The sequence below is a fragment of the Rothia sp. HMSC075F09 genome (assembly GCF_001810515.1).
In the GTDB taxonomy this organism is placed as follows: Bacteria; Actinomycetota; Actinomycetes; order Actinomycetales; family Micrococcaceae; genus Rothia.
On the sequence record NZ_KV801780.1, the window covers coordinates 104,372 to 160,830 of the forward strand.

47 protein-coding genes are annotated in these 56,459 nt (G+C 60.7%); 5 read left to right on the plus strand and 42 right to left on the minus strand.

The genetic code is table 11. The features are described 5' to 3' along the window. Positions 1-55 precede the first annotated feature (55 nt). On the minus strand, positions 56-1,192 hold the full coding sequence (gene dnaJ, locus HMPREF2749_RS02380; protein ID WP_070593323.1) for a molecular chaperone DnaJ: 1,137 nt from the start codon (positions 1,190-1,192) through the stop codon (positions 56-58). A 266-nt stretch (positions 1,193-1,458) separates the two neighbouring features. Here dnaJ and HMPREF2749_RS02385 point away from each other — a divergent pair, with 266 nt between their 5' ends. Continuing rightward, complete coding sequence (locus tag HMPREF2749_RS02385; protein ID WP_070593325.1) at positions 1,459-2,328, plus strand: DUF3097 domain-containing protein; 870 nt, start codon at positions 1,459-1,461, stop codon at positions 2,326-2,328. Positions 2,329-2,590: 262 nt separating this feature from the next. Further along, complete coding sequence (locus HMPREF2749_RS02390) at positions 2,591-3,010, plus strand: DUF4870 domain-containing protein (protein ID WP_005508694.1); 420 nt, start codon at positions 2,591-2,593, stop codon at positions 3,008-3,010. Between the two features lie 759 nt (positions 3,011-3,769). Here the strand turns inward: HMPREF2749_RS02390 and hemW are convergent. The 4 genes from hemW to HMPREF2749_RS02410 all read right to left on the minus strand — a co-directional run bounded on the left by hemW (position 3,770) and on the right by HMPREF2749_RS02410 (position 8,881). Next, positions 3,770-5,056: a radical SAM family heme chaperone HemW gene (hemW, locus tag HMPREF2749_RS02395; RefSeq protein ID WP_070593326.1), complete on the minus strand. Its 1,287-nt coding sequence runs from the start codon at positions 5,054-5,056 to the stop codon at positions 3,770-3,772. A 159-nt stretch (positions 5,057-5,215) separates the two neighbouring features. Next, on the minus strand, positions 5,216-7,057 hold the full coding sequence (lepA, locus tag HMPREF2749_RS02400) for a translation elongation factor 4 (protein ID WP_371325930.1): 1,842 nt from the start codon (positions 7,055-7,057) through the stop codon (positions 5,216-5,218). 96 nt (positions 7,058-7,153) lie between these two features. Continuing rightward, the gene (locus HMPREF2749_RS02405) at positions 7,154-8,176 is read right to left on the minus strand and encodes a PAC2 family protein (RefSeq protein WP_070593331.1); all 1,023 of its coding nucleotides are present in this window, start codon (positions 8,174-8,176) and stop codon (positions 7,154-7,156) included. A 369-nt stretch (positions 8,177-8,545) separates the two neighbouring features. Further along, positions 8,546-8,881: a hypothetical protein gene (locus HMPREF2749_RS02410; RefSeq protein ID WP_070593333.1), complete on the minus strand. Its 336-nt coding sequence runs from the start codon at positions 8,879-8,881 to the stop codon at positions 8,546-8,548. 293 nt (positions 8,882-9,174) lie between these two features. Here HMPREF2749_RS02410 and HMPREF2749_RS02415 point away from each other — a divergent pair, with 293 nt between their 5' ends. Beyond that, the gene (locus tag HMPREF2749_RS02415) at positions 9,175-9,753 is read left to right on the plus strand and encodes a hypothetical protein (RefSeq protein ID WP_070593334.1); all 579 of its coding nucleotides are present in this window, start codon (positions 9,175-9,177) and stop codon (positions 9,751-9,753) included. A 283-nt stretch (positions 9,754-10,036) separates the two neighbouring features. On the opposite strand, the gene rpsT is transcribed toward HMPREF2749_RS02415, so the two are convergent. The 19 genes from rpsT to pyrR all read right to left on the minus strand — a co-directional run bounded on the left by rpsT (position 10,037) and on the right by pyrR (position 32,258). Further along, positions 10,037-10,300 (minus strand): 30S ribosomal protein S20, encoded by a 264-nt coding sequence (gene rpsT, locus HMPREF2749_RS02420; RefSeq protein WP_005505969.1) that lies wholly within the window; start codon positions 10,298-10,300, stop codon positions 10,037-10,039. Between the two features lie 256 nt (positions 10,301-10,556). Continuing rightward, positions 10,557-11,204 carry a type II toxin-antitoxin system PemK/MazF family toxin gene (locus HMPREF2749_RS02425; protein ID WP_070593335.1) on the minus strand — a complete coding sequence of 216 codons (648 nt, stop codon included), beginning with the start codon at positions 11,202-11,204 and terminating at the stop codon, positions 10,557-10,559. A gap of 15 nt (positions 11,205-11,219) precedes the next feature. After that, complete coding sequence (gene holA / locus HMPREF2749_RS02430; RefSeq protein WP_005505965.1) at positions 11,220-12,254, minus strand: DNA polymerase III subunit delta; 1,035 nt, start codon at positions 12,252-12,254, stop codon at positions 11,220-11,222. 197 nt (positions 12,255-12,451) lie between these two features. Further along, positions 12,452-14,479: a ComEC/Rec2 family competence protein gene (locus HMPREF2749_RS02435; protein WP_070593336.1), complete on the minus strand. Its 2,028-nt coding sequence runs from the start codon at positions 14,477-14,479 to the stop codon at positions 12,452-12,454. Beyond that, the gene (locus HMPREF2749_RS02440) at positions 14,479-15,684 is read right to left on the minus strand and encodes a ComEA family DNA-binding protein (protein WP_070593337.1); all 1,206 of its coding nucleotides are present in this window, start codon (positions 15,682-15,684) and stop codon (positions 14,479-14,481) included. Before HMPREF2749_RS02440 ends, HMPREF2749_RS02435 begins: the two co-directional genes overlap by 1 nt. A 221-nt stretch (positions 15,685-15,905) precedes the next feature. Continuing rightward, complete coding sequence (gene whiA, locus HMPREF2749_RS02445; RefSeq protein WP_005505961.1) at positions 15,906-16,871, minus strand: DNA-binding protein WhiA; 966 nt, start codon at positions 16,869-16,871, stop codon at positions 15,906-15,908. Positions 16,872-16,979: 108 nt separating this feature from the next. Beyond that, on the minus strand, positions 16,980-18,032 hold the full coding sequence (yvcK, locus tag HMPREF2749_RS02450) for a gluconeogenesis factor YvcK family protein (protein WP_012903503.1): 1,053 nt from the start codon (positions 18,030-18,032) through the stop codon (positions 16,980-16,982). Positions 18,033-18,141: 109 nt separating this feature from the next. Further along, entirely contained in the window at positions 18,142-19,056 is a 915-nt protein-coding gene (rapZ, locus tag HMPREF2749_RS02455) for an RNase adapter RapZ (RefSeq protein WP_005505957.1), read from the minus strand. Between the two features lie 331 nt (positions 19,057-19,387). After that, positions 19,388-20,827: a bifunctional phosphopantothenoylcysteine decarboxylase/phosphopantothenate synthase gene (locus tag HMPREF2749_RS02460; protein ID WP_070593338.1), complete on the minus strand. Its 1,440-nt coding sequence runs from the start codon at positions 20,825-20,827 to the stop codon at positions 19,388-19,390. A gap of 38 nt (positions 20,828-20,865) precedes the next feature. After that, the gene (rpoZ, locus tag HMPREF2749_RS02465) at positions 20,866-21,324 is read right to left on the minus strand and encodes a DNA-directed RNA polymerase subunit omega (RefSeq protein ID WP_070593339.1); all 459 of its coding nucleotides are present in this window, start codon (positions 21,322-21,324) and stop codon (positions 20,866-20,868) included. Between the two features lie 311 nt (positions 21,325-21,635). Beyond that, a complete protein-coding gene (gene gmk / locus HMPREF2749_RS02470) occupies positions 21,636-22,193 on the minus strand; it encodes a guanylate kinase (protein ID WP_005505951.1) in 558 nt (185 codons plus the stop codon). 41 nt (positions 22,194-22,234) lie between these two features. Beyond that, positions 22,235-22,615 carry an integration host factor, actinobacterial type gene (gene mihF, locus HMPREF2749_RS02475; protein WP_005505949.1) on the minus strand — a complete coding sequence of 127 codons (381 nt, stop codon included), beginning with the start codon at positions 22,613-22,615 and terminating at the stop codon, positions 22,235-22,237. Positions 22,616-23,026: 411 nt separating this feature from the next. Continuing rightward, a complete protein-coding gene (gene pyrF / locus HMPREF2749_RS02480; RefSeq protein WP_070593340.1) occupies positions 23,027-23,902 on the minus strand; it encodes an orotidine-5'-phosphate decarboxylase in 876 nt (291 codons plus the stop codon). Beyond that, entirely contained in the window at positions 23,902-27,222 is a 3,321-nt protein-coding gene (carB, locus tag HMPREF2749_RS02485) for a carbamoyl-phosphate synthase large subunit (RefSeq protein WP_070593341.1), read from the minus strand. Before carB ends, pyrF begins: the two co-directional genes overlap by 1 nt. Beyond that, a complete protein-coding gene (gene carA, locus HMPREF2749_RS02490; RefSeq protein WP_049341910.1) occupies positions 27,223-28,410 on the minus strand; it encodes a glutamine-hydrolyzing carbamoyl-phosphate synthase small subunit in 1,188 nt (395 codons plus the stop codon). Positions 28,411-28,576: 166 nt separating this feature from the next. Further along, on the minus strand, positions 28,577-29,116 hold the full coding sequence (locus HMPREF2749_RS02495; RefSeq protein WP_005508722.1) for a PH-like domain-containing protein: 540 nt from the start codon (positions 29,114-29,116) through the stop codon (positions 28,577-28,579). A gap of 143 nt (positions 29,117-29,259) precedes the next feature. Then, positions 29,260-30,561 (minus strand): dihydroorotase, encoded by a 1,302-nt coding sequence (locus HMPREF2749_RS02500; protein WP_070506251.1) that lies wholly within the window; start codon positions 30,559-30,561, stop codon positions 29,260-29,262. A 30-nt stretch (positions 30,562-30,591) separates the two neighbouring features. Further along, entirely contained in the window at positions 30,592-31,593 is a 1,002-nt protein-coding gene (locus HMPREF2749_RS02505; RefSeq protein WP_070593342.1) for an aspartate carbamoyltransferase catalytic subunit, read from the minus strand. After that, complete coding sequence (gene pyrR / locus HMPREF2749_RS02510; protein ID WP_049345471.1) at positions 31,590-32,258, minus strand: bifunctional pyr operon transcriptional regulator/uracil phosphoribosyltransferase PyrR; 669 nt, start codon at positions 32,256-32,258, stop codon at positions 31,590-31,592. Before pyrR ends, HMPREF2749_RS02505 begins: the two co-directional genes overlap by 4 nt. A gap of 322 nt (positions 32,259-32,580) precedes the next feature. On the opposite strand from pyrR, the gene HMPREF2749_RS02515 reads away from it, so the two are divergent. Beyond that, positions 32,581-33,294 carry a hypothetical protein gene (locus HMPREF2749_RS02515; protein WP_070593343.1) on the plus strand — a complete coding sequence of 238 codons (714 nt, stop codon included), beginning with the start codon at positions 32,581-32,583 and terminating at the stop codon, positions 33,292-33,294. 374 nt (positions 33,295-33,668) lie between these two features. On the opposite strand, the gene nusB is transcribed toward HMPREF2749_RS02515, so the two are convergent. The 18 genes from nusB to hisS all read right to left on the minus strand — a co-directional run bounded on the left by nusB (position 33,669) and on the right by hisS (position 54,817). Next, the gene (gene nusB / locus HMPREF2749_RS02520; protein WP_005505934.1) at positions 33,669-34,079 is read right to left on the minus strand and encodes a transcription antitermination factor NusB; all 411 of its coding nucleotides are present in this window, start codon (positions 34,077-34,079) and stop codon (positions 33,669-33,671) included. After that, entirely contained in the window at positions 34,079-34,642 is a 564-nt protein-coding gene (gene efp, locus HMPREF2749_RS02525) for an elongation factor P (protein WP_005505932.1), read from the minus strand. Before efp ends, nusB begins: the two co-directional genes overlap by 1 nt. Positions 34,643-34,842: 200 nt before the next feature. Further along, positions 34,843-35,973: a 3-dehydroquinate synthase gene (aroB, locus tag HMPREF2749_RS02530; RefSeq protein WP_070593344.1), complete on the minus strand. Its 1,131-nt coding sequence runs from the start codon at positions 35,971-35,973 to the stop codon at positions 34,843-34,845. Between the two features lie 25 nt (positions 35,974-35,998). Further along, a complete protein-coding gene (locus HMPREF2749_RS02535) occupies positions 35,999-37,516 on the minus strand; it encodes a shikimate kinase (RefSeq protein WP_070593345.1) in 1,518 nt (505 codons plus the stop codon). Continuing rightward, positions 37,516-38,733: a chorismate synthase gene (gene aroC / locus HMPREF2749_RS02540; RefSeq protein WP_070593346.1), complete on the minus strand. Its 1,218-nt coding sequence runs from the start codon at positions 38,731-38,733 to the stop codon at positions 37,516-37,518. The genes HMPREF2749_RS02535 and aroC overlap by 1 nt, the downstream gene beginning before the upstream one ends. 119 nt (positions 38,734-38,852) lie before the next feature. Beyond that, the gene (locus HMPREF2749_RS02545) at positions 38,853-39,788 is read right to left on the minus strand and encodes a shikimate dehydrogenase (protein WP_070593347.1); all 936 of its coding nucleotides are present in this window, start codon (positions 39,786-39,788) and stop codon (positions 38,853-38,855) included. Between the two features lie 232 nt (positions 39,789-40,020). Continuing rightward, entirely contained in the window at positions 40,021-41,214 is a 1,194-nt protein-coding gene (gene mltG / locus HMPREF2749_RS02550) for an endolytic transglycosylase MltG (RefSeq protein WP_070593348.1), read from the minus strand. Then, positions 41,211-41,774, minus strand: coding sequence for a Holliday junction resolvase RuvX (ruvX, locus tag HMPREF2749_RS02555; RefSeq protein ID WP_070543592.1), 564 nt, complete (start codon positions 41,772-41,774; stop codon positions 41,211-41,213). Before ruvX ends, mltG begins: the two co-directional genes overlap by 4 nt. A gap of 2 nt (positions 41,775-41,776) precedes the next feature. After that, the gene (gene alaS, locus HMPREF2749_RS02560; RefSeq protein WP_070593349.1) at positions 41,777-44,464 is read right to left on the minus strand and encodes an alanine--tRNA ligase; all 2,688 of its coding nucleotides are present in this window, start codon (positions 44,462-44,464) and stop codon (positions 41,777-41,779) included. Positions 44,465-44,596: 132 nt separating this feature from the next. Next, positions 44,597-45,091 (minus strand): hypothetical protein, encoded by a 495-nt coding sequence (locus HMPREF2749_RS02565; protein WP_005508736.1) that lies wholly within the window; start codon positions 45,089-45,091, stop codon positions 44,597-44,599. Next, positions 45,091-45,528 carry a DUF948 domain-containing protein gene (locus tag HMPREF2749_RS02570; protein ID WP_012903480.1) on the minus strand — a complete coding sequence of 146 codons (438 nt, stop codon included), beginning with the start codon at positions 45,526-45,528 and terminating at the stop codon, positions 45,091-45,093. Before HMPREF2749_RS02570 ends, HMPREF2749_RS02565 begins: the two co-directional genes overlap by 1 nt. Positions 45,529-45,833: 305 nt before the next feature. Further along, the gene (gene rpsD / locus HMPREF2749_RS02575; protein WP_005505914.1) at positions 45,834-46,466 is read right to left on the minus strand and encodes a 30S ribosomal protein S4; all 633 of its coding nucleotides are present in this window, start codon (positions 46,464-46,466) and stop codon (positions 45,834-45,836) included. A 708-nt stretch (positions 46,467-47,174) separates the two neighbouring features. After that, positions 47,175-48,689 (minus strand): replication-associated recombination protein A, encoded by a 1,515-nt coding sequence (locus HMPREF2749_RS02580; RefSeq protein ID WP_070593350.1) that lies wholly within the window; start codon positions 48,687-48,689, stop codon positions 47,175-47,177. A gap of 182 nt (positions 48,690-48,871) precedes the next feature. Then, the gene (dtd, locus tag HMPREF2749_RS02585; RefSeq protein WP_070593351.1) at positions 48,872-49,306 is read right to left on the minus strand and encodes a D-aminoacyl-tRNA deacylase; all 435 of its coding nucleotides are present in this window, start codon (positions 49,304-49,306) and stop codon (positions 48,872-48,874) included. A 154-nt stretch (positions 49,307-49,460) separates the two neighbouring features. After that, complete coding sequence (locus tag HMPREF2749_RS02590) at positions 49,461-49,946, minus strand: P-loop NTPase family protein (RefSeq protein ID WP_070593352.1); 486 nt, start codon at positions 49,944-49,946, stop codon at positions 49,461-49,463. Between the two features lie 192 nt (positions 49,947-50,138). Continuing rightward, positions 50,139-51,911: an aspartate--tRNA ligase gene (gene aspS / locus HMPREF2749_RS02595; protein ID WP_044150411.1), complete on the minus strand. Its 1,773-nt coding sequence runs from the start codon at positions 51,909-51,911 to the stop codon at positions 50,139-50,141. 270 nt (positions 51,912-52,181) lie between these two features. Next, entirely contained in the window at positions 52,182-52,643 is a 462-nt protein-coding gene (locus HMPREF2749_RS09375; RefSeq protein ID WP_239662322.1) for an endonuclease domain-containing protein, read from the minus strand. Between the two features lie 812 nt (positions 52,644-53,455). Continuing rightward, positions 53,456-54,817, minus strand: coding sequence for a histidine--tRNA ligase (gene hisS / locus HMPREF2749_RS02605; RefSeq protein WP_049350086.1), 1,362 nt, complete (start codon positions 54,815-54,817; stop codon positions 53,456-53,458). 302 nt (positions 54,818-55,119) lie between these two features. On the opposite strand from hisS, the gene HMPREF2749_RS02610 reads away from it, so the two are divergent. Further along, the gene (locus HMPREF2749_RS02610; RefSeq protein WP_070593353.1) at positions 55,120-56,388 is read left to right on the plus strand and encodes a DUF349 domain-containing protein; all 1,269 of its coding nucleotides are present in this window, start codon (positions 55,120-55,122) and stop codon (positions 56,386-56,388) included. Positions 56,389-56,459 lie beyond the last annotated feature (71 nt).

Below are 56,459 nucleotides of genomic sequence, written 5' to 3' on the forward strand. Positions count from 1 at the left end.
GGCGGGTGCGGGTTGAGTACCGCACCCGCCGCATCCTCAGCTTGGTGTAGGGATCCTACTTGAACTGGTCCTTCAAGCGGGAGAAGAGACCGCCGCGGTGCTTGACCTGCGAACCTTCGGTGAGGGACTCACCGCGCAGGGCTGCGAACTGGCGCAGCAGCTCACGCTGTTCTTCGGTCATGTCGGTGGGGGTGACCACCTGGATACGCACCAGCAGGTCGCCGCGACGCTCGGTGCCGAGCACGGTTGCGCCCAGGCCGTTGAGGGTGATTACGTCGCCGCTCTGAGTGCCAGCGGGGATGTTGACTTCCTGGTCGCCGTCGAAGGTCTTCAGCGGGATGGTGGTGCCCAGCGCCGCCGCGACCATGGGGATGTTCACGGTGGTGACCAGGTTGTCACCCTCGCGGCTAAAGTACTTGTCACGCTTAACGTTCAGGTCAACGTACAGGTCGCCGTTGGGGCCACCGTACAGGCCTGCCTCGCCCTTGCCGCGCAGGCGGATACGCGCCTGGTCGTGCACGCCGGCGGGAACGTTGAAGGTCAGCGGCACGTCTTCACGTACGCGGCCCTGACCGTGGCATTCAGGGCAGGGGGTCTTGATGACGGTGCCGTAGCCGTGGCAGTCGGGGCATTCGACCTGCTGCATGACGGTACCGAGGATGGACTGCACGCGGCGCTGCATGAAACCGTGACCAGAGCAGGTGGTGCAGGTTTCGGGCTGAGTGCCCTCTGCGGTGCCTTCGCCGTTACAGGACTTACAGGTCACGGCGGAGCGACGCTCAATGGTCTTCTCAACACCGAACACCGCGTCCTGCAGGCTGACGGATACGGTAATCAGGTCGTCCTGGCCCTGACGCATGCGGGATGCGGGGCCGCGGGCACCTGCCGCGCCGCCGGTGAACATGTTCAGCAGGTCCTCAAAACCGCCGAAGCCGCTGAATCCGCCGCCCGGGTAGCCGCCGCCTCCGGGGTAGCCTGCGCGGCCTTGTTCGTCGCCGGTGGTGTCATAGTTGCGGCGCTTTTCGGGATCGGAGAGCACCTCGTAGGCGAGGGTGACGCGCTTGAACTCTTCGGCTGCGTCCTCGGAGGGGTTCACGTCCGGGTGCAGCTGGCGTGCCTTCTTTCGGTACGCCTTCTTGATCTCTTCGGGGCTGGCGTCGTTCGATACGCCGAGAGTATCGTAGTGGCTCATGCGTTTCCTTCCTCTCGAGACGATGGCGGTGCTCGATGAGTGCACCGCCAATAATGGTCGTATCAATTCTAGGGGATACTACCCCCGACCCGATACAATGGCTAGGCTGAATGGGGGTCGCTCCCGCTATCCGCTTAATCTGCGGTGCGCCCCGAACCCCGTTTTAGTTCCCCCGCCGGTTCCGTCTGATTGTTCTGTCTCACGGTTCCGGCGCGGTCACCGCCCCTACTGGCTCTGCTACCCCTACCGCCCCGAAGGAGAATACGTTGAGTACCCACCACTCCCCCTACGGCTGGGGTGCCCAGGATCTAAACGCCGCCCGCATGAACCGCCAGGCGCCGGCCCCGCGTAAGGTGCCGCTGCGCCGCGGCCTGCTGATTGAGGATATTAACGGCTGGGTGGGTGAGGTCGTGAAGGCTGAACGCATCGGCGGTGCCCTGTTCTTCGGACTCGAAGACGCGAAGGGTCGCGTAAAGAATTTTCCGTTGGGTCCGGGCTACCTGATTGAGGGTGAGCCTGTTGAGATTGTCGCCCCGGTGGCGGCGAAGGAGCCGAAGCGCACGATTTCTCGTTCCGGTTCTATTGCGGTGAAGAACGCCCCGGCTCGGGTGGCGCGCGCCTCCCGCATCTGGGTTGAGGGTCTGCACGACGCCGAGCTCGTGGAGAAGGTCTGGGGCCACGATCTGCGCGTTGAGGGCATTGTCGTGGAGCCGCTGCACGGCGTGGATGACCTCGCCGGTGCCATTCGTGAGTTCGCGCCGGGTCCGGGCCGCCGCCTGGGTATTCTGGTGGATCACCTCATCGAGGGCACGAAGGAGCAGCGTATCGTTGCGGAGGCGCTTGCCGTGCCGGGTGCCGCCGGGCACGTGAAGATTGTGGGCCACCCGTTCATCGATATTTGGCAGGCAGTCAAGCCCTCGGTGCTGGGTTTGAAGGCGTGGCCGCAGGTGCCGCGCGGTGAGGACTTCAAGAAGGGTACGTTGCGTCGTCTGGGTCAGCCGCACGAAACGCAGGCGGATGTGGCGCAGGCGTGGAAGCATATTCTCTCCCGCGTTGACTCCTATGCTGATCTGGACCCGACGCTACTCGGTCCGGTCGAATCGCTCATCGATTTTCTCACCGAGCCGGGCGCCTAACCGCACCCGAAACCCGCTATTGCGCCCCCGTCTGCGGGCGCAGGTGTGAATTTGCTCAGAGCCTTTCCCCCGAGGGCATTATCCTGTGGGTTTTGTTCCCTAAAGCGGTACAATAGTTGAGCGTGTGGCATTGCCCCTGTGGGTTTTGCCGCAACATCACTACACTCTGGGTCACCACCGCTCAAACGATTTGCCTCTTCGGAGGGTATATCCACCGGCTTAGGTGATCACCACAAGAAACTTCTATCGAACCAGGATTTTCGTGACTAACGATGTTCGCCCGGCAACTGGGCCTCAGAAAACCCGTAAGATTAGCGTGATTCAGGACCGCAACCGTGCGACTTTCGCGCATTTCGGCGGCATTCTCGGCATCATCCCCTCCGCTGCGGTTTTCTACGTCAGCCGCAATAACGCGCCCTTTGCTGAGCAGGAGGCTCGCGAGGCAATGAACTTCACCCTCCTGCCCTCCATTGCTCTGGTGGCGCTGTGGGTTGTGTCGTTCCTGCCCGGCATGGGCAACATTGCCATGGTTCTGGGTGCGCTCGTGTGGCTGTTCATGGCTATTGCGTCGCTGCGTGCCGGTATTGAGGTGAATCGCGGTGAGCCGTACAGCTACCGTATGAACCCGCGCCTGCTGGACCGCTTCTACTCCACCGAGAACGCAGAATCCGCAGAATCCTAAGAACTGCCGGTCCTAAACCGCGCTGATAGCTTTTACATTTGAACGCCCCGCACGTTGTGTGTGGGGCGTTCTACGTTTAAGTACTGCTGTTCTAAAGCCTACTGGCGGAGGCGCTGGCACGTTGGGTTGTGCCTGCTGCTGTATTCGTAGGTTTATGTTGCCGGTTGGGGCTGCAGCTGCCCTGCTGGGGATTTTCTTCCGGGGCTTCTTTGCCTAGTGCGCGTGAATTACTGCAAACTCTACCGAATGGTGCTATAGATAATCATTGTTAAACGATCGTGGGCCCCTGTTACCAGGAGCCCACAACCGTATTCACTCAACTTCAGCAAAGACGAGAACACGCTGTTAGACATATACCGTCCTGCCATGACCTATTATGGCACAGCGTAACCTTCAACCACAACTTGAAATTGGGTGTTTTGGAAAATTTTTTCTCGGGAAAGTAATCGAAAAATACGCACCCTAAAAGCGGCATGAAGGAGTGGAAAATTCTTTCGGCTAGTCCAGCACAAATGCAAACAATTAGCACGCCAATGTAAGGTTTGGCGCTCCCCTAAAGTACCCCCAAACAGCCCCGAAAAATTTTTTAAAAGTTTTTTAAGACCCGCAAAAACACCCCGAAATCACCGAAATATTACGGCAATACCGGGGTGCACGCCATTCGCAGGCAGCGTCAGAGAAAAGCATCAAGTGGAGCTGCGACAGACCAGAACCGGAACGCCGCCCCGATTGAAAAGCCCCTTGTCAGACCAATGCTTCTTAGTGTTCCTCGTGCTCGTCAGAGACCTCCGGGAGCAGCTCACGGGTCACAGCGTCGCCCAGAAGTCGCCCCTTGAGGGTCAGTCGCACGTGAGCTTTAGGGTCAGGTTCAGCTTGAGAATTCAAAGCATCAGGCTCAATCAGAGCTTGAGAAACTAGCCAGCGCAACGAGGCGCCCAGCTGCGCCTCATCGTGCACCGCGAGCAGCTCGCGCATCGCCAAACCCTCACGCACACGGATCATGAGCATAATCGTCTCAAAAGCACGGGTGGCGGTGTCCAGCACCTCACGTGCCGCCGCCGGGGACTCCCCCGCACGCACCTTCTGCGCGTACGGCACCGGGTGCTTCACGTTCCACCAGCGGGTACCGTTCACGTGCGAGTGTGCGCCGGGGCCGATGCCCCACCAGTCCTGGTTGCGCCAGTAGGCGAGGTTATGGTCGCTGCGGGTGTCCTCGCTGCGCGAGTAGTTGGAGACCTCGTACCAATTGTAGCCGGCTTCGGTGAGTAGCTCCTCGGCGAGCAGGTACATGTCCGCCATGAGGTCTTCGTCGGGCATAGTGTACTCGCCGCGGCGGATCTGCGCGGCAAGCTTGGTACCGTCCTCCACGATCAGCGAGTACGCGGAAATATGGTCCGGCTCGTAGGAGATTGCGGCGCGAACACTGCGCTCCCACTGGCGCAGGGTCTCCCCCGGCGAGCCGTAAATCAGGTCCACGGATACCTGCAGGCCGACCTCCTTGGCCCAGGCGACGACCTTCGGCACGTTCGACGGCGTGTGGGTGCGGTCGAGTACCTGTAGCACCTCGGGGACGACGGACTGCATGCCGAAGGAAACGCGGGTGAAGCCGCCGTCCTTGAGGGTCTGCAGGTCTTCGCGGGTGACGGAGTCGGGGTTCGCTTCGGTGGTGACTTCTGCGCCCTCGACGAGGCCGAATACGTCGATGGCTGCCTGCAGGATGCGTACGAGGTCGCGGGCGGGCAGTTTGGTGGGGGTGCCGCCTCCGAAGAAGACGGTGTGCATGGGGCGTTTTGCGACGCCGGATGCCTCGAGGGTGCGGGCGGCGAAGAGGATTTCTGCGATGGCGTCGTCGGCGTAGGTGCCGAGACCGATGCCGTCGCCGAAGTCTTCGGTGGCGTAGGTGTTGAAGTCGCAGTAGCCGCAGCGTACGGAGCAGAAGGGGATGTGTACGTAGAGGCTGAAGTCGCGGGTTTCGCATCCTGCCGCGCTGGTGGCGGGGATGCGCCCGTCGCGGGGTGCGGGGTCGCCGGTGGGCTGGGCGGGCATTCTGCCTCCTGGAAGTGGGTGTACGGGTCGTGAATCAATAATATGGCGGGTGGCATCAACAGACAGCGTGCAGAGAACCCGGCGGTACACGAGGCACCAGCCGGGTTCTCCACAATCAACAGGTCAGCACACAGCCGGAAAAGCTACAGCAGCGAAAGGCTACTTCTTCTTTTCCTTCTCCTCGCTCGAAGACAGTGCCGCAATGAAGGCTTCCTGAGGAACCTCCACACGACCAACCATCTTCATGCGCTTCTTGCCTTCCTTCTGCTTCTCCAGCAGCTTACGCTTACGCGAAATATCGCCACCGTAACACTTCGAAAGAACGTCCTTACGCATCGCGCGAATATTCTCGCGGGCAATAATACGCGAACCGATAGCCGCCTGAATCGGCACCTCAAACTGCTGGCGAGGAATCAGCTCACGCAGCTTAGAAGTCATCATCAGGCCGTACGAGTACGCCTTATCGCGGTGAGTAATGGCGCTGAACGCATCCACCTTCTCACCCTGCAGCAGGATGTCGACCTTCACCAGGTCAGACTCTTCCTCACCGTCGAACTTCCAGTCCAGCGACGCATAACCGCGGGTACGGGACTTCAACTGATCGAAGAAGTCGAACACGATCTCCGCCAGGGGCAGGCGGTAACGCATCTCCACACGATCCTCGGAGAGGTAATCCATGCCGCCAATCTGGCCGCGGCGAGCCTGGCACAGCTCCATGATTGCGCCAATGTACTCGCTCGGGGCAATAATCGTACACGCCACCATGGGCTCGCGAATCGTCGCGACCTTACCCTCGGGGAATTCGCTCGGGTTGGTCACGCGCTTAGCGTTGCCGGCCTCGTCCACCACGTCGTAAATAACGTTCGGTGCGGTCGAAATCAGGTCCAGGTTGAACTCGCGTTCCAGACGCTCACGCACAATCTCCAGGTGCAGCAGACCCAAGAAGCCACAGCGGAAACCGAAGCCCAGAGCGGCAGAAGTCTCCGGCTCGTAAATCAGCGCGGCGTCGTTGAGCTTCAGCTTATCCAGTGCGTCACGCAGCGCCGGGTAGTCCGACCCGTCAATCGGGAACAGGCCGGAGAACACCATCGGCTTGGGGTCCTCGTAACCGCCCAGGGACTCCTGCGCAGGCTTCGCGGCGGAAGTGACGGTATCACCCACACGCGACTGACGCACGTCCTTCACACCGGTAATGAGGTAACCCACCTCGCCCACGCCCAGGCCCTTCGACGGGACAGGCTCAGGGGAAATCACACCGATTTCGAGCAGGTCGTGCTCGGCGCCGGTGGACATCATCTTAATCTTCTGACGCGGCTGCAGGCTGCCGTCCACAACACGCACATAGGTGACCACGCCGCGGTACGAGTCGTACACCGAGTCAAAAATCATGGCACGCGCCGGGGCGGATGCGTCACCCTGCGGGGCGGGAATCGCCTCCACAATGCGGTCCAGCAGGGCCTCAACGCCCTCACCGGTCTTACCCGATACGCGCAGAACCTCGTCCGGCTCGCAACCAATCAGGTTCGCCAGCTCCTCGGCATACTTATCCGGCTGAGCCGCGGGCAGGTCAATCTTGTTCAGCACCGGGATGATGGTCAGGTCATTCTCCATCGCCAGGTACAGGTTCGCCAGGGTCTGAGCCTCAATACCCTGAGCGGCGTCCACGAGCAGAAGTGCACCCTCACACGCAGCCAGGGAGCGGGACACCTCATAGGTGAAATCCACGTGGCCGGGGGTGTCAATCATGTTCAGCGCGTAGGAGGTGCCGTCAACGTCCCAGGGCATGCGCACAGCCTGAGACTTAATGGTGATACCGCGTTCACGCTCAATGTCCATGCGGTCCAGGTACTGCGCCTTCATATCGCGCGGGGCAACCACGCCGGTGGCCTGCAGCATACGGTCTGCGAGGGTGGACTTACCGTGGTCAATGTGGGCGATAATGCAGAAGTTGCGAATAATCGCGGGGTCGGTCGCCGCCGGAACGGGCGGGTTCTTCGACATGGGTGCCAATCACATCATCCTTTCGAGATGCTGGGCGCGGGTATGGGCATAGTTACCTATCATTTTCCCATACCCGCGCCATATGCGCGAACGGACCTAACGTTCCGAAGAATCCTCCGCGGAATCCGCACCATCATCGGCAGGATTTACGCCCTCGGAGGCGCCGCTGAGGGAATCCAGGTAGCCCTCAATATCCTCGGCAATCACCTCACCGGAGACAGTGCGCAGAGTCGAATCCATCTTCTGCTCAATCTCACGCACCAGCTCAACCTTCTCGTAGTCCTTCGCCATTTCTTCGGCGAGCTCCGCCTCCCACTCACCAGCGTGGGCGCGCAGGCGGTCGTACTCCTCCGACTCGACCTTAATGCCGAGGATGACCTCCAGCGCCTCGATCAGGCTCACGACCGCGCGCGGGTTCTGCTGGTCAAAACTTAGATACCCCGGGATGCTCATACGCAACATGACCGAGGAAGACAGGCCGTGCTCGGCAGCGAGCGCAGACATTGCCATCGTCACCGAGGTAGAACCGGTGAAATACTCGTGCAGAATACCGGGGATTGCCGCCAGCTTCTCGTCGTAAGTGGTCAGCGTGTACGGGTACGGGCGGGTGTGCGCCACCTGATCCTCAAAGGTCTCAACGAAGATCGCGTGGTCCACGTGGAGCTTCTTCACGTACTTGAAGAAGCGGGTCATGAACCGCTGCAGGCACAGGCTCGGGGCGGGGCCGGTCACCACGAGCAGGCGCAGGTGGCGCTCCGGGATGGTGACCATGTTGTAGAACATCTTGGGCCACACCAGAACCGTGGATTCGGAGTCGTCGCTGTTCTGCAGCTGCGGGGCGACGGAAGCATAGTCGTAGAAGTCGTCCATGTCGAAGCCGGGGCTCTCATCGCACGGGTCGAATGCGCGGTGAATCACGTCGAGGGCGTCCTCGCCGTTGCCCGGGGGTTCCTTCGCGGAGTTGAAACCGACCAGCATGACGGTCGTGTAGTTGTCCTCCTCGGAGGACTCGCCCAGGCCCAGCTTGCCAAGCAGGCCCTTCTTCGCGGGCTGTTCTGTGGAGGCGGGCTTGGCGAAAGCGTCAAAGAGTCGGGCGGGCGGGAAGTTCGGCTGGCTCATCGTTGTCCTTAGCTCGTGGTCGGTTCACCGGGTACATGGGGGTGTATGGAAAGTTGCCGGTGAACCATCGGTGGTTGTGTGGTGTGTATCGGCGATGCTCACTCCCCCGGTACCGTCTATACGGCACTATTGCTAGGGCGCGGGCGGTGTGCGGTACCGCCGATAGTTCCCACTATACGGGCTCTTCCGCAACCCGCAAGCGGTTTCGTCACCGGGCGGGCACCTCCCCGAATCTGGGCAGGGAATCCGTGCCAAGAATCTGGGTGAGAATCTGGGCATAAAGAAACCCCCTGCGTTCCCCTTAGAGGAGGGGGAACACAGGGGGTCTCTGCCCTTAAACCAGAGAGGTACTCACGTACCCCGCAAGTTTTAGAAAGGCAGAAGCGCCAAATCGTATGGAGTACCGGCATAAACATCCGGCAACTCACCATTAGCTACCTTCTCACGATACAACCTGGTTACTTCGCTATATTTGAAGGGGAATTCCTTAGCTTCGTTCCTACGCTTAATCTCTGCTAAACCCCACTCATATTCGGCACCGGGGCGTGCCACCGGAGCGTTGAAAAAACGCCCTTTCAACTCAGCACGCATCCACCCCTCCGGAGTATTTGCATCAGATATGGGCTTCGTAAAATCGAACGGGGCACGCCAATACTCAGGGTCTTCACGATAATCGTAAGCTTCTTCTGCAATCTCGCTACTCATGGGGAACCTCCTGATAATATGCAAAAATGTGTACCCACACCGGCGCCATGTGCAACGCCGCGTGGGGCGCTAAAGATAGGTGCGGGCGGTGTGCGGTACCGCTGATAGTTCCCACTATACGGCCTCTTCCGCGACCCGCAAGCAGTTTCGTCACCGGGCGCGGGCGCCTCCCCATAATCCTGCTAAAAAATTCAGTAACGAGTCGTCAGCTACGAATACATCACCTACAAGCAGATGTGTATAGATATCGGCTTGCTATTTGTATCGGACCGCATTTACTTAGAATGGTTAGTATGGATCAATTTTTTCAAATTTTTTTTGCTGGTCTGTCGGCCCTTGGAGCTATCGTTTCGGCGATTTTTGCCTATATTACGTGGCGTCAAGCCCTTGGCTCTAAGGAGGCCAAGGCAAAGGCAGATGAAGCGCATAAAGCAGCTCTAGATATGCGTGATGCGGCTCAGCGTTCTGCAGAAGTTGCACAAGAAAAGGTCAAGCAGGCTGAACGCTCCGCAAAGGCTGCGGAAGAACAAGTCAATCAGGCTGAGGAATTGCTTGAGCAGATGTCAGATATTGCTTCCAACCTATGGCGGCCTGAGTTTGAACTGACTCATGTATTAGGGAAGGAAACCTTTAGGCTACGTAATGTCACTATGGGCCCTATTAAGGTTCTTGAGGTGGTTAACTTAAGCGAGTTTGGGAATCAAGAAAACCTCAAAGAGACTATTGAGAAAGAGTTTGGCTCTGGCGAGATGGTCCGATTTGAACTATATCATCATGGGTCAGACTTAAACCTGCGTCTCCGAATCGACGGGCGGGATAATATCCTCTGCGTCCCAATTGAATATAATCTCGACCTCCTACTAAATAGGTAAAATAGGTTGAGTTCATCATCAATCTATTTATAACCAGGAACTGGTAAGGGTCTTTCCGAAGGATCCTCTAACTTTAGTTATGCCTCGCGATAACTAGGTTATAGTTCGGAGAGCGTCATCAGGTACATAGATTGATTGCGATTTACTCACAACTTTATAACGGGTAAACACCCACAATAAACGATTCGGGCATAAAGAAACCCCCTGCGTTCCCCTTAGAGGAGGGGGAACACAGGGGGTCTCTGCCCTTAAACCAGAGAGGTACTTAGGTACCCCGCAAGTTTTAGAAAGCCTTGTTTACCAGCGCAGCAAGACCGGACTTCTTGTTTGCAGCGGTCTTCTTGTGCAGAACACCCTTGGAAACAGCCTTGTCCAGCTTACGGTTCACAAAACGCAGAGCCTCAACAGCAGCTTCCTGGTTCTGTGCCTCAACAGCAGCCTTGACCTTGCGGGTCGCGGTCTTCAGCTCGGACTTTACAATGTTGTTGCGCAGGCGAGCCTTCTCGTTGGTGAGGATACGCTTCTTCTGAGACTTAATGTTAGCCACAATTAAACTTTCTGTTTTGTCTTATTGGTCGGTGAGGGCGACGCTGGCCGATCATCGACTGAGCGGCGTGGGGATGCCTATGGCAACCGGCCAGCAGTGCCCGATGACCATCGGACACTCAACCACACATAATACCAGATGAACAGCCTCCACGACAGACCCTCGCGGAGAGAAAAATACTGTGAAAACCGCTACACGCAGCTTCCACATCTAACGCCGGTCGCCCAAACAGGTTCCCGGCGTAAAGCACAGGGTGCTAGCCGTTACGGCGAGTCCACGCACGCTCAATCAGGCGGAACGTATCCTCCGGCATAATCGCACCCTCACGGCGCATCGAATCCGGGCGAACACGAATCACACGGTTCAGTTTCACCTCAGAAGCGCGGCCCTGCGGATCCCACGGACCCGAACCAATATCAAGGTAGTTCGAATCAGCGTGCTCACGGTTATTGTGGTCCTTGCTGGTCATCATCAGCGCCAGCAGGTACTCACCGTCACGACCCACCAGGATCACCGGGCGGTCCTTACCCTGCGAGTGGTCCTCCTCGAAGGGAACCCACGTCCACACGATTTCACCCGGGTCAGCGTCGCCGTCCAGGGAAGGCGAGTACTCAAAGTTAATCATGTCGCGGTAATCGCCCGGGTAATCCGAACCGTCGGATGCGCCGGTCGAAGCCGGTGCGGAAGGCTTAGGTGCCGAGGAAGACTTCGGAGCGCTCGGCTTAGGCGCCGAAGAGCCGGAGGCACGAGCCTCACCCTGACGAGATTCGCCCTTGTGGGACTCGCTCTTCTGGGAGGACTCGGAGCCGCCCTTAGACGCAGTAGCGTCGTTGAGGGCATCCTCTGCCGCCTTCTGCAGGAAGGGCAGCAGGGCAAAGAAAATTTTCTTCAGAATTTCGAGCATGGGCTCTATTATGCACTACAGGCGCGGAGGTAGAGCAATCGCCAAAACAGCCTGCTCCACCGCATACACCGCGTCCTGCGACTCACCCTTCAGCTGCGCGTCCGCATCAGCCAGAAGCTGCACAATATGCGCCAACTGGGCGCCGGTAAAACGGCGGCCGTCACGCTGAGCCTGCTCAACCTGCCACGGTGACATACCCACCTCACGCGCCAGCTCGTTAGCGCTCATACGCACGTGGTGCACGCGCGCAATATTACGGATACGCATGGCGAGCGCGCCCAGCATCGGAATCGGCTCCGTGCCGGTGGCGAGAGAGTGGCGGAGCAGACGCAGAGCCTCCGGGGCGTTACCGGAAATCGCGGCGTCACTGACGCGGAACGCGGTGACCTCGGTGCGGCCGCCGTAGTAGCGGTTCACAGCCTCTTCGGTGATGTCGCCGGGTACGTCTGAGAGCAGCTGCTGGCATGCGGCGGCAAGCTCAGCAGTGTCGGAGGCGGCGGCCGTCAGCAACGCCAGAGCGCCGCCGGTAATCGGGCGCTGAGCGGCGGCAAACTCCCCCGCCAAGAACTCGCTCTTCTCACGGTCGGTCTTGAGCGCCTTGCAGTTAATGAGCACGAACTGGGAGCGGACCAGGTCGATGAGCTTCTTGCCGCGGTTACCGCCCGAGTGGTTCAGAATGAGCATGATGTCCGGCTCGGGGGCGTTCAGGTAGGCGAGCGTATCGGTCAAAAACTCGTCGCTCATGGAGGCGACGTTCTCAACCTCAATGATCTTCGCCGAACCGAACAGGGAGGGCGAAGCGTGCAGAATCAGCTCCCCCGCCGTGTAGGTGGCGGCGTTAATCTGAACGCGGTCCACCTCCGGGTGGATGCTGCGGAACAACTCACGCAGGCGCGCCGCAGCGCGGGAGGCGAAGTACTCCTCCGGGCCGTAGAGCATGACGGCGGGTGCCGGGGTGACGGTACGCCACGCGGTGTCGAGGGCGGGGCCGCCTCGGCGGGCGTAGCCTCGGGAACCACCACGCTGGGTTGAACGCTTACGCTCGGACACGCTTATCACTCGCCTTTATCTGCAGGGTACGGGCTGAACTCGGCCCCGCTACGCACGGGGGTGCTGCGCGGGTAGAGTCTCGAGTATCCATCATAGCGTTTTCTTCTCAGATGCCTCCTAGCGGTGGTTAGGGGTAGTCTGTCAGGGTCAGTCGGTCAGAGGTAGATGTTTGCGGTTAGATGCCCGCAGTTAGTCGGTTAGGAACGGGCGGGCTGATGGGAGCGCGCGGTGTGCGGTACTACCCGCAAATACTGCCGGTGCGTGACCGCACGGTAGCGGCGCGCATCCACCCACCAGAGGGCAATGCTCAACGCCAGCACGCAGAGGGCGCTCCACACCACCGCCGGGACGCTCGAACCGGGCTCCCACGGGTTACCCGGCGCATGCGCGGCAGTGTGTGCCGCCCACTCGATGCCCTGCGCGGCAAGACCACCGGCGCGAAGACACAGATCCGCCGCAGTGGGCAAACCCAGGAGCATGAATCCGAGCGCAACCAGCCCGGCGAGCATACTCAGCGGCGCCAAAGGAGCGGCAACCAGATTCGCCGGAACCGAGTAGAGCGGCACTTTACCGCTCATCGCCAAAATCAGCGGGGTGCACCACAGGGATGCCACGATGGGCGCGGCGAGCATTTCCGCGCAGAACACCGGCATGATGCGCATGAGCAGGCGAATCAGCGGCGGGCCCAGCAGGATCAGCGCGGAGGTTGCCGTCACCGACAGGGCGAACCCCATATCCACGGCGAGGTGCGGGGCGGCAAGCAGACACATCAGCACCGTTGTTTGCAGCGCCGCCAAAGACTGGCGACCCGAACCGCGCAGCATCGCGTAAGCACCGAGCAGGCCCATGGCGAGGGAACGAATCACGGAACCCTCAGAGTCCAGCAGCATGGCGTAGGCGAGCACCGCCGCAACCCCGCACAGCACCATGACGCGGTGCGGAATGGCGAAGGTGCTCAGCCGGTACACGAGCGGCGGCAGGGCGTGGGCATTTGGCGGGGTAGGTTGTTGAGGGTAGGCCGATTGTTGAGAGTGGGCGGGGCGGCGAGAACGAGCCGCGCCTCTCCCCCGCAACCACTGCATCCAGGAACGGAACAGCAGGTATGCGCTGGCGAGGCGGTACGGACGAATAGCCAACACCAGCCGGTACGCACCCAAAAACACAATGGCAATATTCGCCCCGGACACCGCCGTAATATGGCTGAGCCCGCTGAGCTTATACTCCTCCCGCGCGGTGGAACTCATCAGCGAATCGTCCCCGTAGGCGGTACCCAAAACCAGCGCCGCCGACTCCGTGCCGAGAGTGTCCAAGGCGCGGGTGCGCAGCTGCTCCTTGAGCGTGGACAGGTACGGCTCCGCCGCCGTCCGGGTGACAGCGTTCGACCCGGTACCGTAGGCGGGCGCAGGAAAAATAGTTGCGCCGCTCAGCTTCGCCGTGGAACCGTTGAACTCCACCGTGCCGAGAGCGGTCACCTTCATGCCCGGATAAATCGCCTGCGAGCGCGCGGTACCGCTCCCCTGTTGCTGAGCTGCCGAGCTCGCCGCCGAACGTGCCTCCAGGCGCTGCGCGGCGCTCTTTGCCGAACCGTCACGCCGATACACGCGTACCCGCTCATTCACCAGCGCACGCACGCTCCGCCCCTGAATTTCCTCCAGCTTAATGACCACCAGAGTAGTGCGCGGATCCACGCGGCGAACCTGCTCCACCGTGCCATTCAGACGAAGCGAGGCACCCTGCGCCTGCTGCAGGGTGGCGCGGGATGCATCCACCCCCGTAGCGCACAAAAGCACCGCCTGAACCGTGACAATACACGCCAGAAAAACCAGCTGACCGGTCGTGCGAAAGAGCAGGCTGTAGGGCATCACCGCACGCGGCGGAAAGAACAGCAGAATCACCAGGCACCCCAGCAGGGCAATGAGCACACACGCCAGCGGATGCACCACCCGCCACGTACCCACGGTCAGCGCCGCCGCGGTAAAAGCCCACAGCACCAGCACCGTAAAACTCAGGCGAAAGTCCAGGTGAATGAGGCTTCCCTGGGCGCGCAGCTCCTGCTCATCACGGCGGGTACGCCACCGTTCAGCGCCGATGCTCCAGCGGTAGCGGACGCGGTCATACGCCGTAGCCGCGGACCGGATGAGGCGCCGGGTGAGGCGCAAGGAACCGGGAAAGAGTTCCTGCTCCCCTGCCTGCGGGCGGTTCGGCCTGCGGTTTTGCCGGGGCATTAGACCGTCACCAGCGGGCGCAGATTCTCCAGCATCGACGGACCAATGCCGGGCACCGCATCCAGCTCATCCACGCTACGGAAACCGCCGTGCGCCTCACGCCAGGCAATAATGCGCTGAGCCATCGCCGGGCCAATACGCGGCAAGCTCTGCAACTCTTCAGCGGTGGCGGTATTAATGTTCACCGGGGTTGAGCCCTTCTGGGCGCTACCCGAAGCGGTCAGCGTGCGTGCAGGCTGAGGCTGAGCGCCGCCCTGAGATGCGCCGTTCTGCGCCGCCCCATTCGCCGCGTTACCCTGACCGGCATTCGCCGTACCACCGTTGGGTTGAATCTGCGCCGGAGCAGCCGTCTCACCACGATGCGGCACATAAATCTGCACCCCGTCACTCAGCGTACCGGCAAGGTTCACGCGGTCCAGGTCAGCATCCGCGGCGGCACCGGAGGCGGCGGCAATCGCATCCACGGTACGACCCTGCGCGGGCAGCGTGTACACGCCGGGGTTGTTCACGGCACCCGCCACGTGCACCCGCACGGTAGCCTCACCGGAGGCGCCACCCTGCGCGGATTCACTCGCGCCCGGCTGGGCGGTGGACTGGGTGCTCTGCTGGGCGCCCACCGCCTGCACCGACTCGGCGGTAGCACTCGGGGAGGCAATCTGCTCAGCACGCGGCGCTGCCGAAAACTGGGTCACACCCCACACCACGGCGACCAGCGCCAACACCGCCACCAGAAGCAGCACGCGCGGCGACAGACCCCAACGGGTACTGCGGGTGGTGCCGGGCTGATCGGCCTGCTCCCACTCCGCCCAGTCGTCCACCTCGTTCCAGTCGGGCTGCTGATCCCAGTCAGCCCAGCCATTCGACTCCGGGCGGGATGCCGCTGGCTGAGCGGTAGATACATGCTGGCTGGTAGGTACGGGCTGGCCGGCAGGCGCGGGCTCGGCGGGTGTTTCTTCGGCGGGCACCTCCGCAGGCGTTACCTCAGCGGCAATAGCCAGCGGTACGGTGTCCTCGGCATCCGGCGCGCCGTTCTTGCGGGCGCGCGGGCTGCGGTAGAGGCTGTTCATCAGGGAGCGGGCGCTACGCTGCGCGCTGCCGGGCTGGGTTGTACCGCCGGGCTGGGTTGTACCGCCGGGCTGGGTTGCGCTGTCCTGCACAGTGCTCTGTACAGCATTCTGGTCGGGGTTGGGGGTCATGCTCGTCATACCCCTACCCTAGGCTCACGCGCGCGAACGCACGAGCGCACGCAAAGAACCTGTGGATAACTCCCCTCGCTGGGCGCGAAAGGGGCCATCCACAGGCTCATTTTTGAAAAATATGCGGTTTTTATTCAAAAACGGAGGGGTTTGGTTTGTCATAAAACCGTCACAAACACCCCAGCCACACGAGCTTCCCGCACCGTTTGAGACCAGAATCTAGCCCTTGCCTAGTCCTCACGCGGCAGCTCAGTACCCGGAACGCCCAGCTCCGAAGCACGCTTATCAGCCATCACCAACAGACGGCGAATACGGCCCGCAATCGCGTCCTTCGTCATCGGCGGATCAGCCAGACGACCCAACTCATCCAGCGAAGCGTGCTTATGCAGCACACGCAGCTCACCGGCATAACGCAGGTGATCCGGCGCCTCATGACCCAGAATCTGCAGGGCACGCTCCACGCGGGCGCTCGCCGCAACAGCCGCCTGCGCGCTACGGCGCAGGTTCGCGTCATCAAAATTCGCCAGACGGTTCGCGGTCGCACGAACCTCCTTGCGGGTGCGCGCCTCACGCCACGTGGTCAGGGTGCCGGTCGCGCCCATACGCTCCAACAGCTGCGAAATCGTCTCGCCGTCACGCACCACCACACGGTCCGTGCCGCGCACCTCGCGTGCCTTCGCAATAATGTCCAGGCGACGAGCCGCACCCACCAGCGCGAGCGCCGCCTCCGGACCGGGGCAGGTAATCTCCAGGGAGGAGGAACGACCCGGCTCAGTCAGCGAACCGTGCGCCAAGAACGCACCGCGCATGACCGCCTCGGCGTCCTGCAGAGAGCCGTTCACCACAGCCGGCGGCAGACCACGCACCGGGCGGCCACGCAGATCCAGCAGACCGGTCTGGCGAGCCAGCGCCTCACCGCCGTGATCCACACGCACAATGTAGCGGCCGCCTCGACGCAGGCCACCACCGCTGACGCTGGTCAGCTCAGAGTCGTGGCCGTAAATCTCCGCGATGGTGCGGCGCATGCGGTGGGCGGTTGCCTCGTGGTCGACCTCAGACTCCACCACGATTCGCCCCGAGACAATGTGCAGGCCTCCGGTAAAACGCAGAATCGTAGAGATTTCTGCCTTACGAGCAGAGACTTTCGTTGCCTCATAGTTGGCGAGTTCGTCCTTGACGAGCGTGGTTAATGCCATGAACAGGTCCTTCTAGGCGTAGTGTTTAAGTCTAAAAATCAGGAAAAGGGGCGCACATAACAGCCAGCTCAAGCAACACACTTGAGCAGCAAACCCAAGCCAGTAAACCTAGGAGCTCAGCTCAAACGCTTCGTTATACGCAGCCGCAAGCTTCAGCGGGTCGTGCACATTCGGCTGGGAGCTCGAACGCAGATGCGCCCACACAACCTTCGCACCCATCGCAGAAGCCTCACGCTCCAGCTCAGAACGGTGATCAGCCTGCATGTCAGCATCAGCAATCACCGCGTCAAGGTGAAGCTTCGGGGCGTACTGGCGCAACAAATCCAAGTGCGTTGCCGGGGTGAAGCCGACCGTCTCCTTATCGTCGGAGAGGTTCATAACCACGCAGCGGCGCGCCTCCGTGCGGATAATCGCCTCACGCTGAGCGTCCAACAGCAGATGCGGCAGAACCGACGTACGCCACGAACCCGGACCCAAAACAATCCAATCGGATTCCTCAATAGCAGAAAGTGCCTCCGGGCAGGGGCGAGCATTTTCAGGGGTCAGACCAATATCGTGAACGCGTTCCTCCTTCGAGAGGTTCACCTGGCCGACCACCTTCACACGCTCAATACCGCCACCGTTATGCTCACGCAGCACGGTACCGTAAATGACCATCGGATCCAGCGCCATCGGCAGCACGCGGCCACGCGCATTCAGTAGCGCACCCGCCCAGTCCAGACCCGCAACCGGGTCATCCAGCAGCTGCCAGAGAGTCGCAATCAGCAGGTTACCGAGAGCATGGTAATCCAGCGGGAACTCGCCCTCATACCCCTCGGGCGCGCTAAAACGATGCTGCATCACATCACGCCACGTGCGACCCCAATCGGTGTCATCACAGAGCGCAGAAAGCGCCATACGCAAATCACCCGGAGGAAGAATACCCATCTCCTCACGCAAACGACCCGACGAACCGCCATCGTCAGCAACCGTCACAACAGCCGTCAAATCAGGCGTGACGTGGCGCAACGCAGACAGGGAACCGTACAGCCCGTGGCCGCCGCCCATCGCCGTAACCTTCGGCGAACGGTGCGTGGTCTTCAACAAGCGCAAAGCCTGAGTCGGCAGAGCCGGCAGGCGCGGAATACCCTGAGTGTCATAACTGGTCGAATGGGTAGACATAGTAATACCTCACATACCCGGAAGGAATGGTATGCCGGCCCCACGGTGTGCGGGGCCGGACGGCGGCTAATGAAACACGACGCGGTGGTTGGGACGCGCCGGGAAAAACTTACTCGCGGCCCTTGTCGCGGTGCTGAACATTCACGTTCAGCTCACCGAAAGCAGAGAGACGACGAGCCAGTTCCTCCGTCACAGCCACGGAACGATGCTTACCACCGGTGCAGCCAATTGCGATGGTGGCGTAGTACTTACCCTCACGGCGGTAGCCCTCAAGCACGGGGCGAAGAGCCGCAAGATAGTTGCTGATGAACTCCTCGGTGCCTGCGTGCTCCAGCACGTAGTCGCGCACCGGGGCGTCCTGACCGGTCAGGGGGCGCAGCTCCGGAACCCAGTGCGGGTTCGGGATGAAACGCATATCAGCCATGTAGTTAGCGTCCGAAGGCGCACCGTACTTGAAGCCGAAGCTCATCACGGTCAGGTTCAGCTTCTTATCCGCACCCTCAGCAAACATTTCACGCACGGTACGAGCCAGCTCGTGAACATTCATGCCGGTGGTGTCAATGGTGCGGTCAGAAGCGAGGCGCAGACCTTCAAAGAGAGTGCGTTCAGCGCGGATACCGTCGAGGACGCGGCCCTCACCCTGCAGCGGGTGCGGGCGGCGCTGAGCCTCGTAGCGGGCAATAATGGTTTCGTCCTTGGCGTCAAGGAAGAGCATGGAGAAGTCAATATCGGACTTGCGCAGAGTCTCAATCGCAGCGGGAAGATCGGAGAACAGTGCGCGGGCGCGAACGTCAATGCCGAGCGCCACCTTCGGAACTCGTGCACCGTCGCGGGTCACCAGCTCAGCCAGGGAACCGAGCATCTGCGGCGGGATGTTATCGATAACGTACCAGCCCTCATCCTCAAGTACGTTTGCGACAGTGCTGCGGCCTGCACCGGAAATACCGGTGATCACCAGAATCTGAGGGCGCTCCTCACTCTGGGCGGACTGTACCGTGGCGGGCTTGCTCTGATTCTCGGGCATGGTGCTTCTTCCCCTTCAACGCGAAATACTCTCTATGCCATGATACAAGACCTTTATCTGACGGTTCAGGGGTACGGTCAGAAATTTCACCACTATGACAGAAATATGAGACGCTGCCCCAGCCGAAGCCGAAAGGAAAGAAATCCCGGTCACAAATCCCTGCGCATAATGCTCCCCCAAGGGAGTCTACAAAAAGCGGCGGTCTACAGAAAGAGGCTGGCGGCAGAGCCGTAAGGGTACAGCAAAGCCCGCACGATACCTCCCACAGGAGGCACCGCACGGGCTCCACACTATAAACGCTCCGAAACTCTACGCGGATGCGCCAGTTGCCTTAGCCAGAAAGCTCAGGCAGGAAAGTCGCCACATGCTCCAGCAGACACACCGACAGTTCCTTCTTCGAACCGGAGAACACCGGCGCCTCATCATTCAGAGTCGACAGCAGCGTAATCGTGTTATCGTCCGTGCCGAAACCACGATTCACACCCACCGTATTGACCGCCAAGAAGTCCGTGCCCTTACGCTGCAGCTTCTCACGACCCAGCTCCAACGGAGTCTTCTCCGCCGAACCGGTCTCCGCCGCAAAACCAACAATGAGCTTCGGACCGAGGGTGCTCTCCCCCGCCTCATGAGCCTGCTGGCGGCGCACCACGACCTCACGCAGAATATCCGGGTTGCGCACCAGCTGAATCACCGGCGCATCCTCAGAATCGGCGCTCTTCTTAATCTTGAACTCGGCAAACTCGGCGGGCCTAAAATCAGCCACCGCCGCAGACATGATCAGCACATCCGCCGCCGCGCTCGCCTCAAGGGTCGCCTCGCGCAGCTCCAGGGCGCTCACCACGCGGGTCAGCTGCACGCCCTCCGGCGCGGGAACCTCAAGGTTCGCGCCAATCAGGTGCACGGTCGCGCCCAGGTCGCGTGCCGCCTCCGCGAGCGCCACACCCTGCTTGCCGGTCGAACGGTTGCCGAGGAAGCGTACCGGGTCCAGCGCCTCACGGGTGCCGCCAGCGGTAATGACCACGAGGCGGCCGGCCAGAGGGCCACGTAGCGATTCGGATGCGCCAGTTGCCTGGCTGTGTTCACCCTGGCTGGGTTCAGCCTTGCCCGAATCACCCTGACCAAGCAGGGCCGAAGTCAGCGTCGCCGCACGCGCCGCCGCCATACGCTCCTGCTCCGTGCCCGTGTACAGGGGCTCAGTCGGCGCGTAACCGGGCGTGTACACCGGGTGCACCTGCCCCTTCGGGAAGCGCTCAATCACATCCAGCGCGACCGCGAAAATATCCTCCGGCTCAGGCATGCGACCCGGACCAGAATCCGGGCCCGTCAAACGCCCAATCGCAGGCTCAATCACGTGATAACCCCACGAACGCAGCGTCTGCACATTCGCCTGAGTCGCCGGATGCTCCCACATCTGGGTGTGCATCGCCGGCGCCAAAATCACCGGGGCGTGCGTCGTCAACACCGTAGAAGACAGCAGATCATCCGCACGACCAGCCGCCAAACGAGCCAGCAAATCAGCGGTCGCCGGGGCAATCACCACAGCGTCAGCCTGCTCGGCCTGACGCACGTGGTTCACCTCCGGCACGCGGTCAAACACGTCCGTCGAGACGGGGTTGCCGCTCAGCGCCTCCAGGGTGGGAACACCCACGAACTTCGTCGCGTTCGGGGTGGGCATGGCGATTACCTCGTCGCCATTCTTCGCAAAAAGACGAAGGAGCATCGCCGCCTTATACGCAGCAATGCCCCCTCCAATACCAACGATAATGCGCATGGTACGTTAAAGAATCCTTAAACCTGAAAGAACGCAGATTACTCAGCGGACTCGTCGAGGATAACCTCTTCGATAGCAATAACCTCTTCGCTACCTGCGGGGATGTACTCCTCCTCGATAGCGCCAGAGAACTCAGCCGCGCTGAAATCAATCACAGCGGACAGATCCTCGGGAACGGGGTAGCCGTCCTCATCGAACTTAGCGTCCGGGTGGTGCTCCGCCACAACACGGTCAGCAATGATTTCACGCATTGCCACCGACAGAGACTTCTCGTTCGACTCAGCGTCAACCAGCGGGCCAACGTGCGCAGCAGTATTGTCCTGCAGGTTAGCGTAGTACGCGTTAATCTGGCGTGCACGGCGGGCACCGAAAATCACCAGGCCGTACTTGGACTCCGCCTTCTCAATCAGCGCGTCAGCGCTGGGGCTCACGATGCCCTCGGGAGCGACACCGTCAACGAAGTTGTAGTCCTCGTGTTCCTTGATTTCGTTTGCCACTAAAAACTCCAAATAGCTTGATGGAATGTACGTACCGAACGCCCCCGCACACCGTTCGCGCTATGGCGCAAACCGGGCACACTGAGGGCACGGTCAAAACTAAAGAACTATTCTACCCTCTCAACGGCTAAAACGCACGTACCAGCCCGGATAAAAGGCAGACCGGCAGGCACAGAGTAGCGGGCACAGGGCAAACAAAAGGCGGGGGCTCCGAAGAAAACTCTTCGAAACCCCCACCTTTCACAACGCCTCACGGCAGAACTACAGGTCGGAAGAAACTCTAGCCCCACCGCAAACGCAAAGCATGCAGATTAGGCAGCGCCAATCAGCTCAGCAATCTCCTTCGCTGCACGCTCAACAGAGTCGTTGACGACCGTGACGTCAAATTCCTTCTCAGCAGCCAGCTCAACCTTCGCGGTTTCAAGGCGACGAGCTTGCTCCTGCTCACTCTCGGTACCTCGACCCACCAGACGCGACACCAGCTCATCCCAGCTCGGAGGAGCCAAGAAAATCAGGCGAGCATCCGGCATGGTCTCGCGAATCTGGCGAGCACCCTGCAAGTCAATCTCAAGGATCACCGGGCGGCCAGCATCCAGAGCCTCCTGGACCTTAGCGCGCGGAGTACCGTACTTGTTCTTACCGTGCACCACAGCGTACTCAAGCATCTGACCGTCAGCGATCATCTGGTCAAACTCTTCCATCGAAACGAAATAGTAGTGAGTACCGTCAACCTCACCGGGGCGAGGATCACGAGTAGTAGCGGAAACAGAGAACCACACGTTCGGGTAGTTCTCACGAATGTACTGGCACACCGTACCCTTGCCAACAGCAGTGGGGCCAGCCAGTACGGTGAGAGTCGGCTGAGACATAGCTTCCTTACTGCGCCTTCATCGACTGAAGGCACGATGTGTTAGGACTGAGAAGATTCAGGAGGCAGAGTATTAGTCCTGCGACGTGCACGGTTCAAATACCGCGAATTACGGTTGAAGTACTCCACCATCTTGCGACGCTGGTGTACACCCAGGCCGCCAAGGCGGCGAGTCGGTGCAATATGAAGTTCTTCAATGATGCGTTCAGCTCGAACGGCACCAATGCCCGGAAGTGCGCGCAGCATCTGCCCCACCGGCATTTTAGCCAGTGCAGGGTCGGAATCGACCATATCAAGCACCTGACGCACGGAAAGTTCACGGTCACTCAGTGCACGCTTAATTTCCTGGCGGTGTGCTCGGGCAAGTACTGCCTTCTCGCGGGCGGAGGCGCGCGCATCCTCAGTTAGCGGAGTCAGCGGCATGGTTGGGTCCCCCATTTCTGCGAGTTATAGAATTTTACTTATCAACTAATGTATCACGGATAGCGCGAGAATCCTCGTTCCACCCGCGGCACTCACCCTCGCACCAACAATGCGTCTACGCACGTCAGCACGTAAATATCAGGGAGTACCCCTATAGCATAGCGGAGTATTCGCCCTATCAAAAGTGGAACCACAGAAGCGCCTCATAGAGCGGGCGCACTCCCCCGCTACAGAGGTGAGCAAACTCGCATCGGCGCGAGCGGGCGGTGGCAAAATTATGCATGCGGGTGTACCGAAAAAATGCGATAAAACAGGAACGCACAGGGGGTACGCAAAAGGGGGGCGCACACCCCGAGCAGACCCTCAACAGAATCCACTCGGAGCACACGCCCCTCTCACACAACACGCGAACTATGCGCCGCGAGCCGCCAATAGGTCATCACGAGCCGCCTGCGCAGCCTGAGCCAAACCCTCAACCGACGGGCCAGCAGCAAGCACGCCACGGCTGGAATTCACCAGCACCTGCGACTCAACACCCGCAAACACGCGGTACAAATCAGCCGCCGAAGCGCCCTGCGCACCATAACCCGGCGACAGAATCGGGCCGTTGAACACGCTCAGGTCAATACCCAAATCAACCAGCGCCTGACCAACAGTCGCGCCAACCACCAGGCCGCACGGGCCCATCTGCTCCCACTGGCGGGAAGCATTCTCAGCGGTAGCCGCAGCAATAATACGCTTAGCCACAGCGCCCCCAGACTCGCCGGAATGACCAGACTCCGACGCGCCCACGTGCTGAACGCTCTTACCCTCAGGGTTCGAGGTCAACGCCAGCACGAACGTGCCGCGGTCATTCTCATCAGCCAAATCCAGCGCCGGACGCAGCGATTCAAAACCCAGATACGGGCTCAAAGTCACCGAATCGGTACCCAGCGGCGAAGACGAGCCGAGCCACGCATCCGCGTACGCCTTCATAGTCGAACCGATATCGCCGCGCTTAGCGTCAGCAACAATCAGCACACCATCAGCGGCAGCGCGGGCAAACAGCGCCTCCAGCACAGCAAGACCAGCCGAACCGTGACGCTCAAACAGCGCCACCTGAGGCTTCAACGCCGCCGCAAACGGGGCGCAACCCTCATAGACCGCCTCAGTAAAAGCAGCCAGACCGGCAGCGGAATCCTCAAGACCCCACTGCTCCAGCAGGTTCGGATGCGGGTCAATACCCACACACAGCGGGCCGCGCTCCGCCATCGCCTTCGCCAGACGATCACCAAAAGTAGCGGACATTACGCCTCGCCACCCTCGGAACGAGCATCCACAGCGGCAGCCAGCTGAACGCCGTGCTCCTGCAGGCTCATGATGTCCCAGCTGTGCTCACGCAGAGCATTAATCGCCTGAACAGCCGCAGCGAACTCAGAAATGGTGGTCATGACCGGGCAGCCCACCGAAACAGCAGCAGCACGAATCTCGTAACCATCGCTACGAGCAGCACCACCGGCAGGGGTGTTCAGAATCAGGTCAATGTCACCGTTGCGGACCATGTCCACAATCGAGTGGTCGCCATTCGCCTCAGCGAACTTCGAAGCCACAATCACCGAGTTCAAGCCGTTACGACGCAGAACCTCAGCGGTACCACCGGTCGAAACAATCTCAAAGCCCAGCGACTCCAGCATCTTCGCGTAAATAATGACGTTACGCTTATCGTGGTTAGCCACCGAAATGAACACCTTACCGGAGGTCGGCAGCGGCGAACCGGCGCCAGCCTGAGCCTTAGCGAACGCGGTGTCATAGTGCTTATCCAGACCCATGACCTCACCGGTCGAACGCATCTCCGGGCTCAGCAGCGAATCCACCACAACACCCTCGGGGGTGCGGAAACGAGCGAACGGCAGAACCGCAGCCTTCACAGCAATCGCGGTCTCCTGCGGCAGGGACGCACCATCCATCTTCGACGGCAGGTAGCCCTCGGCCTTCAGCTCAGCAATGGTCTTACCCAGACCAATCAGCACAGCGGCCTTAGCCATCTGCACGCCGGTAGCCTTCGACACGAACGGAACAGTACGGGACGCACGCGGGTTCGCCTCAATCACGTACAGGTTCTCAGACACGTACGCGAACTGAATGTTAATCAGGCCGCGCACGCCGGTGCCGCGAGCAATCTTCTCGGTAGCGTCCTTCACCTTCGCGATGATATCCGGGCCGAGAGTAATCGGAGGCAGAGTACAAGAAGAGTCACCCGAGTGAATACCGGCTTCCTCAATGTGCTCCATGACGCCGCCCAGGTACAGCTCCTCGCCGTCGAACAGGGCGTCAACGTCAATCTCGATAGCGTCCTCAAGGAACTTATCAATCAGAGCCGGCTGCGAGGGCGAAACCTCGGTAGCGTTCTCCAGGTAGCGAGCCAGGTTCGCCTCGTCGTAGACGATCTCCATGCCGCGGCCGCCCAGCACGTACGAGGGGCGAACCAGAACCGGGTAACCAATCTCGTCAGCGATGCGCTTAGCACCCTCGAAGGTGAACGCGGTACCGTTCTTGGGCGAAATCAGGCCGCCCTCCTCCAGCACGCGAGCGAACTCGCCGCGGTCCTCGGCCAGGTCAATGGCCTCGGGGGTGGTGCCCAGAATCGGCACGCCCGCGTCCTTCAGGGCACGAGCCAGCTTCAGCGGAGTCTGACCGCCCAGCTGCACGAACACGCCCATCAGACCGCCGGTACGACGCTCGGACTCAACAATCTCAAGCACGTCCTCAAGGGTCAGCGGCTCGAAGTACAGGCGAGTCGAAATATCGTAGTCAGTCGAAACGGTCTCAGGGTTGCAGTTGACCATGACGGTCTCGTAACCCAGCGAACGCAGCACCAGCGAAGCGTGCACACAGGAGTAGTCGAACTCGATACCCTGACCGATACGGTTCGGGCCCGAACCCAGAATCATGATCGAGGGCTTCTCGTGGTGGGCCACCTCATCCTCCAGGTCGTAGGAGGAGTAGTGGTACGGAGTGAACGCCTCAAACTCGGCAGCACAGGTGTCAACAGTCTTGAAGACCGGGCGGATACCCAGGGCGTGGCGTACGCCGCGCACCACGTCCTCGGAGGAGCCAATAATCTCGGCAATCTGTGCATCCGAGAAACCGTGACGCTTGGCCAGCTTTAGGGTTTCGGGATCCAGGTGGTCGCGCTTGGCGTGAACCACGCCGGCCACCTCATTCAGCAGCACCAGCTGATCCAGGAACCACGGGTCAATCTTGGTGGCCTCGTGCAGCTGCTCCACGGTGGCACCGGCCAGCAGGGCCTGCTGCACCTGGTAGATACGCTGGGTGGTCGGAACCTTAGTCTTCTCAATCAGCTCAGCCAGCTCAGCCTCAGAGAGGTTCAGCGGCTTGAACGAGAAGGACGCACCCTTCTGCTCCAGCGAACGCATCGCCTTCTGCAGAGCCTCAGTGAAGTTACGGCCCAGAGCCATAGCCTCGCCAACACTCTTCATGGTGGTGGTCAGGGTCGGGTCAGCAGCCGGGAACTTCTCAAACGCAAAGCGCGGAACCTTCACAACCACATAGTCGAGGGTCGGCTCGAAGGACGCCGGGGTCTTCTGGGTGATATCGTTCGGAATCTCATCCAGGGTGTAACCCAGAGACAGCTTGGTCGCAATCTTCGCAATCGGGAAGCCGGTAGCCTTCGACGCGAGCGCCGAGGAACGAGACACACGCGGGTTCATCTCAATGACGATGATGCGGCCGGTCTTCGGGTCAATCGCGAACTGGATGTTACAACCACCGGTGTCCACGCCAACCTCACGAATCACGTTGATCGCGATATCGCGCAGCTTCTGGAACTCACGGTCGGTCAGGGTCAGTGCGGGTGCCACGGTGATGGAGTCACCGGTGTGCACGCCCACGGGGTCGAAGTTTTCGATGGAGCAGACGACCACGACGTTGTCGTTGGTGTCACGCATCATCTCCAGCTCGTATTCCTTCCAGCCGAGGATGGACTCCTCCAGCAGGACCTCGCTGGTCGGCGAGTACTGAATACCGGCGCCGGCAATACGGTAGAGGTCTTCCTCGTTGTACGCCATACCCGAGCCGAGACCACCCATGGTGAAGGAGGGGCGGACCACCATCGGGTAGCCCAGCTCCTTAGCGGCTTCCAGCGCCTCCGGCATGGAGTGAACAATCACCGAGCGTGCAGACTCGCCGCCGGCGCGCTCCACCACGCCCTTGAATGCTTCACGGTCCTCACCGAGGTTAATCGCCTCAATGTTCGCACCAATGAGCTCAACATTGTACTTGGAGAGCACGCCGCGCTCATCCAGGGAGATAGCCGCGTTCAGTGCGGTCTGACCACCCAGGGTCGGCAGGATTGCGTCCGGCTTTTCCTTCTCGATGATCTTCTCAATCACCTCGGGGGTGATGGGTTCAATGTAGGTGGCGTCCGCGAACTCGGGGTCGGTCATGATGGTTGCCGGGTTCGAGTTCACGAGGATGACGCGCACGCCTTCCTCCTTCAGCACGCGCAGCGCCTGAGTGCCGGAGTAGTCGAATTCCGCTGCCTGACCGATGACGATGGGGCCGGAACCGATGACGAGGACGCTATTAAGGTCAGTACGACGAGGCATTTATGCTTCCTTTGCAGTCTTGGTTGCGACCATCAGGTCGATGAAACGGTCAAAGAGGTAGGCGGAATCGTGCGGGCCCGCAGCAGCCTCGGGGTGGTACTGCACGGAGAACGCGGGGATGTCCTTACAGGTCAGGCCCTCAACCACGTTGTCGTTCAGACCCACGTGGGAGACCATGACCTGACCGAACTCGGCGTTCGGTGCAGTCACGTAGTCGCCAATCGGCGCGTCCACAGCGAAGCCGTGGTTCTGTGCGGTGATTTCAACCTTGCCGGTGGTCTTGTCCATGACCGGCTGGTTGATGCCGCGGTGGCCGAAGGGCAGCTTGTAGGTGCCGAAGCCCAGGGCGCGGCCGAGCAGCTGGTTACCGAAGCAGATGCCGAAGAACGGGGTGCCCTTACGCAGCACGCCCTGCAGCAGCTCAACCTGCTCGTCAGCGGTTGCCGGGTCACCGGGGCCGTTGGAGAAGAACACGCCGTCGGGGTTGTGGGAGTAGATGTCCTCGAGGGTTGCGCTTGCGGGCAGCACGTGCACGCGCACGCCACGCTCAGCGAAACGCTGCGGGGTCATCGACTTAATGCCCAGGTCCAGGGCGACAACGGTTGCGACCGGGGGTGCGAACCAGTTGAACTGGTGCGGCTCAACGGTGTAGGCGGTGTCAACCGAAACGGAGTCAGCGAGCTTACGGCCAGCCATCGGCTCGGAGGCGCGCACCTCCTCCAGCAGTTCAGCTTCGGGGCGTTCTGCGTGCTCACCGGAGAACACGCCCGCACGCATCGAACCGCTCGAACGCAGGCGGCGGGTCAGGGAGCGAGTGTCAATGCCCTGAATACCGACGATGCCCTGCTCGATGAGCTCTTCGTCGAGGGTGCGCTCAGAACGCCAGTTGGATGCCACACGTGCGGCGTCGCGAACCACGTAGCCGGCAACCCAAATCTTGCGGGACTCAGCGTCGGTGGTGTTCACACCGGTGTTGCCGATATGGGGAGCGGTCTGAACCACAATCTGACCCGCGTAGGAGGGGTCGGTCAGGGTTTCCTGGTAGCCGGTCATACCGGTCGAGAAAACCGCCTCGCCCAGGGACGCGCCGGTTGCGCCGTAGCCGTAGCCGCGGTAGACGGTGCCGTCCTCCAGGACGAGCAGCGCGCGGTCCGTACGCAGGGCGCCGGATCGTGTCATGTCAGTCATGCTCTTCTTCCTTTTCTCTGGTGTTCTCCCCCGCTTCCTGTACGGCCTCTACCGTGCAAGTTCCGGGGTAGTCTATGGTGCCTTCGGCGGGGTTTTCGCCTGCCGTGGGGCAAAATCTATGGGTGTGGGTGCGCAGGGATATTGCGCCGGGATATTACACCGGGATTTAGGCTTCCGGTTCTGCCGCCCACTTCTCGGGCGCATCCACCGCATTCGGGGCGATGCGGCGCAGCTCCCGCAGTACCGCCTGCTTGTCCTCGGCGTAGCGGGTGCGGAAGCCGGTCTGCACGCGGTGACCGTCCAGGGTCCAACCAATCACGACCAGGCCGTTCTTCTCCACAACCTTGCCCGCCATACCGCGGTCGGTGGTGATGACTGCGAGCTTCTTCGCCGGAATCCACAGGTCCTTCGCGCCGTTACGGGTGAAGATGATGCTGTCCGGGTAAATCAGCAGGGTGGACTTGCTCTTGAAGCCGAGCGAATCGAAACCCACGCGGTCCAGCCAGTTACCGAAGATCGTGGTGCTGACGTACTCGCCCTCGAAAGCGGCGTCAGCGGTCATACCCTCGTAGCGTTCGGGAACTTCCTTGAGGGAGCCGAACATGTTCGCCTGGCGTGCCAGGCGCGAGCGCCATCCGTGCCACATGCCGTAGATGCACAGGGCGACCAGGGCGATGCAGATGACGGCGGTCAGGAACTTTCCCACGAAGGTTCTCTCTTTCGGTTGGGGTCTCGGTCGATGATCTCGGCCTGGGTTGGTGAGGTTGGGGACGGTGCTCCCGGCGAGGCGGTGGCAGGCGTGAACCTACCACCGCCAGGCACGGTCACTACGTACGTTTGCCTCGCGGGTTAACGGCGCGGGGTTGCCAGCTCGCCGTTCAGCACGGTCGGGTGGCCAGCGTAGAAGGTTGCACGGATCGAGCCGGGTACCTCCATGTCGCGGTAGGGGTTGTTCTTACCCTTGGTTGCCTGCTCCTCCGGCTTAATCACGCGGGTTGCCTTCGGGTCGACCAGCACAATGTTTGCCGGTTCGCCTTCGGCAAGCGGGCGGCCCTGCTCGTGGTCCAGGCGACCAATCTTCGCGGGCTCCTCGGAGAGGATGCGTGCCACATCGCGCCAGGTAATCATGCCGGTGTCAACCAGGGTCATCTGGATGATGGACAGTGCCTGCTCCAGGCCGGTCATACCGTTCGCGGCGCACGCCCACTCGCATTCCTTGGTCTCTGCCGGGTGCGGTGCGTGGTCGGTACCAATCACGTCGATGATGCCGTCAGCAACAGCCTGACGCAGCGCCATGACGTCCTCTTCGGTGCGCAGCGGCGGGTTCACCTTGAAAATCGGGTCGTAGGTGCGTGCGGTCTCGTCGGTGAGCAGCAGGTGGTGCGGGGTTGCCTCCGCGGTCACCTTCACACCGCGGGACTTAGCCCAGCGCACAACCTCAATGGAGCCCTTGGTGGACAGGTGGCAGATGTGCAGCTTGGAGTCCAGGTGCTCAGCCAGCAGCACGTCGCGGGCAATGATTGCCTCTTCAGCGACGGCGGGCCAGCCGGTCAGGCCCAGGTCAGCGGACACCTTACCTTCGTTCATCTGGGCGCCTTCGGTCAGGCGCGGCTCCTGTGCGTGCTGTGCAATAACGCCGTCGAAGGTCTTGACGTATTCGAGGGCGCGGCGCATCACTGCGGGGTCGTACACGCACATGCCGTCGTCAGAGAACACGCGCACGTTCGCGGTGGAGTTCGCCATGCCGCCAATGTCGGAGAGGCGCTCGCCCTTCAGACCCACGGTCACTGCGCCGATGGGCTGCACGCGGCACCATGCGGATTCCTTGCCGAGGCGGTCAACCTGCTCAACGACTGCGGCGGTGTCTGCCACGGGCATGGAGTTTGCCATGGCGAACACTGCGGTGTAGCCGCCCAGGGCTGCTGCGCGGGTGCCGGTCTCGACGGTTTCGGATGCCTCGTAGCCGGGCTGACGCAGGTGGGTGTGGATGTCGACCAGGCCGGGCAGCGCCACCTGGCCTGCCGCCTCGACGACCTGTGCGTCTGCGGCGTCAATGTTCTCTGCGATGCGGCTAATCACGCCGTCCTCGATGAGGATGTCGGCGACCTTTTCGCCGTAGAGGCTTGCGCCCTTGATCAGGTACTTGCTCATGGTGTTGGTTCCTCTCGTTAGGAAGGTCGTTTAGGATTCGTCGCCGGCGTAGAGCTTGGCGCTGGAGCCGTCGGTCAGAAGCAGGTAGAGCACCGCCATGCGCAGCGCCACACCGTTGCTGACCTGGCGCAGGACCCAGGAGTTGGTGGCGTCGGCGGCTTCGGCGCAGATTTCCAGGCCGCGGTTCATGGGGCCCGGGTGCAGGATTGCGACCGGCTGCGGCTGCTCCTGCAGGGTTGCGAAGCGTTCGGCGGTCAGACCCCACAGGTCGGTATACTCCTCTGCGGAGGGGAAGTACGCGGCGTTCATGCGTTCCTTCTGGATGCGCAGCAGCATGACGGCGTCGGGGTTGGTGGCGATGGCTTCGTCGAAGTCGTGGAAGATTTCCAGGCCTGCTTCTTCAACCCAGGAGGCGGTGTTCAGCGGCAGCAGGGTCGGCGGTGCGACGAAGACGACCTGCGCGCCGAGGGTGGTTAGCAGCCAGAGGTTGGAGCGTGCCACGCGCGAGTGCAGGATGTCGCCGACGATGAGCACGCGCATGCCGGACAGGTCGGTGCCGCGGGGGCTGTCGAGGCCGTCGAGTTCTGCCTTGTACTGGCGCAGGGATACGGCGTCGAGCAGTGCCTGGGTGGGGTGTGCGTGGGTGCCGTCGCCCGCGTTGAGTACGGGGATGTCGGTCCAGCCTGCCTCGGCGAGGCGCTGCGGTGCGCCGGATGCCGAGTGGCGGATCACGAACGCATCCGCGGCAATCGCCTTGAGGGTCTGCGCGGTGTCCTTGAGCGACTCGCCCTTAGACAGGGAGGAGCCAGATGCGGAGAAGTTGGTGACGGCGGCGCCCAGGCGCTTCTCTGCGGCTTCGAAGGAGAGGCGGGTTCGGGTGGAGTCCTCGAAGAAGAGGTTGACGACGGTCTTGCCGTTGAGCACGTTGAGGGTGCGGTTTTCGGCTTTGACCTGCGCCATGTAGTCGGCGACGTCAAGGATTTCGATGGCTTCTTCGCGGGTTAGTTCGCGGGTGTCGAGCAGATGCTTCATGAGAGCCCTCCCAGCTGGATAATGTCAACTCGGTCTGTTGCGTTGTCGGTTTCGGTGAGTACGACGCGCACGGTTTCGCTGGCGCTGGTGGGCAGGTTTTTGCCCACGTGGTCGGCGCGGATGGGTAGTTGCCGGTGTCCGCGGTCTACGAGGACTGCCAGGCGTACGAGGGCTGGTCGTCCGTGGGCGTTGAGTGCGTCGAGGGCGGCGCGTACGGTGCGGCCGGAGTAGAGGACGTCGTCAACGAGGACTACGGTTTTGCCTTCAATGCCGATAGTGGGCATGATGCTTTCCCCTGCGGTGTCTGGGGAGGTGGTGCCGCCGGTTCGCTGGTCGTCGCGGTAGGCGGTGATGTCCAGGGCGCCGATTCGTGTTTCTGCGTTGAAGTTCGGCTCGATGGCTTGGATGCGGGCTGCGAGTCGTACGGCGAGGGGCACGCCGCGGGAGCGGATGCCGATGAGTACGAGGTTTTCTACGCCTTTATTGGTTTCAATAATTTCGTAGGCGATGCGGGTGAGGGCGCGGCGGATTTCGTCCTCGCTGAGGATGGTGCGGCCGACGGTGGTCGCGTCCTCGGAGGTGCTTTGAGGGGTTGCCGAATGGGGGGCTGCGGTTAGATTTCGCCCCTGATTCGCGCCGGATGTGGGTACAGTTGACCCAGGCATAGCCGTCTCCTTCCCCGCCTCACGGGACGGATTTAAAGGTTTTGTGCTTCTAGTAGGGTACCACAGTTCACAGGCTACGTTCAGGTTCGGCGAGAGACCGCTCACGGTGAGGGGGAAACAGGATGAGGCATATGCTGAGTCCCTAACCTGCACTGCAATGAATGGAAAATCGATAAAATGAACAAATAATACGCTGGGGTGTGTGCTCCGTGGATATATGTTAGGGTAATGGCATCAACCGATAACATTCCGCTGAATTCCACACGTTGTTGTATGGATAATTCTGCGGTTTACACAACCACACACCAGAAAAGAACTAACAATGATGTTTAACCGTAGTTCTATTGCCGCGCTTTCTGCGGCAATGATGCTCACCCTGTCCGCTTGTTCCGGCGGCGTGCAGGTCAGCGCAGAATCGAGCACTTCAACTTCCGCAAGCGCTGAAGCTTCTGCAACTGCCACTCCTTCGCCCACCCCGACCGGTCCGTCTGGCTCCGAAATCGTAATGATTCACGCAAGCATGGGCGTGAACAATGATTCTCCGGAAGCCGCTGAGGTAACTGAAAAGACTGCACTCATCGCATTTGAGCAGCATCAGCGCCTCTGGAATGCCTGGAGGCACGGAAATGTGGAACACACCAGTGATGAAGAACTGACGCGATACGCGCACGCAAACACTCTTGAAAAGCTGAGGGAGACCGTGAAGGAATTTCAAGAGCTTTCACAGGAGATTTCCCCGGAAGGCGACATTATCTTCCGTGACGTCAAGACAAAGCTAATTTACGGAAGCAGCAACGAGGACGGCACTGTCGAGCCCAATACCGGTGTGATTCTCCGCTACTGTGAAGACTGGAGCGATCTTCGGGGGCCCAAGGGCGAGAAATTTAAGGACCCTCAGCTAACGCAAGAAATTATTTTTATTCGCCGTGCCGAAGACGACGCATTCGTTGTTGCTGACATAAGGACCACACATATTGGTTGTGGTAGCGAAGCAATTCCGGCAGACAAGGCGACCGCATCCGCTCAAAGCGAGTAGTCATACTAAACGAGGCGCATACCGGACACGCAGGGCGGGGGCTCCGTCCTCAAGGCGCTCAGCGCCGCAGAGGGGGCACTCCCCCGCCCGCGTTGTCCGGTGAAGCCTCGACTGTTGCCGCCTACCCTACCCACGGGCTCCGATGAAACCTCAACTGTTGCTAACAAACCCTGCGAGCGCATCCGCACCCAATACGGAACCCCACGCAGAACTGCACCAACCAAACGCAACCTAGACACAGAAAACCCCCGCCGTCCTGTAGCGAACTACAGCACGGCGGGGGTTTCACGTACGCTCCCCTGCGGGCACATCCTCAACAGCAGCAAGCAACCAACCAACCATAAAAGCTGGAGGGCAGGCCGCGGCGGGACGTCTTACGCGAGCAGGGTCGGCTTCACCTGACGGAGCTTATCCAGCAGACCGTTCACGAACTTCGGAGATTCATTCGTGGACAGCACACGCGCCAGACCGACAGCCTCAGAAATTGCGACAGCATCCGGAACTTCGTCATTGTACAGAAGCTCCCACGTGCCAATACGCAGCACGGCACGGTCCACGGCGGGCATACGCTCGAAGGACCAGTCACGGGCGTAAGTCTCCACAAACTCGCGAATCTCTTCGTCGTGGTCGCGGACGCCACGAATGATTTCCTCAGAGTAAGCAGAAATCTGCGCTACCGTGTACAGTCGGCGGCGGCGGAGTACCTCAATATAATCTTCGTTGCGCTGATCCGCCTCGAAGAGCACTTCGAGGGCGCGCAATCGGGCTTTCGTACGCGAATTCATTAGTCGTTCACGCGACCGAGGTACTCACCGGTGCGGGTATCAACCTTGACCTTGGTGCCGGTCTCCAGGAACAGGGGAACCTGGATCTCGTAGCCGGTCTCAACGGTTGCGGGCTTGGTGCCGCCGGTGGAGCGGTCACCCTGCAGGCCGGGCTCGGTGTAGGTGATTTCGAGGACCACGGATGCGGGCAGCTCGATGTACAGGGGGCTACCCTCGTGCATTGCGATGGTTGCGGTCTGGGACTCGAGCATGTAGTTTGCTGCGTCGCCGACAACGGTTGCGGGAACGTTGATCTGGTCGTAGGTCTTCATGTCCATGAAGACGTAGTCGTCGCCGTCCTGGTACAGGTACTGGTAGTCGGAGCGGTCAACGGTTGCGGTTTCGATCTTAGCGCCAGCGTTGAAGGTACGGTCGACGACCTTGCCGGAGGTAACGTTGCGCAGCTTGGTGCGGACGAATGCGCCACCCTTACCGGGCTTAACGTGCTGGAACTCAACGACGGACCAGAGGTTGCCGTCAATCTTCAGGACGGCGCCGTTCTTAATATCGGTAGTGGATGCCATGGGGCTCTCCTTCGTGTCATCGACGCTCACGCCGTAGTGGTACCCGGCGAGGCGCTAAGTTTTCAATGAGCAAAAATATGTCCCGTACATTCTACAGGATGCGCACGAGTTTGCCTAGCAGGGGCGCCACAGTTTTTCTGTGGCACCCCGCCCGGCTGCCGCATGCTGGTGTGCGTGGCGGTGATTGTACGGACTCACGCCTACTCGGAGATGATCTCCTGGTAGGTCATGTACAGGATCGAGTCGTCCGGCACCTCGTAGACGCGCGGGCGAGCCAAACCGTCAAGAATAATGAAGCGCAGCAGGTTGCCGCGTGCCTTCTTGTCGCGGCGCATTGCTTCGAGCAGCTGGGGCCATGCGTCTGCCTTGTAGGAGGTGGGCAGGCCCAGGGATTCGAGGATGTGGCGGGTGCGTGCCACGAGTTCTTCGTCGGCGTGGCCGGTTGCCAGCGCCAGTTCGGCGGCGTAGACCATGCCGACGGACACTGCCGCGCCGTGACGCCACTGGTAGCGTTCGTTGCGCTCGATGGCGTGGGCGAGGGTGTGGCCGTAGTTCAGGATTTCGCGGCGGCCGGATTCGCGCAGGTCCTCGGAGACGACCTCCGCCTTCACGCGTACGCTGCGTTCAATGAGTTCACGCATCACGGCGGACTGCGAGTCGCGTACGGCGTCCGGGTTCGCCTCGATCAGGTCAAGGATTTCGGGGTCTGCGATGAAGCCGCACTTGACGACCTCACCCATGCCGGTCAGCAGCTCATGTTCAGGCAGGGTGCGCAGGGTACCGATTTCGCAGAGCACCGCTGCGGGCGGCCAGAACGCGCCGACCAGGTTCTTACCTTCGGCGGTGTTGATGCCGGTCTTACCGCCCACGGCAGCGTCCACCATGCCGAGCAGGGTGGTCGGAATGTGAATAACGCGCACGCCGCGCAGCCAGGTTGCCGCGACGAAGCCGGCAACGTCGGTAATAGCGCCGCCGCCCACGGAGATGATCGCGTCGGTGCGGGTGAAGTCGTTCTGACCGAGCACCTGCCAGCAGAACGCCGCCACCTGGTAGTGCTTCGCTTCCTCAGCGTCCGGGATTTCGGCGCTGAACGATTCGTAGCCCATGGCGCGCAGGTCTTCCATGACCAGCTCACCGGTGGAACGCAGGGCACGCGGGTGAATCACGAGCACCTTCTTGGCGCGGTTGCCCAGAATTTCGGGGATTTTACCGAGCAGGTTGTGGCCGATGAGAACCTCATAGTTCTCACGCGGGGAACTGCCGGTCACCGGGATGCGGGTAATATCTTCCGCGCCGGAGGCACCGAAAGTGGGGGTGGGCTGAGTGCTCATCATGTGTCCTTTCACAGGTGAGGGGTTATGCTTGGGGGCGCTGCGCGCGGGAGGTGCGGGTTGCGGTCACGTACGCCTGGATTTTGGCGGTCATCTCGGTGATGGGGCGGCCGCCTCGTGCGTCCAGGGTGAAGTGCGCCAGCTCTTCGTATCGGCTGCGGCGGCGCTCAAAAATTTCGGTCCACCGCTCGACCGGGTTCGGCTGCAGCAGCGGGCGGGTCTTGTTGCCGGTAATGCGCGGGGTGACGGTGTCAGCATCAACGAGGATGTACACCACGCATTCGTCCTTGAGCAGCTCCGCGACCGAGTCGGTCATGGGCGCGCCACCGCCCAGGGAGAACACCGTGTTGCGGTACACGGGCGAGGTGAGGACCTCTTCGATGGTTTTGCGTTCGAGCTCGCGGAAGTACGCCTCACCGAAAATTTCGAAGATTTCGGAGACTTCGCCGTAGCGTTCAACGATGAGCTGGTCGGCGTCGAGGAACTCGTAGCCGTAGAAACGCGCCAGGTGCGTACCGATGTAGGTCTTACCTGCCGCCATGGGGCCGATGAGCACGATGGGTCGGGAGCGTTCCGCGAAGTTCTCGTGCATTTCACGCACCTGCTGCGGGTGGATGCGAGCGCCGGCGGACTCGTCTTCTGCGAGCACCTCTGCGGGGACGGTGAGCTCTGCGGGTGCCACAGATTCAGCCGGGATTGCGGGCAGTTCGGAAGCGTCGAGGGGCGTCTCCCCCGCCAGGCTCTCTTCTTCCGCGGCGGGTGCAACGGGTGTTGCAGATACTGCGGGTGCGGCAACCTGAACCTTGCCGAACAGCGCCGGGGTCGGACGAACCGGCTTGGTGGGTTCAGCCGCGGGCACAGCTACAGGATGTGCAGGTGCGGCTACGGGAGCAGAAGCGGTAGCACTCTCCCCCTCCGCTTCTGCAGGCTGAGCCTGCTTCGGAGGTGCCGGCTTAGGCACAGTCGGCTTGGGCGCAACGACTACTGACGGCGCGGCCGGTTTTGGAGCTGCGGGCTTGGGTGCTTCCGCCTTCGCGGGTTCCCTGCGGGGTTCCTCTTCAGCGGTGCCCATGCCCTGCAGGGCGCTGAGCAGCTTCAGGCGCAGGTCCTCGTCCAGGCCGAGCGCCGGGTCGGCGTCCTCAGACACCGAGGAGGCGTACAGGCGCACACCCTGCGTGCTCGCCGTAGTAGCGGCGGCGGGCAGGGGGCGGGTGCCAGAACGCATCAGGTCAGCGGGGGTGGGCACGCGAGAAGCCGGGCGGGAAGAAGCCTCACGCGCAACAGCCTCATGAGCCTCCGCACCCGAAACCTCAACACCCGATGCCTCAACAGACTGCTCAGCCGCAACAGATACGCCGGGTTCCGCACCGGATTCTGCGCCGGGTTCCGGGCGCGGCGAAGCGCCCCCTCGCGCACGCTGCGTTGCCGCAGCAATACGCGCAAGGGGGCTCGAAGCGACCGGGCGAACACCCTGCTCCACAGAAACCTCCCCGGACCCGCGACCCTTCGCGCCGCGGCCCTCAGACTCCGCCGGAAGGGGCACTACGCGTCCCAACCGGCAACGTTAGACTCCCACGCCAGAGACGCCGGAATGGCGTCCAGGTAGGAATCCATGTTGCGGCGAGTCTCACCAATCGAGTCGCCGCCAAACTTCTCCAGTGCCGCCTCGGCGAGCACCAGGGCGACCATGGCCTCCGCCACCACGCCGGCGGCGGGAACGGCACACACGTCCGAACGCTGGTGGTGGGCGCGTGCCTCTTCACCGGTGGAAGTGTCAATGGTCTTCAGGGCCTTCGGCACGGTCGCAATGGGCTTCATTGCCGCGCGCACACGCAGCAGGTCGCCAATGCTCATGCCGCCCTCAATACCACCTGCACGGTTGGTATCGCGGGTTACGCCGTTTTCGCCAATGGAAATCTCGTCGTGAGCGGCAGTGCCCGGGCGGTCAGCGGTCGCGAAACCGTCACCAACCTCAACGCCCTTAATAGCCTGAATACCCATCAGCGCTGCGGCAAGGCGCGCATCCAGGCGGCGGTCCCAGTGCACGTACGAACCCAGTCCGGGAGGCATACCGTACGCGAGCACCTCAACCACACCGCCGAGAGTCTCGCCGTCCTTGTGTGCCTCGTCCACACGCTGAACCATCGCCTCGGAGGTAGCCTTATCGAAGCAGCGCAGCGGGTCAGCGTCCAGCTGATCAACGTTGCGCGGCGAAGGTACCGGGGCACCCTCGGGAGCGTGCACGCCACCCACAGCCACGGTGTGAGAAACCAGCTCAACACCCAAAGCCTTCAAAATCTGTGCGGCAACCACACCAAGCGCCACGCGGGTCGCAGTCTCACGAGCGGAGGCGCGCTCCAGCACCGGGCGAGCCTCAGAGAAGTTGTACTTCTGCATACCCGCAAAATCGGCGTGACCGGGGCGCGGACGAGTCAGCGCAGCGTTACGCGCACGACCCTCAATCAGCTTCGGATCCACCGGATCGGAGCTCATCACGTCAGTCCACTTGGGCCACTCGGTGTTCGCAATCTCAATCGCGACCGGGCCGCCCTGAGTCAGGCCGTGACGCACACCGCCCAGGATGCGCACGCGGTCCTCCTCGAACTTCATGCGGGCACCGCGGCCGTAGCCGAGGCGGCGGCGAGCCAGGGCGTCACGCACCATGTCGCTGGTGAGTTCCACACCGGCGGGTACGCCCTCAATAATGCCGACGAGCGCCTCGCCGTGGGATTCTCCGGCAGTGAGCCAACGCAGAGCCATAGGTTAACCTCTTTTCATCGCACCCGCACCGCAGCGCAGGAGGAAGGAATAATAATTCTTCACGTGTATAAATAGTGTATAAAATGCCTGTTTACTGAGCGAGTGAAAGCACGCTTTTTTCACGAAACGGAAGCACGAAGCGGAAGACCAACCGCCGCGCACATCGCATTCACCAAACCCAGCAGTTCACCCTCAGACAGGGCGCGGTCAGTAAAAAGCAGAACCTGCTCCACCGCCTGATAGAGCAGCATCTCCAAACCAGAAACCACCGTGCCGCCGTTCGCCTCCCAAGCGCTCGCCAGCACCGAAGGCCACGGGTTATACGCAACATCGAGCAGTACCGGCCGGTGCGTTGCGGAGGCGCCCTTCAGCCCGCTCAGCTGGCTCGCCCACTCATCCGCCGCATGGGCAGGAAGAGTAGACACCACCGGGTGATGACCGCGCTCCGCAAGATTCTGCGGCAAATCAGCCAGGGAAACCTGCTCCAGCTGAACGCCCAGGCGGTCCGCCGCCTCCTGCACGCTACCGAGCTTATGCAACGAACGGGCGTACACGCTCACACGGGAGTACCCCAGCTGATGCAGTGCGGTCAGGGCGGAAATAGCGGTCGCTCCCCCACCCACAATCGCGGCAGAATCCTTAAGCGGCTGCGGCTCCAAACCGGCGTGGCGCAGCGCGTTCACAATGCCGATCACGTCCGTGTTATCGCCCAGCACCTTCTCACCGCGCGGATACACCGTGTTCACCGCACCGGTCACGCGGGCAGTCTCACTCAGCTCATCGCAATACTGAATGACCGCGGTCTTCAACGGCATCGTCACCGACAGACCCGCAATATACGGGGCGTCCTCCGTACCGTCCGGGTGGCGTACACCGTGCATAATCTCCGGCAAATCATCGGGCAGAGTATCGCGGCGATCATAACCCAAATTCTGCTCACCCAAAAAGTCATACGCGGCACGATGCAGTGCAGGCGACAGCGAATGCGCAATCGGGTGCCCCAGCACGTAGGCGCGGCGAAGATACGGGGCCTCACGGTACGGTTCAGTCTTCATCGATAGATACTCTTTCGCTCTCAACGCTGGGGAACGCTCTCAACACTTGGGGCTTGCGGACACGCACGCCACGAACCCAAGTTCATAGGCGCACTCTACCCATTTTAAGGGACAAACCAATATTCAGGTATAGCAAAGGCGGGCACCTCCCCCACTCTCGTGGAGGCGGTACCCGCCTCAGCAAGGAACCTTCAGTCCAAAGCTACCGAATCATAGCTACCGGCTAAACCGATTAGCTACAACGGTTCGGGTGCTTAGAACACCACTGGTTGTACTCTTCAACATAACGCTGGTGCTCAGCGTAAGTACGGGAGTACTTAGTCTCACCGGAGTCCAGGTCCACAGTCACCCAGTAGTAGTACGGGTTTTTCTCAGGAGCCGCGGCAGCCTTAATCGAAGCCAGCTGCGGGGAACCAATCGGACCCTTCGGAAGACCCTTATTCGCATAAGTGTTGTACTTATTGCTCTTATCGGCCTTCTGCTCTTCAGTCAGGTGGTACGAGCGGACACCCAGACCGTAAGTCACGGTCGCATCCGACTGAATCAGACCCGAGGTCTCACCATCGGGGTTGTTCAGACGGTTCTCAATGATGCCTGCAACCGCCACGTAGTCCTTCGGCTGAGCCTCAAGCTCCACGATGGAGGCGATGGTCAGCACCTCAAAGGTCTTCTGGTCGCCGCTCACGCCGGCTTCCTTCAGGTCAGCCTTGGTCTTATCAACCATGGTCTGAATGACCTTCTTGATGTCGGTGTCCTTCGGGAAGCGGTACTCGCCCGGGTGCAGCCAACCCTCAATCGAGGGGAAGTTGCTCGGCACACCGTACTGGGTGTAGTTGCTGACCGCGTCCTCAACCTGCTTGCGGGTGAACGCACCATCGGAGCCAGAAACAATCAAATCGATGGTCTCGCTCACGCGCTTACCCTGCGGAATCGCCAGGTACAGTACGTTGCTGTTCGCCTCGATAATGGTCGTAATCGCGCTCGAGCTGCTCATGTGCTGCTGCAGTTCGTAGGTGCCAGGCTGCAGGTACTTGCCCTTGCTCTCCTTGGTGTACACCTCGACGAACTTATCAGCATCAGCAATAACGCCCGCCGCCTCAAGCTCCTGCGCCACCTGCGCGGTGGACTGGCCAGAACGAATCGTGAACGTCACGGTCGTGCCGTTACCGCCACCCGAGTAGTCACGAGTCTTGAACGGGTCGTAGCGAGTAATCAGGGCACCAGAAATGATGACCAGAGCCACGACAAACAGGGAAATTGCGCTCAGCAAAACGGCGTGGCGGCGGCGCTTACGCGCACGCAACGTAGCCACCGACACGATTTCCTGTTCCATCGTGATGCCGGTGATGCCCTTACGTTCATCCTCGGCTGTCGGCCTAAAGAGGTCGAGCCCGCTCTCTTCGGGATGTTTATTATGTTCGGTCACTGAAGGTTCTCCGTTTCGTTGACGGCACCGACCGTGGTCCCTTCTGACTCGGACGGTCGGTTTTCTTCGTGGGCCGGATCGCTCACCTTGTACCCGGCTACGGACTGCCCCGCCTTGAGGGCATCCAGACTGTACTGCAAAATGTTCACAGCCGCCACCTGGTCAACCATAGTCTTGAAATCTCGGCTGGAAACCCCAGCCTCGTGCAGTGCACGGTGAGCGCTCACGGTGGTGAGTCGCTCATCCACCAGCCAAATGTTAATGTGTGTTTTGTCTTCGGCATCCAGCTCGGAGCGCAGAGCCTGAGCGTACTCCCGAGCCATTTCCGTGGAGGGAGAATCCCCACCACGCATGGTCTTCGGAAGCCCGACGAAAACCTCCACCACCTCGTTCACCTCAATCAGCTTACGCAAAACACGGCGGTCAGAGTTCTTCTTCGCGTCGCGGCGCAGCGTCTTGAGCGGGGTGGCGAGGATACCATCGGGGTCGCTGAGGGCGGTGCCGACGCGGGCGTTACCCACATCGACACCCATCCGCACTCCGCGCTGGAATTCTGCCATGTTTAGGCCTGAGCCTGTGCGATAGCGTCGCGGACAGCGTCCAGTGCAGCACCAATCTTGGATGCGTCCTGGCCACCACCCTGAGCGACGTCGTCCTTACCGCCGCCACCGCCGCCGAGAACACCGGCAGCGACGCGGACCAGAGCGCCAGCCTTCACGCCAGCCTCACGAGCACCCTCGTTGGTTGCCACCAGGACGACGGGGCGGCCATTAGCCACACCCACCACGGCGACAACAGCGGCCTCGGAACCGAAGCGCGAACGCAGGTCCAGAGCTAGGTCACGAACGCCGTTAGCGTCCAGTTCGCCAGCGTCATGCGCCAGAACGCGAACAGAACCGATGGTCTGTGCATTCTCCAGCAGCTTGCCAGCCTCAGCCTGCAGCTTCTCTCGGCGCAGCTGAGCCAGCTCCTTCTCAGCAGCCTTCAGCTTAGCCAGAGTCTGGTTAATCTTCTCGGGCAGATCAGCGGAGGACTGAACCTTCATCAGGCCGGTCAGCTGGTTCACCAGGGTACGCTCAGCAGCCAGGTGGTTGAAGGAGTCCAAACCCACCAGAGCCTCAACACGGCGGTTACCGGAGCCAACAGAGCCCTCGGTCAGCAGGGTCAGGGAGCCAATCTCAGCGGACGAACCAACGTGGGTACCACCGCACAGCTCGCGGGAGAACTCGCCGCCGATTTCAACAACACGCACCACGTCGCCGTACTTCTCGCCGAAGAGGCTCATAGCGCCCAGAGCCTTAGCCTCAGCCAGCGGCATCTCACGGGTAATCACCTCGTGGTTATCGCGGATCGCGAGGTTAGCAACCTCTTCAACCTCACGCTTAGCGGACTCGGACAGACCCTCGCCCCACGCGAAGTCAAAACGCAGGTAGCCTTCCTTGTTGAAAGAGCCACGCTGAGTAGCCTCGTTGCCGAGCACCTGGTGCAGGGCAGCGTGAATGATGTGGGTACCGGAGTGTGCCTTCTCACCGTCGCGGCGGCGCTGAACGTCAACCTGTGCCACAACATCGGCACCGACGTGAACCTCGCCCTCACGCACAACGGCGCGGTGAACGCTCAGGCCCTTCACGGGCTGCTGAACGTCCTGAACGTCAATGATGAAGCCGTTACCGGTAATGACACCGGTATCAGCTGCCTGGCCACCAGCCTCCGCGTAGAACGGAGTCTCATCCAGGACAACCTCAATCTTGTCGCCAGCCTTAGCGGCGGGAACCGACACGCCGTCCACCAGGATCGCGCGCAGCTTAGTCTCAGTACGCAGCTCGGTGTAACCGGTGAAGATGGAGCCACGCTCGTCCACGAGCTTACGCAGCTCGGACAGGTCAGCGAACGCACCCTTCTTCGCCTTAGCGTCAGCCTGCGCACGGTGACGCTGCTCAGCCATCAGCTCACGGAAAGCCTTCTCATCAACCTTCACGCCAGCCTCAGCAGCCATCTCCAGGGTCAGGTCAATCGGGAAGCCGTAGGTGTCGTGCAGAGCAAACGCCTCAGCACCAGAAACAGCGTTGGAGCCGTCCTTCTTAGCTGCCGCAACAGCCTCTTCCAGACGCTCAGTACCGGTCTCAATGGTGTGCAGGAACGCCTTCTCCTCAGCGTACGCAATACGGGAAATACGCTCGAAGTCGTCAGCAACGTACGGGAACGCACCCTTCATCGCATCACGCGAAGCCGGGAACAGCACGGGCAGGCAGGGCTCAGTAACGCCCAGCAGACGCATCGCACGGATAGCGCGGCGCATCAGACGGCGCAGAATGTAGCCGCGACCCTCGTTGGAGGGGGTCACGCCATCAGCAATCAGCATCAGCGAGGAACGGATGTGGTCAGCCACCACGCGCATACGCACGTCATCCTCGTAGCCCTCGTCCTCAGCAGACTCAGAGCCGTGGTACTTCTTACCGGACAGTTTAGAAGCAGCGTCCAGAACGGGGCGGACCTGGTCGGTCTCGTAGAAGTTCTCAACACCCTGCAGCAGCATGGCAAGACGCTCAACGCCCAGACCGGTATCGATGTTCTTCTTCGGCAAATCACCCAGAATCTCGAAGTCATCCTTACCGATGCCCTCGCCACGCTGGTACTGCATGAACACAAGGTTCCAAATCTCAATGTAACGGTCGTCGTCAGCCGCCGGGCCGCCTTCCTTACCGTACGCGGGGCCACGGTCGTAGAAGATCTCCGAGTCGGGGCCTGCGGGGCCGGGCTGACCGGTGGACCAGTAGTTTTCCTTCATGCCCATACGCTGAATACGCTCAGCCGGGAAGCCCACCTTGTTGTGCCAAATGTCGAAAGCCTCATCGTCACCCTCATAAATGGTGACCCACAGGCGCTCCGGATCCAGGCCGAAACCGCCCTTATCCTGAGGGGTGGTCAGCAGCTCGTAAGCGAAAGGAATAGCCTGCTCCTTGAAGTAATCACCAAACGAGAAGTTACCAGCCATCTGGAAGAAGGTACCGTGACGCGCAGTCTTACCGACCTCTTCAATGTCCAAGGTGCGGATGCACTTCTGCACGCTGGTCGCGCGGGAGAACGGAGGGGTCTCACGGCCCAGGAAGTAGGGAATGAACGGCACCATACCGGCGATGGTGAACATAGCGCCGGGCTCGTTCGAAATCAGCGATGCCGAAGGCACCACAGTATGGCCGCGGGAAGCGAAGAAATCGATCCAACGCTTAGAAATCTCCTGTGAGAGCATCTCGTTCCTTAGAGTAATCTGTGCGAAATTCTAAATTAGTCTACTGACCTATGGTGCCTGCCCGAGAGCAAAATGGCTAATCGAGCCAGTCTCGTACCGTGGTTTACGGGCGAAAACACCATCTTTTAAAACCTAGTTGAAGAAGCCGTCACCGAGCTGACGGTCACGCGCAATACGCTGCTCACGCGCTCGCTTCTGAGCCTCTTCCAAAGAGGCAATCTCAGCCTCCACCTCAATGAGTTCACGCTCAGCCAGGCGGCGGTTCGTGGACTCAATCTCAGCCGAGCTCATCTGGCGGTCCCACGTATCCAGGGAGCCAGGACGCAGATCCTGCTTCTGGCGCTCCACCTTAGCGTTGAGCTCCATCTCCTTCTCCTGCATGCCTTCACGCACGCGGGCGGCGAACTCAACAGCACGCAACGCATACGGCTGCAGGGGCTTGCCAATCGGCGAATCGAAGAACTTTCCCATCTGAGACTCCGGGTTGAGGGCAAGCTCACCATGCTCACGCATGAGCAGGGCGCTGCCGGGGGTACGCTGAGCAGGTTCGGAGGCGGCACGCCTGGAAGCGAAGTAACCAACCGCCGCGCCGGCGCCAAGCAGAAGAGCTGAACGAAGCAGACCCATTAGTTTTCACCGCCTGCAGAGTAAGAGGACTGTGCCGAACCGTACTGGCCGCCAGCGTGGGTGTTGCCAGCGGTGCCGTGTGCATCGCCGGTCTTACCGCCGCGGAACGCCTGACGCACACCGTACGAGAAGGACGCAACCTTAATCAGCGGCTGACCCACAGTCGAGGTCACCAGCGAGGACAGCGCAGAAACGTTCGCGGACGCATCCGAAACGTTCGAGGTGATGTCGTCAACCTTCTCCAGCTGCTCATTGGTGGTCACCACAGTACGGGTCACCTCTTCAATGAGAGGGCCGGTGCTCTGGTTCAGCGAACGAATCGTCACGATAAGCTCATCAAACACCTTAGTCAGGCGAATAATGGGTAGCGCAAGAAGAGCCACCAGAATCGCAAAAACTCCTGCTGCAATCAGGCCCGCAATATCTCCGCCGGTCATCTATAACCCCATTCCGCTCAATGCATGATGCTTATCAATAGTCGTACAAAGCTGGACGCCACCGTGGCGCGCAGCCGGATCGTGCATACAGTTCAGGACTGTATACACAGCTCAATCCCCTATTTTAGTCGAAAAATCCTTCAAGCGCCCCCTAAACTCTCATGAAACTCCCAGCGACGGAAGATTCACAGGTTCCGCAGCGCCACAGCCCTGTAGTGTATAAGCCCCAAAAACCCGCGCGTTAAACGGGAACAACCCGCCCCCACCGAACGGTGCAGGACGGGTTGCTTCTCGAAAAATCGAGATTATGCCAGACGCGAGTAGTACTCAACGACCAGCTGCTCGTCGCAGATCACGGGGATCTCTTCGCGCTTGGGCTTGCGCTCAAGCTTTGCGTGCAGCTTCTCGATCTCAACGTTCAGGTATGCGGGAACCTCGGGCAGAACTGCCTGGTGCTCGCCTGCAGCCGCAGCCTGGAAGGGGGTGGTCTTCTCAGCCTTGGGGTGAACGTGGATCAGCTGGCCGGGCTTGACGTGGAACGAGGGGCGGTCCACGCGAACGCCGTCAACCATGATGTGACGGTGAACAACCATCTGACGTGCCTGTGCAATGGTGCGGGCGAAGCCTGCACGCAGAACCAGAGCGTCGAGGCGGGTCTCGAGCAGCTCGACCATGTTCTTACCGGTCTGGCCCTCGGTACGCTTTGCCTCGAGGTATGCGCGGCGCATCTGTGCCTCGCGGATGTTGTACTGAGCGCGCAGACGCTGCTTTTCCTTCAGCTGGGTAGCGTAGTTGGAGTCAGCCTTCTTGCGGGCACGGCCGTGCTGGCCGGGGCCGTAAGGACGACGCTCGAGGTACTTTTCTGCCTTCGGGGTCAGTGCAATGCCCAGGGCACGGGACTGACGCACGGTACGGCGGGTGCGGTTGTGCTTAGCCACAATCTACCTTTCTATGTGAGGCTCCTGCACCCTCACGGGTGGGGCCTCGGTCTGTTGAATACTGGCCTCCTCGGTTGACCCCGCCGGGATCCGTACGCGACCGATTCGGTCGTTGCTGTACGGCGGTGGGGCGGAGAGCTCGGGGCAGAGTACCCCGCAGCTACATTACTGACACCCGCACGGAAGCGGGCATAGTAATTGCCAGACCCGTCAAGCTTACCGGATGCACCCGGGCTTTACCAGCCTTTTGGGAAATCTTTGGTTCAAATCACTGTGCGTGTGGGTTTTTGATGCATACCCACACGACCCCCACAGGAATTATTTATGCCAGTCAGAGCTATTTAGGCGCGACTTCCCCGAAAAATTGCGGCACTAAGATGTTGGATTGTAATCATTTCGTTATTTTTAACCTGTGTCTTTATGGGAAATAGCTTGAACCACGCCCCCATATCGCCTAGACTAGAGACCATAACAAGCTTGGCGTCCGCCCTTCCGGGAAGGCGGACAGCCAAGACGTCTATCACAACTCAAAACTCTGACGCGGTGCGCAGTACTACCGAGGTACTACGCACCGCTTTCTGTTTGCTCACTATCTGGCGCGGCCGTTTCATGTGGCTAGCTCGCGCGGCTGGCTTGCCCGCCGAGGCGCGCCACTCCCCCGGTGGTCAGCAGTCAAAATAGTAGGTATCTCGATGGGAGCCGCGTATGCTAACGGGTCGTATCCTGCACCGGAGCCGCATCCAAAATACGGCGAATACGCTCACGACGCTCCGTCAACGTACGCTCAAAACCATGCTGAGTCGGCTCATAATACACCGTGCCACGCAGAGTATCCGGCAGGTACTGCTGCGCCGCCACATGCCCCGGCTCATCATGCGCATACACATACCCCACGCCGTGACCAAACTGCTTAGCCCCCGCATAATGACCATCACGCAAATGCACCGGAACCTGACCCGAAGCACCCGCACGCACATCCGCAATCGCGCGGTTAATCGCGTTATACGCCGCATTCGACTTCGGCGCGAGCGCACAATATATCACCGCCTGCGAGAGGATAATGCGCGCCTCCGGCATGCCCACCAGCGCCACCGACTGCGCCGCAGCCGTCGCCACCTGCAACGCCTGCGGATCAGCCAGGCCAATATCCTCACTCGCTAAAATCATGATGCGACGAGCCACAAAACGCGGATCCTCGCCGCCCTCCAGCATGCGCGCCAGGTAGTGCACCGCGGCGTCCGCGTCAGAGCCGCGCATGGACTTAATGAACGCACTCACCACGTCATAATGCTGATCGCCCGAACGGTCGTAGCGGATCGCGGCGCGGTCCACCGCCTCCGTAGCATGCGCCAGGGTGATGCGCACGGGCGCGGCAGGTTCGGCCTCTTCGGCACCGGTTTCTGCGGGGCCGGTTTCTGCAGGGGCATTTCCCGCAGCTTCAGCCTCGCTAAAGGCAATCGCAGCCGCCGCCTCCAGGGAGGTCAGGGAGCGGCGAGCGTCGCCTCCCGAAACCGCGGCGAGGTGGGCGCGCGCATCCGCGTCAATGACCGCCGCACCATCAAAACCGCGCGGATCAGCCAACGCACGGTCAATCAGCTGCTCAATATCGGACTGCTCCAGCGAATGAACCCGCAACAGCAGCGAGCGCGAGAGCAGCGGCGAAATAATGCTGAACGACGGGTTCTCCGTCGTAGCCGCCACCAGAATCACCCAGCGGTTCTCCACACCGGGCAGGAGCGCATCCTGCTGAGCCTTCGTAAAACGGTGAATCTCGTCCAGGAAAAGCACGGTGGTCGTGCCGTACATGTCACGGTCGAGCAGTGCCTGATCCATGACTGCGCGCACATCCTTCACACCCGCAGTAATCGCCGAAAGCTCCACGAACTTACGACCCGGCGCACGCGCAATCACATGCGCCAGGGTGGTCTTACCCGTACCCGGCGGGCCGTAGAGAATGACCGAGGACGGGCCAGCCGGGCCGGTGTTCTCCCCCGCCAACACGCGCAGAGGCGCACCCGGAGTCAGCAGATGCTCCTGGCCGAGAACCTCATCAATCGTGCGCGGACGCATACGCACCGCCAACGGCGCACGCGACGCCGAACGGGAAGAGTGCGCACGCGGCGCCGAGGCACGCGAGGAGGCGGGCTCCTCAGCGGGCGCACCAATCAGGCTCACGCGGTCCCCGTCATCGGGCAACTCAAGATCAAAGAGGGAATCAGCCATAGTCTTACTCTATCGTTTCACAGGCTTGAGGTGGGCGCGGGGTGCGGATTTAGCTCGCGGCGTGAAGCCACATGGGTTTTCGATGGGGTTTCGATAGGTTAGTGTCTTCGCCGTGGGTTTTAAACCCCGGGGCAAGGCTTTAAACCTCGGGGCAATCCACTAACCTATCGAAAGCACCGCTTTTAGAGGGTCTCACTATCGAGAATCAGGGTCACCGGGCCGTCATTGACCAGCTCCACCTGCATGTCCGCGCCGAACACGCCGGTCTCCACGTGCAGGCCACGCTCACGCAGCGCCTGAACATAGTCGTTGAACAGCGGCTCACTCACCGCGCCGGGCGCAGCGGCAGACCAGGAGGGGCGGCGGCCCTTCTTCGCATCCCCGTACAGGGTGAACTGGCTAACCGCCAGCACGGGTGCGCCCTCATCGAGCAGGGACTTCTCCCCCTCCATCAGGCGCAGGTTCGCGGTCTTATCGGCAAGCTTCGCAACCTGCGCCGCACCGTCACCGTGCGTGATACCGACCAGCACCAGGTAGCCGGGCTGCTCAATCGCGCCGACCGTCTCACCCGCCACGCGCACCGCTGCGCGGGTCACACGCTGAATAACTACTCGCATCGTTCACCTTTCAACTGGGTTCATCTTTCAACTTGGAGCCGGCCTTCACCGAGCTCATATATCTCTTTCGACACCACACTCGGTAGCCGTTTTAGAGGCGGCTGTTTTAGACGCGGCTGGTTTAGGGGGAGCCGCAGTTCTAGAGGCAGTCGCCTCAGAGCACGCCGCGCAGCTGCACTGCACGCAAAAACTGGTTCGCCGCCCGCGGGGTACGAAACTCAATAAAACGCTTCTGCAGATGCTGCCCGCGAGCCTCCGCCAACAACTCCCCTACGTGCGGGTAGCTCCTCCACGTGTACCGAATCATGTTGTCCGGGTCGCGCAGAATATTCTTCAGCGGCGGCTCCACATTATCAGCCCACAGCCTCTGACCCGTCACCGCACGGCTATAGCGCAAGTAAATCACCACATCCGCACGCTCCAGCAGACGGCCGCGCACCTGCGGATACTGCCACTCCGTAATCCACGCAGGCCGCTCAATGAGCGTCTGAACATCCGCCTCAAAACTAGGGCGCGGAGTCCAGTTCGGACCCCAATGCAACGAGTCCATCTCCGTATGCGGAATGTCCAGGAGGCGCCCCAACCGCGCCGCGAACGTCGTCTTACCGCTACCGCTCGGGCCGGCAATCAGAATACGCATGCTCCCCTCCCCCTTTGGTTAGTACACAAATCGGCACGCACGCCAGTTGATACAAAAGGTGGGCTGCGACCCTGCACCAGCAGAATACACAGCCCACCCTCAACGGCGACCCCGGCACAACTCAACGCCCGCCGGGTTCACGCCGCACAGGCCCACACCCCTACGGGGCGCACGACCAAAGACTAGAGAAGATTACTCCTCGTCCTTCTTCTTCGGCTTGAAATCAACGCCAGCTTCCTTACGCTGCTCCGGAGTAATCGGTGCAGGAGCCGCAGTCAGCGGATCAAAACCGTTACCGGTCTTCGGGAACGCAATAACCTCGCGGATCGAATCAACGCCAGCCAGCAGAGACACAATACGGTCCCAACCGAATGCAATACCACCCATGGGCGGCGCGCCGTACTTGAACGCATCCAGCAGGAAGCCGAACTTCTCCTGAGCCTCTTCCTCACCAATGCCCATCACAGCGAACACGCGTTCCTGCACGTCACGGCGGTGAATACGGATCGAACCGCCACCAATCTCGTTACCGTTGCAGACAATGTCGTAAGCGTACGCCAGAGCCGAACCCGGGTCAGTGTCGAAAGTATCCATGAACTCGGGCTTCGGGGAGGTGAACGCGTGGTGCACGGCAGTCCACGCGGAGTGACCCAGAGCCACGTCACCGGACTCAGTAGCCTCAGCAGAAGACTCAAACATGGGAGCGTCAACAACCCACACGAAAGACCACTCGCCGTCCTTAATCAGGCCGGTACGGTGACCAATCTCAACACGAGCAGCACCCAGCAGTGCACGGGAAGCCTTAGCCTCGCCAGCAGCGAAGAAGATGCAGTCGCCGGGCTTCGCGCCGGTAGCCTCAGCCAGGCCAGCACGCTCAGCGTCAGTGATGTTCTTAGCAACCGGACCGGTCAGCTCGCCATCCTCCTGAATGAGGACGTAAGCCAGGCCCTTAGCGCCACGCTGCTTAGCCCACTCCTGCCAAGCGTCCAGAGTACGGCGAGGCTGAGAAGCACCACCGGGCATCACAACAGCACCCACGTAAGGAGCCTTGAACACGCGGAAAGTGGTGTCCTTGAAGTACTCGGTCAGCTCGGTCAGCTCCAGGCCAAAACGCAGGTCAGGCTTGTCCGAACCGTACTTCTCCATCGCATCCTTGTAGGTCATGCGCTGAATCGGGCGGGGAACCTTCACATCAATCAGGTTCCACACAGCCTCAACGATGCGCTCGCCCAGCTCAATGATGTCTTCCTGATCAACGAACGACGCCTCAATGTCCAGCTGAGTGAACTCAGGCTGACGGTCCGCACGGAAATCCTCATCACGGTAGCAGCGAGCAATCTGGTAGTACTTCTCAATACCGCCCACCTGCAGCAGCTGCTTGAACAGCTGCGGGGACTGCGGCAGAGCATACCAAGAACCCGGAGCCAGACGAGCCGGCACCAGGAAGTCACGCGCACCCTCAGGGGTCGAACGGGTCAGGGTCGGGGTCTCAACCTCAATGTAGCCGTCTTCGGCCAGCAGGTTGCGTGCCGCACGGTTCGCGTCCGAACGCAGGCGCATGATGCGAGCCGGCTCCGGGCGGCGAAGATCCAGGTAGCGGTAGCGCAGGCGCGCCTCCTCACCCACCTCAACGTGCTCGTCAATCTGGAAAGGCAGCGGAGCGGCAGTGTTCAGCACCTCAACGGCGGACACCTCAACCTCAATCTCGCCAGTCGCCAGGTTCGGGTTCTCATTACCCTCCGGGCGCTTAGTCACCAGACCGGTCACACGCAGCACATACTCGTTGCGCAGGTGCTCAAAATCAGCCTCATTGTGGAAAACACACTGGGTGACACCCTCACGGTCACGCAGGTCAACGAAAGCGACACCACCGTGGTCGCGGCGGCGAGCCACCCAACCGGTCAGGGTAACAGTCTCTCCAATATTTGCGGCGGTCAGCTCGCCGTTGGTGTGAGTGCGAAGCACAGACATTCCTTTCATAGCGGGCACCTCACGACTATAGACAGTAGCCGGGTACACGCGGTTGATGATATGCGCACACTGCGTGCGCCTCATATATTGTATCCCCTCCGGGCAGGTCGATGGCGGGTCGGGGCAAGTCAGGGCAGGTCGGGCGCCAGAAAATGGGGTGCGGAGGCGGGGGTGCAGGTTTGTGCCATGGGTTAGTGTCTTCTGTCGTAGTTAAAAACCATGGCAGAAGACACTAACCTATGGTCGAAATTTGTAGCGTTCACCTTACCGCATGAGCAGTCCCCGAAGATGGGTGATGGCTTCCCGCTCTTTCTGAAAAATATCAGCCCAAGTTAGGTGCACGACCGTCCACCCGGTGCGGGTCAGTGCGCGATCGCGGGCTGCCTCGGAGCGATCCCTGCCGGGGTGGTCCACGTATTTCTGTTCGCCGTCAAACTCGAGAATCACCCGCGCCTCGGGCCAGGCGAAGTCCACCCGATAGTTACGACCCTCGCACGAAATCGGGTACTGCGTCATGGGAGTAGGCAACTCATGTTCCATAAGCAGGCATCGGGTGAGGCTCTCACCTGCCGACTCGCTGGATGCATCCACCGCCTGCGCCAGAGTGCGCCCGGAGGAACCGCCGTACCCGGTGAGGTTCAGCAGAGCCTCGATAACTTCGTGGGGTTCCATCAGTCCCCGTCGCATGATGGAGTCGGCGAGGACCACCGCCTCCCGAAAGGGCATAGTGCGAGCGCAATCCTGCAACGTGCGGGCCACCGTTGTCGCCATGACGGGTGTACCGGGTATTGCGGTCACCGCGTTAGGGTCAAAACCTCGCCTGTGCCTGCAGATGCGCCCCCTATCAGACGGACTAGTGGCGGTACTGTACACATGCACGATTGAGGGCGCGTTGAGTACATCTAGCCCCCAGAGTGCAGCTGCTGATGTGTGTGAGAAAACCCCTTGAAGACCCATGAGATGGGCGGCAATGCACCGTACCGCGAGCCGCTCATCGGGGGTGAGCGCCTGGGCATCGCGGGTGTAGATATAGGCTCCTCGCTGAATACGTTGTAGGGTTCCTGCCGCCACCATCGCACGGATATGCCGGGCACTAATACCTCGTGAGTTGAGGATGCGAGGGGTGAGCACGAGAGAGTAAAGCTCGGCTGCACGTGTGATTGGGGGTTGCACGGCTGGGATTCGGGGGTTCAGGATATTTTCGGTATTCATGGCTTTATCCTGGCAGTCTCTGCGAAGTTGTGGGGCCTGTTCGTGAAATCTGTGGATAACTTCGCTGTTTTTAGAGAAATATTCACTATCCACAGGTTTAGGTTGTATCTCAGGATTTTTGTGCCATAGGTTAGTGTCTTCTGCCATGGTTTTTAACTACGACAGAAGTCGCTAAACCATGGCACAAATTCACGTGACCGAAAAGCACACAAAAAACCCGCCTGGCAGGGAGGTCAACATCCTCCCCACCAGGCGGGTACACGTCCATATGCAGGCTTGCAGTGGCCAAATACTCCAGCAGCCAGATATTACGGTATGACAGGTACTTACAGGCCCTCAGCACGCACAATCTGAACGTGCAGGTCCTCAGCCGGCGGCATCCACGAAGCCGGATCAGCAGCAACCTGCTCACCCGAACGGATATCCTTCACCTCGTGAACCGGGGCACCCGACTCATCCGAAGAAATGAACCACACGAACGGAATGCCGCGCTTCTCAGCGTACTTAATCTGCTTACCGAACTTTGCCGCATTCGCAGACACCTCGCAGGCAATACCGCGGGCACGCAGTGCATCCGCAACATCATTCGCAGCAGACCAGCCCTCATCATTCGTCAGAGCCACGAACACAGCCGAAGGCACCTTACGGCTCGCCTGCGCAAAACCCTGCGACAGAATACGAGCCACCACACGAGTCACACCAATCGACAGGCCAACACCCGGGTACGTCTTCTTACCATTCGACGCCAGCGACTCATAACGGCCACCCGAGCAAATCGAACCCAGCGACTCGTGACCAACCAGAACAGTCTCATACACGGTGCCGGTGTAGTAGTCCAGGCCGCGAGCAATCGACAGGTCAGCCAGCACCTTACCCGGCGCACGGCGAGCCGCCTCCTCAATGACCTCAGCCAGCTCAGCAAGACCCTGATCCAGCAGCTCATGCTCCACCGAATACTTAGCCGCAAGCGCACGCACCTGCTCCACAAAAGAAGCATCCTCAGTGCGGATCTGCGCCAGCTCCAGGGCGGCAGCGGCAGCATCCGCGCTCGCACCAGCCTCAGCCTGCAGCTCCTCAGCCACACGCTCAGCGCCAATCTTCTCCAGCTTGTCAATAGAACGCAGAACAGCCGCAGTATCAGTCAAACCCAAGCCCAGGTAGAAACCCTCAGCCAGCTTGCGGTTATTCACACGCAGCTTGAACTCAGGAATCGGCAGCTTCGACAGCGCATCAACAACAACCAGTGCCAAGGTCACGTCGTAACGGAACGGCAGCTCGCCGTCGCCAACCACGTCAATATCAGCCTGAGTGAACTCGCGGGCACGACCCTCCTGCGGACGCTCACCACGCCACACCTTCTGAATCTGGTAACGCGAGAACGGGAAATTCAGATAACCGGCGTTCTCCACCACGTAACGGGCAAACGGCACGGTCAGGTCAAAGTGCAGAGCCAGCTTTTCCTTAGCCTTAGCAGCCTCGTCCTCCTGCAGGCGAGAAATTGCGTACACTTCCTTGTCAATCTCACCCTTGCGCAGCAGCTGCTCAATAGTCTCTACCGAACGAGTCTCAATCGGGGAGAAACCGTGCAACTCAAAAGTCTCACGCAGAGTGTCCAGAACATGATTCTCAACCAACCGCTCAGCCGGAAGATACTCGGGAAAACCAGACAGCGAAGCCTTGCGAGCCATACGCGATACTCCTTGACAAAGAACTCGACAACAAAACCCCGGAACACCTCCGGGCATATCTACCCATCATACCAACACCCACCCCAGCACAGCACCCGCTCCCCCAGCTCACCCGACACAAACCCACGCAAACCCGTAGCCGGCAGGTTCGCCCACAACACAACACGACCAGACACTACTCACACACACCCCACAGAGGCTATGCTTAGGAGGTGCACACGCACACCCAAACGGGTGCCCACCACGGGGAACAGCGCAAAGGCGCCCCACCCCCAGCACCCCCGAGTGAAAGAGTTATAGCGGTGACTACCAAACCCGACGACACTGTAAACCTCGAAAAGGCACGCCAGTACGGCCGCGTCTCCGAGGACGGCCACGTCTTCGTCATTGTCGACGGCGAAGAATACGCCGTAGGCCAGCTGCCCGGCGCCTCCGAAGAAGAAGCGCTCAGCTACTTCGCCCGCAAGTTTGAAAACGTCGAGGCGCAGGTTGCCCTGCTCGAATCCCGCCTCGCCAACAACGCCCCCGCCGCAGACCTGCAGAAGGGCATCACCTCCATCGGTGCACAGATCGGTGTGCGCAACATGGTCGGTGACTACTCCGGCCTGCAGAAGCGCCTCATCGCCCTCGCAGAGCAGATCGCTGAACTCGGCGAAAAGCAGCAGCAGGCACGCACCGAAAACCGTGAACGCGCCCTCGCCGTCCGCGAAGAAATCGTCGCGGAAGCCGAGCAGATCGCCGGCCAGGACCCCGACCAGATCCACTGGAAGAACTCCCACTCCCGCATGAACGAACTGTTCGAAGCGTGGAAGAAGGCACAGCGCGAAATTCACCTGGCAAAGAGCGTAGAGGACGAGCTGTGGAAGCGTTTCCGTGCAGCCCGCACCACCTTCGACCGCAACCGCCGCGCACACTTCTCTCAGCTCGACGACCGCAACGCACGCATCAAGCGCGCCAAGGAAGAACTGATTGCACGCGCGGAAGAGCTGTCGACTTCGACTGACTGGTCTGAGACTTCCCGCGCATACGGCGACCTGATGCGCGCCTGGAAGCAGGTACCCCGCGGCCACCGTCGCGAAGACGACAAGCTGTGGGCACGCTTCCGCGCGGCACAGGACGTGTTCTTCAACGCCCGCAACGAAGCCGAAGCAGCGCAGGACGCAGTCTACGCCGAAAACCTCAAGGTCAAGGAAGCACTGCTCGAAGAAGCACGCGCACTCCTGCCCGTCGAGGACATTGAGGGCGCGAAGGCCGCCTTCGAGAAGATCCTGGACCGCTGGGATGCGGCAGGCCGCGTACCCCGCAACGACCTGCGCCGCGTCGACGGCGAACTGCGCCGTATTCAGGACGAAATCAACGGCGCCGAAGAGGCAAAGTGGAAGCGCAACGACCCCGCCAAGGCGGCACGCGCGAACTCCCTGCTCGCACAGATCGAGGACTCCCTCGCCGAGCTGGAAGCAGAGCTCGCAGCAGCTGAAAAGGGCGGCGACTCCAAGAAGATCGCCAAGGCTAAGGAAGCTCTGGAGGCGCGCCGCGCCTGGGCAGCAACTCTGCAGGGCTTCGGCAACTAGGGTCTAGCAGACGGTCTAAATAACGGTCTAATTAACGCCGAGAAGCCACATGTGTTTCGAAAAGCCACTTC

Bases quoted from the DNA above. Each gene is read 5' to 3' on its own strand.
- dnaJ (WP_070593323.1), bottom strand. From the start codon at position 1,192: ATGAGCCACTACGATACTCTCGGCGTATCGAACGACGCCAGCCCCGAA.
- hemW (WP_070593326.1), bottom strand. From the start codon at position 5,056: ATGCCCGCCCAGCCCACCGGCGACCCCGCACCCCGCGACGGGCGCATC.
- lepA (WP_371325930.1), bottom strand. From the start codon at position 7,057: ATGTCGAAGAACCCGCCCGTTCCGGCGGCGACCGACCCCGCGATTATT.
- HMPREF2749_RS02405 (WP_070593331.1), bottom strand. From the start codon at position 8,176: ATGAGCCAGCCGAACTTCCCGCCCGCCCGACTCTTTGACGCTTTCGCC.
- HMPREF2749_RS02410 (WP_070593333.1), bottom strand. From the start codon at position 8,881: ATGAGTAGCGAGATTGCAGAAGAAGCTTACGATTATCGTGAAGACCCT.
- HMPREF2749_RS02415 (WP_070593334.1), top strand. From the start codon at position 9,175: ATGGATCAATTTTTTCAAATTTTTTTTGCTGGTCTGTCGGCCCTTGGA.
- HMPREF2749_RS02425 (WP_070593335.1), bottom strand. From the start codon at position 11,204: ATGCTCGAAATTCTGAAGAAAATTTTCTTTGCCCTGCTGCCCTTCCTG.
- HMPREF2749_RS02435 (WP_070593336.1), bottom strand. From the start codon at position 14,479: ATGCCCCGGCAAAACCGCAGGCCGAACCGCCCGCAGGCAGGGGAGCAG.
- HMPREF2749_RS02440 (WP_070593337.1), bottom strand. From the start codon at position 15,684: ATGACGAGCATGACCCCCAACCCCGACCAGAATGCTGTACAGAGCACT.
- whiA (WP_005505961.1), bottom strand. From the start codon at position 16,871: ATGGCATTAACCACGCTCGTCAAGGACGAACTCGCCAACTATGAGGCA.
- yvcK (WP_012903503.1), bottom strand. From the start codon at position 18,032: ATGTCTACCCATTCGACCAGTTATGACACTCAGGGTATTCCGCGCCTG.
- rapZ (WP_005505957.1), bottom strand. From the start codon at position 19,056: ATGCCCGAGAATCAGAGCAAGCCCGCCACGGTACAGTCCGCCCAGAGT.
- HMPREF2749_RS02460 (WP_070593338.1), bottom strand. From the start codon at position 20,827: ATGCGCATTATCGTTGGTATTGGAGGGGGCATTGCTGCGTATAAGGCG.
- gmk (WP_005505951.1), bottom strand. From the start codon at position 22,193: ATGTCTCAGCCGACTCTCACCGTACTGGCTGGCCCCACTGCTGTTGGC.
- mihF (WP_005505949.1), bottom strand. From the start codon at position 22,615: ATGCCGCTGACTCCGCTAACTGAGGATGCGCGCGCCTCCGCCCGCGAG.
- pyrF (WP_070593340.1), bottom strand. From the start codon at position 23,902: ATGTCCGCTACTTTTGGTGATCGTCTGGCGAAGGCGATGGCGGAGCGC.
- carB (WP_070593341.1), bottom strand. From the start codon at position 27,222: ATGCCTCGTCGTACTGACCTTAATAGCGTCCTCGTCATCGGTTCCGGC.
- carA (WP_049341910.1), bottom strand. From the start codon at position 28,410: ATGACTGACATGACACGATCCGGCGCCCTGCGTACGGACCGCGCGCTG.
- HMPREF2749_RS02500 (WP_070506251.1), bottom strand. From the start codon at position 30,561: ATGAGCAAGTACCTGATCAAGGGCGCAAGCCTCTACGGCGAAAAGGTC.
- HMPREF2749_RS02505 (WP_070593342.1), bottom strand. From the start codon at position 31,593: ATGAAGCATCTGCTCGACACCCGCGAACTAACCCGCGAAGAAGCCATC.
- pyrR (WP_049345471.1), bottom strand. From the start codon at position 32,258: ATGCCTGGGTCAACTGTACCCACATCCGGCGCGAATCAGGGGCGAAAT.
- HMPREF2749_RS02515 (WP_070593343.1), top strand. From the start codon at position 32,581: ATGATGTTTAACCGTAGTTCTATTGCCGCGCTTTCTGCGGCAATGATG.
- nusB (WP_005505934.1), bottom strand. From the start codon at position 34,079: ATGAATTCGCGTACGAAAGCCCGATTGCGCGCCCTCGAAGTGCTCTTC.
- efp (WP_005505932.1), bottom strand. From the start codon at position 34,642: ATGGCATCCACTACCGATATTAAGAACGGCGCCGTCCTGAAGATTGAC.
- aroB (WP_070593344.1), bottom strand. From the start codon at position 35,973: ATGAGCACTCAGCCCACCCCCACTTTCGGTGCCTCCGGCGCGGAAGAT.
- aroC (WP_070593346.1), bottom strand. From the start codon at position 38,733: ATGGCTCTGCGTTGGCTCACTGCCGGAGAATCCCACGGCGAGGCGCTC.
- HMPREF2749_RS02545 (WP_070593347.1), bottom strand. From the start codon at position 39,788: ATGAAGACTGAACCGTACCGTGAGGCCCCGTATCTTCGCCGCGCCTAC.
- ruvX (WP_070543592.1), bottom strand. From the start codon at position 41,774: ATGGCAGAATTCCAGCGCGGAGTGCGGATGGGTGTCGATGTGGGTAAC.
- alaS (WP_070593349.1), bottom strand. From the start codon at position 44,464: ATGCTCTCACAGGAGATTTCTAAGCGTTGGATCGATTTCTTCGCTTCC.
- HMPREF2749_RS02565 (WP_005508736.1), bottom strand. From the start codon at position 45,091: ATGGGTCTGCTTCGTTCAGCTCTTCTGCTTGGCGCCGGCGCGGCGGTT.
- HMPREF2749_RS02570 (WP_012903480.1), bottom strand. From the start codon at position 45,528: ATGACCGGCGGAGATATTGCGGGCCTGATTGCAGCAGGAGTTTTTGCG.
- HMPREF2749_RS02580 (WP_070593350.1), bottom strand. From the start codon at position 48,689: ATGGCTGATTCCCTCTTTGATCTTGAGTTGCCCGATGACGGGGACCGC.
- dtd (WP_070593351.1), bottom strand. From the start codon at position 49,306: ATGCGAGTAGTTATTCAGCGTGTGACCCGCGCAGCGGTGCGCGTGGCG.
- HMPREF2749_RS02590 (WP_070593352.1), bottom strand. From the start codon at position 49,946: ATGCGTATTCTGATTGCCGGCCCGAGCGGTAGCGGTAAGACGACGTTC.
- HMPREF2749_RS09375 (WP_239662322.1), bottom strand. From the start codon at position 52,643: ATGCCCTTTCGGGAGGCGGTGGTCCTCGCCGACTCCATCATGCGACGG.
- hisS (WP_049350086.1), bottom strand. From the start codon at position 54,817: ATGGCTCGCAAGGCTTCGCTGTCTGGTTTTCCCGAGTATCTTCCGGCT.